This window comes from Rathayibacter sp. Leaf299 (assembly GCF_001423055.1).
Lineage (GTDB): Bacteria > Actinomycetota > Actinomycetes > Actinomycetales > Microbacteriaceae > Rathayibacter > Rathayibacter caricis.
Genome location: NZ_LMNT01000002.1, coordinates 455,661 through 511,139, shown reverse-complemented (window position 1 = coordinate 511,139; position 55,479 = coordinate 455,661). Strand labels below are relative to the sequence as shown.

Here is a 55,479-nt window from a genome sequence, read left to right as displayed (position 1 = left end):
GATGGTCAGCAGGGCCGCCGCGATCTCGACGGCGCGCTCGGGCAGCAGCGCCGTGAGCAGCGGGAGCTGGGTGCGGTAGATGTCCCACATGGTGCTGATGTCGAAGACGAACGGACCGTCGGTCGGCCAGAACGGGCTCTCGGAGGGAGCGAGGCACGGCTTGATCAGCGAGTGGTACAGCGCGGTCGAGAAGACGGTCTCGCGGTCGACGGACGTCGTGTCGACGGCGATCCGGCGCAGGTGCTTCCGCCACGTCTTGCGGGTGCGGTCGCGGCGCTGGTCGAAGCCGGTGCCGGTCGGCGGCACGTCGCGGTGCAGGTTCTCGCGGGCGCGCTCCGTGCCGCGGAGGGAGAAGCCCATCCGGAGCTCCACGGTCGTGCCGGGCTCGCTCGGTCCCGCCCACATCAGGCCGAACGGGCGGAGGGTCGTCGGCCGGATGTGGTCGAAGTCGAGCCGCGTGCCGCCCGGCATCAGCCGGCGGTCGTACCAGAGCATCTGGCGCCACTGCAGCGCGTCGCACTCGAGGTGCACGGCCAGCGGAGCGCCCTCCATCACGATCTCGCCGCTCGCGACGCCGGGCGAGATCGAGCGCAGCTGCGCGCGCAGCGGGATCGTCGCTCCGCTCGGGATCGCGAGGCCGCCGAGCGACAGGTCGACGACGACGCGGGCGCTGCGGTGGCGCGGGAACGTGTAGCGGTGCACCGCCGAGGCGGGGCCGACCGTGAGCTCAGCGCGCACTCCCGAGGAGAGGGTCGCGGCGTAGTAGCCCGGCTCGGCGACCTCGTCGACGACGTCCCAGCTGCGGCCGAGCTCGTCGAGCGGCTCGATCATCGGCGTGACGCGGAGGTAGTTGTAGTACTTCCGGATCGCGCCGGTGCCCGACTGCTGGAAATGGCTGAAGCCCGACGCCTCGATGCCCTCGCGGATCCGCGGAGGGACTCCCTCCAGCGCCAGGTCGTAGCGTCCGTAGCCCGTCGGGTACGCCCCGGAGTAGGAGCACGCCGAGACCATGCCCAGCGGGTACGTCGCGCCCGGATGCGTGTTGCCTATCTGCGGCTTCGGCGACCACCAGGTCGCGGCGAGGCCGACGGGATCCGGGAGGTCCGTGGGCTCCGTGCCGAGGAACGGGTCGACCCGCTCGATCATGCTCCGCTCACCGCCGCCGCCATGCCGTGACGCTAGGGGCGGTCGGTGTCATCGGAGTGACGCGGAGACGACGGGACGGCGACGGTCGGGAGACCGGGGAGGGGCGCCGGGACCCGCCCTACGGGATCAGCCTCTCGGCGCGGTAGCGGTCGAACAGCGCGGTGAAGGAGTCGACCGTGCGGTGGTGCAGCGTGAATCCGGCGAGGCGGGACTTGCTGATGTCGGTGACGACCTCGATCCCGCGGCCGAGGTCGGCGTCGGTGTGCCACCAGGAGGCGACGCGGGCGAGGTCGGGCTCGATCAGGCCGTGCTGCTCGATCAGGCGCTGCCAGACCGGCTGCACGTCGGCCATCTGCTGCTCGAGCGGCTGCGGCTGCTCCCCCGGGCCCACCGGCTCCACGCCGAAGTACTCGGCCAGGCGCGTCCACATCCAGCGCCAGCGGAACACGTCGCCGTTGACGACGTTGAACGCCCCGTCGCGGCCGGCCTCGGAGGTCGCGGCCCACACCATCTGCGCGGCGAGCACGGTGGCATCCGTCATGTCGGTGAGGCCGTTCCACTGGGTGAGCGAGCCCGGGAACACGAACGGCTCTCCGAGCTCGCGCTGGATCGAGGCATAGACCGCGAGGGTCAGTCCCATGTTCATCGCGTTGCCGACCGCGTGGCCGATCACCGTGTGCGAGCGGTGCACCGACCAGGTGAAGCCCGCGCGCTCGGCGGCGGCGAAGAGCTCGTCCTCCTGCGCGTAGTAGAAGTTCGGAGCGTCCAGGCGCTCCTCCTCCTCGTGGAACGGGGTGTCGGGCATCGCGCCCTGTCCGTAGGCCTCGAAGGGTCCGAGGTAGTGCTTGAGCCCGGTGACCAGGGCGACGTGCTCGAGCGGCGCGTGCGCCAGTGCTGCGAGGAGGTCGCGGACCATGCCGGCGTTGACGGCGATGTTCTCCTCCTCCGTCTCCTGGCGCGACCAGGCGGTGAAGAAGACGTGGGTGGGGCGCTCTTCGGCGAGGACGCGGGCGAGGTCCTCGGCCGAGCGGAGGTCGGCCGACAGGGGGCGGACACCGGGCCGCTCGGCGATCGGCCGGCGGGAGAGTGCGGTCACGGGCCAGCCCTGCTCCGTCAGCAGGTCGACGAGGGCGGAGCCGCCGATGCCGGTCGCACCGACGACGAGGGCGCGGCGGTCGGTCGCGGCGGCGTCGGAGTCGGAGGCAGTGGCGGAGGAGATGGACGGGGTGGAGGAGGTGGACGGGGTGGACGGGTGCGTCGAAGTCATCCCCAGGGGCAACGCCGACCGCCGCGAGGCATTCCCTGCCGGGTCCCGCCGTGACCTTCCTCCCCAGGCGACTCGTCCGTTCCTCCCTCCCCGTAACACCTGGACACAGACGGCGGCCCGCCACCGCCGGCGGCTACCGTCGCACCCGTGCCGCCGACTCCGGCGCGCCGATCGAGAGGAGCCGACATGCCTGTCGCCACCACCGCCGCACCCACCGCGACGACCGAGCAGGTCCCCTACGAGACCCTCGCCGCGCGCTTCCGGCCGCTCTTCGCCGAGATCGCGGTGGGCGCCTCCGCCCGCGAGCGCGACCACGTGCTGCCCGCCGAGCAGATCCGAGCCCTCGCCGAGGCCGGGTTCGGCGCCGTCCGCGTCCCGATCGAGAACGGAGGAGCGGGGGCGTCGCTCCCCCAGCTCTTCCGCCTGCTGACCGAGCTCGCGGCGGCCGACTCCAACATCCCGCAGGCCTTGCGCGGCCACTTCGCTCTCGTCGAGGACCGCCTGGTCGCGACCGACGGCACCCGCGAGCGCTGGCTGTCGCGCTTCGCCGACGGGCAGCTCGGCGGCAACGCCTGGACCGAGATCGGCACCGTCGCGATCGGCGACGTGAACACGAAGGTCAGCCCGATCGAGGGCGACCCGACCCGGTTCCGCGTGAACGGCACCAAGTACTACTCCACCGGCAGCATCTTCGCCGACTGGATCGACACCTTCGCCCAGCGCTCCGACACCGGTGCGACGGTGATCGCGATCGTCGACGCGCACCAGAGCGGAGTGACGCACGCCGACGACTGGGACGGCTTCGGCCAGCGCACCACCGGCTCCGGCACGAGCACCTTCGTCGACGCGGAGGTCGCCGCCGAGGACGTGATCGACTTCGGGACCCGGTTCCGCTACCAGACCGCGTTCTACCAGGCGGTGCTGCTGTCGGTGCTCGCGGGGTCGATCGCCGCCGCCGAGCGGGAGCTCGCCGAAGCGGTCCGCGCCCGCACCCGCATCTACTCGCACGGCAACGCCGACTCCTATGCGGCCGACCCGCAGATCCTGCAGGTCGTCGGCCAGGTCTCGGCGGCCGCGTGGGCGGGCTCGGCGATCGTCGAGAAGGCCGCGCAGGCCCTGCAGCTCGCGCACGACGCCGCCTCCGGCGACGATCTCGTGCAGGAGGAGCACCTGAACGACCTCGCGGAGCTCGAGACGGCCCAGGCGCAGATCGTGCTGACGCAGCTCGCCACCCGCGCGACCTCCGACGTCTTCGACGCGCTCGGTGCCTCCGGAGTGAGCACCTCGAAGAACCTCGACCGGCACTGGCGCAACGCGCGCACCGCCGCCAGCCACAACCCGTGGGTCTTCAAGGCGCGGATCGTCGGCGATCACTCCGTGACCGGGGCACTTCCTCCGCGGGTCTGGTCGATCGGTGCGGGACCCGGGCGTCGCGGGTAGCCTCGGCGCAGGGGCAGCACCCGCGACGAAGGGGGACGACGATGAGCCGGTTCACGAGGGACAGCATCGGGCCGACACGAAGCACGATGCGGACACGCACGGTGCCGCTGGGCCTCGGCCTCCTGCTGGTGCTCGCTCTGACCGGGTGCACGGAGCCCGCGCCGGTCGACACGGTGGCTCCGTCGGCGACGACGACGGCCACCCGCGCTCCCGCCGCGACTCCGACCGCCACCGCCGCGGCTGCCACTCCGACCGCGGAGTCGCCGACGGGCGAGACGGCGGCGCCGGCGGCCGAGACTCCCGCTGCGGAAGCACCCGCTGCGGAAGCACCGGCCGCGGAAGCACCCTCGGCCCCGGTCGCCGGCGGCCTCACTCCCTGCCCCGAGCTGCTCACCGCGGCGGAGCTCGCCGACCTCGAGTCCGAGGGGCTGCGGCTGAATCCGGAGCCCGCGACGTACTTCGACTACCCGATCGTCGAGGAGATGCAGCAGGCCGGCCTGCTCTGCCGCTGGACCGGGCAGGGCGACGTGTACGTCGTCGTCGGCCAGCTCGCCCTGAGTGACGAGCAGTGGCCGACCGCCCGGGAGGGGTTCCTGTCCGAGGGCTTCACGGTGGACGACGCCTCGGCTCCCGGATTCCTCAACGGACCCGACGTCGAGGACGAGAGCTACCCCGGACGCGGCGTGCTGCACAGCGACGGCGTCCTCTACTACGTCAGCTACCCGGGGATCCTGCCCTCGGTCGTGCCGCTGGCCGGCTGACGGCTTCCCGCCTCGTCCCTTCATGGGGGACATCCCCGGTAACGTCGGGGGGTGAGACTTCCGTGGCAGGACCGGGGCGGGCGCGAGAGGCTTCCGCGCGACGTCCTCGTCCTCGGGATCGTGGCGTTCTTCGTCATGCTCGGCTTCGGCGTCGTCGTGCCCGTGCTGCCGGTCTACGTGCGCAGCTTCGGGGTCGGCTACGTCGAGGTCGGAGCCGTCGTCTCGGCGTTCGCGCTGATGCGGCTGGTCGCGAATCCGTTCGTCGGACCGCTCGTCAACCGGCTCGGTGAGCGCGTGGTGCTCGCGACGGGCATCGGCATCGTGGCGCTCTCGAGCGCGCTGGTCGGCCTGGCGGGCGACTACGCGCACCTGCTGCTGCTGCGCGGCGCGGGCGGCATCGGGTCGGCGATGTTCTCGGTCGCCGCGATGACGCTCCTCCTGCGCACGGCGGCGCCCGAGCGGAGGGGCCGCTCGATCGGCTTCTACCAGGGCGGGTTCCTGCTCGGCGGCATGGCCGGGCCCGCCGTCGGCGGCGTGCTGACGGCGATCTCGCTGACCGCGCCGTTCTTCTTCTACTCGGGCACGCTGGCAGTCGCCGGACTCGTCGGCCTGGTCCTGCTGCGGCGGCCGGAGCGGGACGCGGATGCGGCGAAGGCCGCGGTCGTCACTCCGATGCGCGAGGTGATCCGCGATCGCCGCTACCAGAGCGCCGTGCTCGCGAACTTCGCGCTCGGCTGGTCGGCGATGGGCGTGCGGGCGACGCTCGTGCCCGTTCTCGTGGTCGAGGGCCTCGGCGACGATCCGGCGTGGACCGGCATCGCCTTCGCGATCGCCGCGGTCGTGCAGACCGTCGCGCTCGCTCCGGCCGGTCGCTTCGTCGACACGGTGGGTCGCCGCCCGGCGCTGATCGGCGGATTCGCGGTCGCGGCGCTGGCGATGCTCGCGATGCCGCTGGTGTCGGAGCTCTGGCTGCTCGTGCTGCTGCTCTGCTTCTACGGAGCGGCCGCCGCCTTCATGGGGACGGCGCCGGGCGCTCTCGTGGGCGACGCGGCGGGCGATCGCGGCGGGCGGCCCGTCTCGGTGTTCCAGGCGGCGTCCGACCTGGGCGGAGTGATCGGGCCCCTGCTCGCGGGAGCGCTGGCGGATGCGGCCTCGCCGACCGCCGCGTTCGGCTCGGCGTTCGTGCTGCTGGCGCTCACCGCGCTGGCCGGGCTGCGGATCCCGCGGAGCCGCGCGCTCTAGCTGTTGCGCCCGCGGGCGTCCACGGGCCAGACGGCCGCGCCGCCGTCGCGGGTGAGCACGCGGTACTCGTCGGCGAGGTTCACCGCGACGCAGACGTGGTTCGGAGCGATCCGCACGCGCGATCCGACCGGGAGGTCGAGCCCGGTGATCGTGGCGTGGTGCTCGGACAGCACGGTGACGCGCGCCTCCGGGTGCTCGGGCAGGCGCCCGAACCCGCTCGACACTGCGCCGCGGTCGGAGGAGAGCACCTTGCTCCCGGCATCGGTGATCAGCCGGTCGGCGCGGCGGGAGACGATCGTGGCGAGGACCGTGACCGCGATCGACTCGGGGCCGATCGTGCCCATCTCCCACTGCTGCGCGTCGCCGAGGGCGGACACCCCCGGTCGCAGCTCGGTGAGCACGCCGGGATCGGCGAAGTCGGCGGAGGGAGTCGATCCCCCGCTGATCACGCGGGCCTGGACGCCGACCGACGCGAGCGACGCGGCGGCCGCGGCGAGCGCCTCCGCTTCGTCGCGGGCCGCGGCGGCGCGCGCCTCGAGCGCGTAGCTGTGCCCGGGGAACGTGAAGACGCCGACCACGTCGAGCCCGGCGGCGACGGCGGCGGCCGCGACGCCGCCCGCCTCCTGCGGCGGGACTCCGCTGCGGTGGTGGCCCGAGTCGACCTCGACCACGACCTCCAGGCGCTCGCGCTCGGCGGCCGGGATCGCCGCGGCCGCGCGCTCGGCGGACTCCGCGGAGTCGACTCCGATGCGCACGCGCGCGGTCCGCAGGACCCGGCGCAGGCGTCCGGCGCGCTCGGCGTCGAGCCAGAGCGGGTAGGCGATGAACAGGTCGTCGCAGCCGCCCGCGGCGAAGACCTCGGCCTCGGCCACCGTCGCGACCGTGAGACCGACGGCGCCCGCCGCGAGCTGGCGGCGCGCGATCTCGAGCGACTTGTGCGTCTTGGCGTGCGGGCGCAGCGCCAGGCCGCGCTCGCGGACCCGGTCGGCGGTCGCCGCGATGTTCGCGTCGAGGACGGCCTCGTCGAGGACGAGCGCGGGGGTCACGAGGGCGTCGAGGACATGCGCGGGGGCGGAGGCGGAGGCGGAGGCGGAGGCGGAGGCGGAGGCGGAGGCGGAGGCGGAGGCGGAGGCGGAGGCGGAGGCGGAGGCCATGCTCCCGATCCTGACAGTTCCCGATCGCGTCGGCGAGGAGCAGAATGGCGCCATGAGCGCCTCCGTCGCCACCGTCGAGGAGTACCTCGCCGCGTTCCCGCTCGAGCGGCGGGCGAGGCTGGAAGAGGTGCGGCGCCTGCTCCTGCAGGCAGTCCCCGACGCCGAGGAGCGCATCCGCTACGGCATGCCCGCCGTGATGCTCGGCGTGCGCTACGCGATCCACTGGGCCGGGTGGAAGACGCACGTCGGCCTGCATCCGGTGCCGCGCCTGTCGCCCGAGCTCGAGCACGAGCTCGCGGCGCTGCGCACCGGGAAGGACACGGTGGCGCTGCCGTGGAACCGGGAGCTGCCGGCGGAGCTGGTGTCGCGGGTCGCCGAGGCGATCGTGGAGCTGCGGGCACCTGAGGGCACGGCTCCGCACTGACAGGCGCGCACTGACAAGCTGGGTGCCATGACATCGCAGTCCTCGACTCCCGCCTCACCCTTCCTCCGCCCCTTCGGGCCCTCCGGCGCCCAGGTCACGCGCCTCACCCTCGGCACGTCGTGGAAGCCCGAGCGCGTCCGCGACCTCGAGCGGGTGCCCGCCCTCGAACGCGTGCTCGACTCCTCCGCCGACCGCGCCGTCTCGGTGATCGACACCTCGAACGAGTACGCCCAGGGTCACAGCGAGCGCCTGATCGGCGAGGCCCTGCGGGCGCACGGCGGCGTGCCCGAGGGCGTCACCGTCGTCACGAAGCTCGACCGCGATCCCGAGACCGGCAGCTACTCGGGCGAGCGGATGCGGCGCAGCCTCGACGAGAGCCGCGAGCGCCTGGGCATGGACGTGCTCCCCCTCCTCTACCTGCACGACCCGGAGCGGATCTCGTACGAGGAGGCCTTCGCCGAGGACGGCCCCGTGCGCGCCCTCGTCGCGATGAAGGAGGCGGGAGTCGCGCTCTCGATCGGCATCTCGGGCGGACCGGCGCCGATGCTGCAGCACTACGTCGAGTCGGGGCTCTTCGACGCCGTCATCACCCACAACCGCTACACGCTGGTCGACCGCTCGTCGGACGAGCTGATCAACGTCTCGGTCGACCGCGGCGTCGTCGTGGTGAACGCGGCGGTCTACGGAGGAGGGGCGCTCGCGCGCTGGCCCCAGCCGGTCGAGACGTACGCCTACCGCCCCGCGCCGCCCGAGATCGTGCAGGCGGTCACCGAGATGGGCGAGGCGTGCGACCGCGCCGGCGTGCCGCTCCGTGCGGCCGCGCTGCAGTTCTCGACCCGCGACGAGCGGATCACGACCACCGTGGTCGGCGCCACGACCGCCGAGCACTTCGACGAGTTCGTCGCGGACGACGCGCTCGCGATCCCGGACTCGCTGTTCGAGGAGCTCGCGGCGCTGGCTCCCTCGAGCGCCGTCTGGCAGGAGGCGCCCGGCTCGACCTGGCCGAGCTGACGGCTCCCGGCATAATCCGCGGGCGGGAGCGGTTGTCCCCTGGATGACCACCGCTCCCGCTCTCTTCCAGCCCCTCACCCTCCGCTCCCGCACCGCCCGCAACCGCCTGTGGGCGGCTCCGATGTGCCAGTACTCGGTCGAGGCCCGCGACGGCGTGCCCACCACGTGGCACCTCGTGCACCTCGGCTCGATCGCCCGCGGAGGCGTGGGCGTGGTGATCGCCGAGGCCACGGGAGTGGTCCCGGAGGGGCGGATCAGCCCCTGGGACACCGGGCTCTGGAACGACGAGCAGCGCGACGCGTGGGCGCCGATCGTCGACTTCGTGCACGAGCAGGGCGCCCTCGCCGGGGTCCAGCTCGCCCACGCCGGCCGCAAGGCGTCGACGTACCGCGAGTGGAGCGGGCGCGGAACGGTGCCGGCGGAGGAGGGCGGCTGGAGCACGGTCGCTCCGTCCGCCGTGGCTTTCGAGGGCTACGCCGCGCCTCGGGCCCTCGCGGCGGACGAGCTGCCCGGCCTCGTGCAGGCGTTTTGCGACTCCGCTCGCCGCGCCGTCGAGGCGGGCTTCGACGTGATCGAGCTGCACGCCGCCCACGGCTACCTGCTGCACCAGTTCCTGTCGCCGCTGTCGAACCGGCGCCAGGACGAGTACGGCGGCTCCCTCGAGAACCGCGCGCGGCTCCTGCTCGAGATCGTGCGCGAGGTGCGCGCCGAGATCGGCGAGCTGCCGCTGCTCGTGCGCTTCTCGGCGACCGACTGGGCCGAGGGCGGCTGGGACCTCGACGAGACCGTCGTGGTCGCCGACTGGGCGAGGGAGGCGGGGGCCGACCTCTTCGACGTCTCGACCGGCGGCCTGGTCCGCGGCACCGAGATCCCGGTCGCCCCGCTCTACCAGGTGCCGTTCGCGAGCGCGGTGCGCCGGGCGACCGGTGCGCCGGTGGGAGCGGTGGGCCTGATCACGACGGCGGAGCAGGCCGAGGGCGTGCTCGCGGCGGGCGAGGCCGACGTGGTGCTGCTCGCCCGGGAACTGCTCCGCGACCCGCACGCCGCCTCGCGCATGGCGCAGGAGCTGGGGGCGGACCTCGGCTCCGTCGTGCCGCCGCAGTACGCGCGCGCCTGGCGCTGAGGGCTCAGTGATCCCCGGGCGCGGAAACGCGAGATGCCACTCGCGTCTGCAACACGCCGTCAGGCGTGGGCACGAGTGGCATCTCGCGGGGTGGTGACCCGGATGGGTCCTAAGACTCGTCCTCGGCGGGGGCGTCCTCTTCGGGGTTGAAGTGGGAGTCGCCCGAGACGCCGACGGCGAGGCCGGACTCGGAGTCGGGGATGGTGCCCTCGTCGCCGAGGCCGCCGTCCTTCTTCTCACCCTCGGAGTCGTTGAGGGTCGTGCCGTTGTCGGACACGGCTCAGGCCTCGACGTCGCCGCGCCAGGCGCCGTCCGGGGTGCCCTTGGACTCGATGTACTCCTTGAAGTTCTTCAGGTCCTTCTTGACCGCGTGGCTGCCGGCGCCGACGAGCGAGCCGATCGACTCGAGGAAGCCCTTGGGCTCCCAGTCCAGCTGCACGGTGACGCGGGTCTCGGAGTCCGAGAGCTTGTGGAAGGTGACGACACCAGCGTGGTCGGTCTCGCCTCCGGTGCTGTTCCACGCGACGCGCTCGTCGGGGTGCTGCTCGGTGATGTTGGCCTCGAACTCGCGCTCGACGGGGCCGACCTTCACCTTCCAGACGGTGAGGACGTCGGTGACCTGCTGGATCGACTCGACCTCGTCGAGGAACTTGGGGAACTCCTCGAACTGGGTCCACTGGTTGTAGGCGACGGACACGGGGACGTTGACGTCGACGGTCTCGATGATCTGCGGCACGGTGGTGCTCCTTGCTGTCTCACTCGGTGTGCGGCGGTCCGCTCTTGCGGCCGTCTTCCTCGACGTTAAGCGCGAGCCGCCTGGGAGCGCACCGGGTTGCGGGATGACCCGAACGTGATAGAAACCCGCTCCGGACCCCGCTCCCAGGAAGGCGGAGCGGAACTCCCAGGAACGGCCCGGGAGTCCCGCTCCGGTCTCAGACCAGCAGCTGGAGCGGGGTCGTCAGCGGGACGTCCTCGAGCGAGGTGCCGATGCGGATCGTGAAGGCGCCGGCCTCGTAGTCCCAGCCGTCGTTCCACGTCGCGAGCAGGCGCGTCGGCACGGTCACGGTGAGCTGAGCCGCCGCTCCCGCCTCGATCTGCGCGCTCTCGAACCCGACCAGCCAGCGCACCGGGCGCTCGACGGCGGAGTCGCGACGCTCGGCGTACGCCTGCAGCACGATCTTGCCCGCGCGCTCCCCCGTGTTGACCACGTCGACGAGCAGCTCGGCGTCCTCGCCGGCGCGGGTCGGCGCGAGCGGGGCGACCGAGACGAGGTCGAAGGAGGTGTAGCCCAGACCGTGGCCGAAGCCGTAGGCCGGCTCGACCTCGCTCCGGAGCCACGCGCGGTAGCCGATGTGGATGCCCTCGTCGTAGTGCAGCTCGCCGTCGGTGGGGAGCGTCGACAGCACGGGGACGTCCTCGATCGCGGCCGGCCAGGTCGTGGGGAGGCGTCCGCCCGGCTCCACGGCGCCGAGCAGGACGTCGGCGACCGCGTCGCCCATCTCCTGGCCGCCGAAGTAGCCGACGAGCACGGCGGCGACCTCGTCGCGCCAGGGCAGCAGCACGGGCGATCCGGAGTTGACGACGACGACCGTGCGCGGGTTCGCCGCGGCGACGGCGCGCACCAGGGCGTCCTGCTCGCCCGGGAGGTCCAGCGAGCTGCGGTCGTAGCCCTCGGACTCGACGGCGGAGTTGGTGCCGACGACCACGAGGGCGACGTCGGCGTCGCGGGCGAGCGCCACCGCCTCCTCGATCAGCTGCTCGGCCGGGGTGTCCTCGGGCTCGATGCCGTAGGTGAAGCCGAGGGCGCCCTCGAGCTCGCCGTCGGTGTGCACGATGTCGTACTCGATGCGGATGTCGACGGGCGTGCCGGCGGTGACCTGCAGCGGGCCCGAGACCGACGGCGGCGCCAGGAGCGCGGCTCCGAGGTCGGCGCCGACCGGGGCGAGGGTCTCCTCGAGGAACAGGTCGCCGTCGACGAAGATCCGCGCGGTGCCCACGACCGCGAAGCCCAGGCGCACGGTCGCGTCGGCCTCGGGGGTCAGCACCGTGGAGAACTCGACGCGAGCGGACGCCGCGATCGGCGCGCTGCCGCCGAACCAGACGAGCGCGGTGGCGCGGCGGTCCTCGACGAACAGCTCGGATCCCTCCGCGTCGAGGAAGCGCACGCGCTGGCCGGGCTCGCCCGTGGCGGGGTTCGTGATGGTCTCGAGCGCGAGGGGCGCGACTCCGTCCTGCACGACCGCGCCGAGCGCGTAGTCGACGCGGGCGCCGGGGAGGGCGTTCCGGACGCCGTCGAGCGGAGTGACGACCTTCTCGGGCAGCACCGTCGCGGATCCGCCGCCCTGCGTGCGGGCATCACGGGCGTTGTGGCCGATGACGGCGACGGAGGTGAGGGCGGAGGCGTCCCACGGCAGCTCCCCCGTGTTGCGCAGCAGCACGCTGCCGGCCGCGGCGGCCTCGCGGGCGAACGCGCGGCCGTCCTCGACGAGGACCGGCTCGGCGACGGCGGGCTCGAAGCCCTCGAGCGCGCCGACGCGGGCGGCGAGGCGGAGGATGCGGCGCACCTTGCGGTCGATCACCGACTCCTCGATCTCTCCCGCGCGCACCGCGGAGACCAGCGCGGCTCCCCAGGGCCCGTCGGGGCCGGGCATGACGAGGTCCTGCGCCGCGCGGGCGCTGTCGACGGAGCGCACCGCGGTCCAGTCGCTGATGACGACGCCGTCGAAGCCCCACTCGCTGTTGAGCGGGGTCTCGAGCAGGTCGTTCTCGGTGGCGGTCGTGCCGTTGATCGAGTTGTAGGAGCTCATCACGAGCCAGGCGCGGGTCTCGACGATCGCGCGCTCGAAGGCGAGGAGGTAGAGCTCGCGCAGCGCGCGGTCGCCCACGCGCACGTCGACGGTGAAGCGGTCGGTCTCGGAGTCGTTGGCGATGTAGTGCTTCGGAGTCGCTCCGACGCCGTTCTCCTGCACGCCGCTCACGTAGGCCGCGGCCAGATCGGCCGTGAGGACCGGGTCCTCACTGAAGCCCTCGAAGTGGCGGCCGCCCAGCGGCGAGCGGTGCAGGTTGATGGTCGGGCCCAGGACGACGTCGACGTCCTTGCGGCGGGCCTCGACCGCGGCGGCGGCTCCGTAGCGCTTCGCGATCGAGCGGTCCCAGGAGGAGGACAGCGCCGTCGCCGAGGGCAGGTTCAGCGAGGGCGAGCGCTCGTCCCAGACCTCGCCGCGCACGCCCGAGGGGCCGTCCGAGACGAGCATGCGGCGCAGGCCGATCTTCTCGATCGGCCAGGTGGTCCAGAAGTCGCGGCCGGTGAGCAGCTGCACCTTCTCCTCGAGGGTGAGTCGGCCGAGGAGCTCGGTGAAGCGGGCGTCGGCGTCGGGGCCCTCGGCGCTGAGGCGCGGGGCGGTGCCGGAGGAGAGGGCGGTGCCGGTCGGAGAGGCGGTGGAGCTGTCGGTCACGAGGGGTCTCTTTCTACGCTGAAGGGGGCGGCGGACGACCGTCCCAGAAAACCTAGCACCGCTCGGTTTACCAGGGAAGGGCGCGGAGGGACCGTGCAGGATGTCGGAGTGGGTGGTTCCGCCAGGGCACCCCTGGGGCTTTGACGGAGAAACCACGAGGAGTTAGGTTTCTCGGACCGCGTACCAGCGCATCCCGCATCGACCGTCCGCCCCTCACCACCGCACCGAAGCGCCAGGAGGCACACGTTGGCACTCCCCACTTCTCCTCCGCGGCGACCGCGCGGCCAGTACGCGAAGACCGCCGCCCGGCGTGCCGAGATCGTCGCCGCCGGGCTCGAGGTGTTCTCGGCGAGCGGGTACCACGCCGCATCCCTCCGCGAGATCGCCGAGAAGGTCGGGCTCAGCCAGGCCGGCGTGCTGCACCACTTCGCGAACAAGTGGGAGCTGCTCTCGGCCGTGCTGGCCCTGCGGGACGACAGGTCGATCGCGCGGGTGCCGAACGGCGGGACGATCCCGGGGGTGGACACCGTGCGCGCCCTCGTCGACCTCGTGGCGTACAACACGTGCATCCCCGGACTCATCGAGCTGCAGTGCGCCCTCTCGGCGGAGGCGACGCACGCCGACCACCCGGCGCACGGGTACTTCGCCGAGCGGTACCGCGTGATCATCGACCTGTTCACCGACGCGTTCGGCGACATGCTCACCCGCGGCCAGCTCCTCCCCGGTGTCGACCCGCGCAGCGCGGCGATCCGAACGATCGCGACGATGGACGGGCTGCAGGTGCAGTGGCTGCTCCAGCGCGACTCGCTCGACATGCAGGCGGAGTTCCGGAGTGCGGTGCAGGCGCTGTGCACGGTGGAGATCTGAGGGGCGCGACGGGGTGAGGGGCTCGGGGTCCTGAGGAACTCGGGCTCGGTGGGGCGCGATGGCGGAACTCGGAAGAAGGCGCGCTGGAGGATCCGCAGGTCGGCTCCGGCCGTTCGCCCCCGCACTCAGAACGGCACCTTCTCGCGACTCGACGGGAGTGGCCGCGGCAGCAGTGGCCCAGAAAGCGGTGGCCCCGACGGCGGCGACCCCGGCAGCGGTGGCCCCGGCGGTTCCACTGTCAGCACTCGTCCCGCAGGGCTGCGCCAGCGGACGCCGCCGTCGCCGAGGTTCTCGGGACTCCATGTGCTGAGGTGCCGGAGTCGGTGGTGGGACGCGCAGAGGTGGGCGAGGTTCGCGGCGTCGGTCGCGCCTCCGTGCTGCCACGGGACCGTGTGGTCGAGGTCGGCGGTGCGCGCCGTGCGTAGGCACCCCGGGAACCGGCAGGTCTCGTCGCGGTGAGCGAGCGCCTTGCGCAGTTCGGCGGGTGGACGGTAGCTGCGTCGGCCGACGCCCAGCGTCGCTCCGGTGTGCGGATCCGTGAGGATCCGGGTGAGGCTCGGGGCGGAGGCAGCGAGCTCGCGCGCCGTCTGGGCGTCGACCGGCCCGTAGCCGTCGAGGATCGCGGGCTCGTCGGAGCGACCGAGGAGAGTGAGGACCGGCACGGTGACGGCGACCACGGCGCGGATGCCGCGCGGGACGGCGGCGCGAGGGCGCTCGGCGAGCGGGTTCCGGGTGCCGTCCGGCTCCTCCGGAGCGGTCACGGTCTCGCCGTCGAGCAGCAGCGCCGTCGCCACATCGGCGCGGACCTGCCGGAGGTTCCGCACGTCGCGCTCGGCGGGCGTCGCTCCGGAGCCCGCCTCCCGGACCGAGCGGGCAGCACGATCGATCCGGTCGTAGGCGCCGAACGCGTCCTGAGCGGGCAGATAGAGGTGCAGCGTCGCCATCCCGTCGAGCTCGCCGTCGACCCAGACGGCGCGATCCTCCCGGCAGCGGCGGTGGCGCTCGCGCAGCGTCTCGGGGTGCAGCCGCTCGCGCAGCGCTCGGAGCCGACGCCGCAGCTGCGGAGGCGTGCACGACGCGGCGAGGACCGCCGCCTCCTCGTCGAACCGACCGCGTGCCTCCGGCGGCACGGTCGCCGCCTCGGCGACCACGACCCGCGCGTGCTCGGCGGCGCACGCCCCCTCCTTCAGGGCGGCGAGCGTCGCCGGCAGCTCGTTCACGAGGAGGCGGCTCTCCTCGACGAGGGCTCCGGCGTGCGCCTCGGACAGCCGGAACGACGTGGCGATCTCGGCGACGTGCGCACGGGCCGCCGCCTCGATCCGCTCGCCCCTGCCGAGCACGCCGGCGTCGACCAGCGCCTCCGGCACCGCCATCGCCAGGCGCCGCGACAGCTCGATCAGCTCGGCCTGCTCACCGTCGATCCGCCCCCGGAACCGCCGCAGCGCCCCAGCCGCATCGATGGCGCCGCCGTACGCCTCCTCGAAGCACGCGTTCACCGAGGGAACGCCCTCGGAGGGTGCTGTGTACGGGTCGATCGTAGCCATACACGGATGATGCCAGCGACCACCGACATTCGAACACGAGTTCGGCTCATCTGCGGAGAAGACAACATAGTCGCGCCCTGTTCAGGACCACGCAATTCCACTCGGAGGATTTCCCGCCTGCGTCGCATCGGCCTTACTCTCAGGCTTTCGAGAGAACGAGGTCCTTCGTGAAGCTTTCCCGCGTCGCTACGCTTCTGGTTGCAGGCACAGCCGCACTTGCACTGGTCGGATGCACCGCGGACGCTCCCGCCGACACGGGGTCCGAGGCCACTGCCGTCACCTCGACCGCATCGCCCGTCGCAGCGACTCCCGCTGCAGAGCCGACCTCGCCACCCGAGTCCGGGACACGCGCGAACCCGACTTCGGTGAACGTGCCGGTGAAGTACGCCGAGGATTCGATATGGACGTTCTCCGTCGGCGCCACCGACGCGGACGCGCAACCCGAGATCGCGGCGGAGAACGAGTACAACGAGCAGCCCGCCACCGCCCGTACCTATGTGACGGCGCCGGTCCACGTGTCCATCGAAGACCCGGAGGCGGCAGTGGACGGCGCCGACCCGTGGTCGTCGTTCATGATCGAGTACGTCACGGCCGCCGGCAACAGTTTCGACGCGACGTCCTGCAACGTGGTGCTACCGGCCCCGGGCGCGCTCTCGGACGTAGGAACGATGTACGGCGGTGCGGAGGTGGATCTCCTCGCGTGCGCTCAGGCTCCGATCAACGACATCCCCGGCGGCACGTGGCGAATCTCCTCGCTCGTCGACTCCGGAGCTTTCACGTTCTTCGTCGGAGCCTGACGCTGCCCCCTCGCCCTCCCCTACTTCTGCACGTCCCCGCCCAGCTGCCCGATCGCCGGCAGCGGCCCGCCGTCGTCAGCGCCCGTCCGGCGCCAGCGCGCGATCGCGTTGCCCAGGTGGTAGATCACCAGCGCCGCTCCCGCTCCGAGCACGATGCCGCCGAGCTCGAAGCCGCCCGACGAGAAGCGGAAGCCCGCGATCGCGATGACCAGGGCGACGGCGCCCGTGTACTGGTTGACCGGGCGCGAGAAGTCGACTCGGTTGTCGACCCAGATCTTGATGCCGATGACTCCGATGAGGCCGTAGAGAGCGGTGGTCGCGCCGCCGAGGACGCCCGCGGGGATGGAGTTGAAGACCGCGCCGACCTTGGGCGAGAGGCTGAGAAGCACGGCGGTGACGCCGGCGACCCAGTACGCGGCGGTCGAGTAGACGCGCGTGGCGGCCATCACTCCGATGTTCTCGCCGTAGGTCGTGGTGCCCGAGCCGCCGAACGTGCCCGAGACCGCGGTCGCGACGCCGTCGGCGATCAGCGCGCGGCCGGTGTGAGCGTTGACGGAGGAGTCGGTCATGGTCGCGACGCCGCGCACGTGGCCGACGTTCTCGGCGATGAGGACGAGCACGACGGGGAGGAACATCGCGATGCCCGACCACGTCGATCCGGACGCGAAGTCGGGGAAGGAGAAGGGCGGCAGGCCGATCCAGGCGGCGTCGCCGACCGCGGAGTAGTCGATCTCGTCACGCAGCAGCGCCACGACGTAGCCGATCACGACGCCGACGAAGATCGAGACGCGGCCGAGGAAGCCGCGGAAGAACACTCCGCCGAGGACGATCGCGGCGAGCGTGACGGTCGCCGTGATGGGCGCCTTCTCGAAGCTGTCCCAGGCGGCGGGAGCGAGGTTGAAGCCGATCAGGGCCACGATCGCGCCCGACACCACCGGGGGCATCAGGCGGTCGATCCAGCCGAGGCCGACGAACTGCACCAGGACCCCGACCGCGGCGAGCAGGAGGCCGACGGCGACGATCCCGGCGAGCGCCGACCCGGTTCCGCCGACGGCGGTCGCGGCGGTGACGGGAGCGATGAACGCGAAGCTCGACCCGAGGTAGCTGGGCAGCTTGTTGCGCGTGATCAGGAGGAAGAGGAGCGTGCCGACACCCGAGAAGAGCAGGGTCGTGGCGACGGGGAAGCCGGTGAGGACGGGGACGAGGAACGTCGCTCCGAACATGGCGACGACGTGCTGGATGCCGATCGCGATCGTCGCGGGCCAGCTGAGCCGCTCGTCGGGGGCGACGACGGCGCCGGGCTCGACGGTGCGGCCGTCTCCGTGCAGGGACCAGGTGGGCATGAGGCTCCTCGGGCGGGAAGAAGGGGGCGGGGCGGGCGGATCGCCGGGGTACAGGCTAGCGAGCGGGCTCCCCCGCGCGGGTGACGACTCCGCCGGTCCGCCTCCGTAGGCTCGCGGGATGCTTTACGGACTCGTCGGATGGCACATCGCGATCATCCTGCTCGTGCTCTCGCCGGTGATCGTGCTCGCGATCGCCGTGCCGGTCTCGTACGCGCAGGGGCGGGCGCGGAGGGACGCGGGGCTGGTCACCGATCCGGCCGTGGAGCCGATGGCGATCGCCGGGTTCGTGCTCGCGTTCCTGGTGGGACCCGCGGCGGTCGTCTGCGGGCTGCTCGGCCGGTCCCAAGTCCGCCGGTCGGGGCGCGCGGGCTGGGGGTTCGCGACCTACGCCGTATTCGTGGGCTGGCTCCTGACCGCGATCCAGGTGGTCGCGGTGATCGGGACGCTGACGACGTAGAAGGCGCGCGCCTACAGGAAGAACAGCACCATCAGCACGTACGGCGCCAGCACCTGCGCCGCGCCCACGACCAGCGCGGCCGTCCCGAGCACGAAGTCGAGCAGGCTCGCGCGGGCCCTGCGGAGCGACGGCTCGGCGCGCAGCTGCTCCCGCGACGAGCGGGCGAGAAGGACCGCCACGAGACCCGCGGCCGCGGACAGCAGCGGAACCGGGAACGCGACGAGCGCGACCAGGCCGAGAGTGGAGCTCGCCACCGCGGCGGGCGCTACCGGGCGGGCGGAAGCCGGGCGTCCGTCGTGATCCATGCCACCAGCCTCCCGCGCCCCGGCCCCGATCGCCACCGGCCCCTCGAGACCCCGGATGTGCGATCCGGCGCGCGAGGGGCGACCATGAGGTCATGCAGGATCCTCTCGCCGACCCCGAACGGTTCGCCGTGCTCGCCGCCACGGTCGCCGACCCGGTCCGCCGCTACCTGTGGCGCCGCGCCGACGCCGGCACCGCCGACGACGTCCTCGCGCAGACGATCACCGTGCTGCGCGAGCGGAGGATCGCCCCGCCCGATCCGGTCGCCCAGGCGCTCGCGATCGCCCGCGCCCTGCTGCGGAACGCGCTCCGCGGTCAGCGCCGGCAGTCCCTCCTCTCGCAGCGGCTCGCGCTGGTCGAACCGCCGCAGCTGCAGACCGACGAGGAGTCACGGCGGCTGCACGACCGGGTGCGGCTGGCCCTCTCGCGCGTGGCGGAATCGGATGCGGAGCCCCTCCGCCTGTGGGCGTGGGACGGTCTCGACGCGCACGCGATCGGCATCGTGCTCGGCATGCCCGAGGAGGACGCGACGGACCGGCTCGAGCGCGGGCGCCGCAGGATCGGGCAGGAGCTCCTGCGGGGATCGCCCGAGAGGGACGGCGATCTGCGCGCGCTCCTCCGCGCGATCGATCCGGCTGCGAGCCTGCCTCCGCTCTCGGATCGCGAGCTGGCCGTGGTCCTCTCGGGCACCGACCGCGACGACGCCCCGCCGCGCCGCCGCTCGCCCTGGCTGATCGCGGGAGTGGGCGCGCTCGCCGTCGCGGCCATCGCCTCCCTCCTCCTGCCGCTCGCGTTCGCCCTGGCCACGTCGTCGGCACGGCTGTCAGGAGCGACGAACGGCTGCCCCGCGGATCCGGCGGAGGCGCTCGCCTCGGCGCAGGTCGCGTTCCGGGCCGAGGTGCGCTCGATCGACGACGGCACGGTCGAGCTGAGGGTGCTCGAGCGGTTCGCCGGGGAGGTCGGCGACAGCGTCACCGTGACGCAGGGCCGGGGCGTCACCTGGCAGACGGGGACCGACTACCTGCTCGCAGCCGACGAGAACGCGCTGCTGGGCTGCGGACTGACGGGGCCGAGCTCGCCGGAGCTGACCGGGTTGTACGAGGACGTGTTCGGGGCGGGGACAGGCGGGGCCTGAGGGGCGCTGCTCCTGCAGAAATAAGGCTGAGAGGGTCGATCCGGCGAGATCGGGGCGACTCGCGGCGCTCAGCCTTATCTGTGCAGGACTTCGGGCGCTGACAGGGCGGGTGAAGGCTCTTGCGGGGCCCCGCTACGAGCTGGCAGTATCGAATGTCGATACGAATCGCTCGATCTTCGATACGCAGCACCTTCCGGAGGACCCCGATGCCCCGCTCACTCCTCGTCGCACTCCGAGCCCTGCTCGCCGTGCTGCTGCTCGGCTGCGTCGTCGTGCAGGTCGCCGTCGGCCCGGTCGCCGCGACCGCGCTCGACGGCGGTCCGATCGACGGGGTGCTCGTCGCCGTCCTCGTCGCGGGCGTCCTCTGCGTCGAGGCCGTGCTCGTCGCGGTCTGGCGGCTGGTGTCGCTGGTGCGCGACGACGCGCTCTTCGCCGGCGATCACCGCTCCGATCTGTGGGTCGACCTCGCGATCGGCGCGTTCCTGTTCGGAGCCGTCCTGGCGGCGGGCGGCGCGGTCGCGGTCCTCGCTGTGGTCCCCGCTCCGATCCCCGCGCTCGCCTTCGGACTGGTCGCGGTGTCGAGCGCGACGCTGGGCCTCCTCGTCATGGTGATGCGGCGCCTCCTGCACCTCGCGGTCGAGCAGCGCAGCGAGCTGGCGGAGATCGTCTGATGGCGATCGTGCTGCAGCTGGACGTCGAGCTCGCCAAGCGGAAGATGTCGGTGACCGAGCTGGCCTCGGCGATCGGCATCACGACGGCGAACGTCTCGATCCTCAAGAACGGGCGGGCGAAGGCGATCCGCTTCTCGACGCTCGACGCGATCTGCTCGGTGCTCGGCTGCCAGCCGGGCGACATCCTGACGTTCGTCCCGGAGGAACTCCCCGTTCCCGAGGCCGCGCGGTGACCCGGAGCGAGCGGCGCGCGGTCGCGATCCTGCTCGGGGCGGTCGGCGCCGCCCTGCTCGTGGGCTGGGCCCTCGTGACGAGCGGAGTGCTCGCAGCGCTTCTCGACCGCGGCTGAAGGCAGCGACGGGCCTGATGGGCCGAGATCGAAACCGGTCGGAAACGGATCCGCAACACGCGACCCGAAGACTGGGGAGGTTCCAAGCCTCTTCCCACTCGATCCGAAGGTCCTCGCTTGTCCCACTCCTCCTTCCGGAGGGTCGCCCGACTCTCCGCCGCCGTCTCCCTCTGCTCGGGCCTCGCGCTCGGCGCCGCCATCACCGCCCCCGCCGCCGTCGGTGCGACGGCCCCCGCGTCCGCCCCCGCGGTCGTCGATCTCAGCATCACCGACGCCCTCGCCCTCCTCGAGTCCGGAGCGACCACATCGGTCGCCCTGACGCAGCAGTACCTCGACCGCATCGCGGCGTACGACGACCCGTACGGCGACCAGCCCGGACTCGCCGCCGTGATCCTCGCCAACCCCGACGCCCTCGACACGGCCGCCGAGCTCGACGCCGAGCGTGCCGAGGGCACGATCCGCGGACCGCTGCACGGCATCCCGATCCTGGTGAAGGACAACTACGCCACGTTCGACATGCCCACGACCGCCGGCAGCGCCTCGCTGCACACGTACCAGACGAAGCTCGACTCGACCGCGGTCGAGCGCCTGCGCGACGCCGGAGCGATCATCCTCGCGAAGACGAACATGGCCGAGTTCGCGTGGCACGGCACCTACACGCTGAGCTCCGAGCGCGGCCGCACCACCAACCCCTACAACCAGGCGAACAGCGCCAGCGGGTCGAGCGGAGGAACGGGCGCGGCCGTCGCGGCCGGCTACGCCCCCGCGGGCCTCGGCACCGACTCCTGCGGCTCGATCGTCGGGCCGAGCGCCCACCAGAGCCTCGTCGGCTACCGCCCGACCATGGGACTCACGAGCGTCACCGGCATCGTGCCGCTGTCGCTCCGCCAGGACGTGTCGGGGCCGATGACGACGACCGTGACGGATGCCGCGCTGCTGATGGAGGTGCTCGCCGGCGTCGACCCGACCGACCCGCAGACCGTGATCGCCGCGGAGCAGGACACCGACTCGTACGTCGAGGGCCTCAGCGACACCGCGCTCGAGGGCAAGCGGATCGGCTACGTGCGCTGGGACTACGAGGAGGACCCGGCGCGTCCGGGCCTCGCCGAGACGACCGCGCTGGTCGACCAGGCGGTCCGCGATCTGGCCGCGCAGGGCGCCGAGATCGTGCCCGTGCCCGACTTCACCCGCGAGTTCGTCTCGGGGACGCTGAAGAGCGGCGGCTGGATCGACATGCGCCCGAGCATCGACTCGTTCTTCGCCTCGACGGACGCGACCTGGCCCGAGGGCCTCGCCGCACTCACCGAGCCGGCCGATGCGCTCACCTTCTCGGACGTCATCGCCGACGGGAAGACGTCGCTGCTCCCCGGCGACGTCGAGTACTTCCAGAGCAACGAGGACATCCCGAACCCCGCCTACGACGCGGCGGTCGCCGAGCAGGAGGCCGGCAAGATCGCGATGGACCAGTACTTCGTCGACCACGACCTCGACGCCCTCGCCATGCCGACGAGCGCGACGTCCGCGACTCCGGAGTGGGCGGGCACGACGTTCTGCGATGTGGGAGCGAACACGGGCATCCCGACGGTCTCGCTGCCCGCCGGGTTCACCTCGACCGGAGCGGCCGCGGGTCTCGAGCTGGCCGCCCCGCGCAGCCAGGACGCGGCGCTGCTGGCGATGTCGTACGACTACGAGCAGGCGACGCTGCACCGCGTGGCGCCGGCGTCGACTCCGGAGCTGGTGGCGGCGGAGCCGACGCCGGAGCCGACCGTGACGCCGACGGCTGAGCCGACCGCGACGCCTGTGCCGACCGTCGCGCCCACCGCCGAGCCGACCGCGGCGCCGACCGCGGCGCCGACCACGACCGCGGCTCCCGTCGCTCCCGTGCCGTCCTCCACTCCGAGGCCCGGCACCGCGAAGCCCGCTGCGGCGCTCGCGCACACCGGAGCGGAGGGGACGACCGGTCTCGCCGCCCTCGCCTTCGCCCTCGTGGCGGGAGGAGGAGCGGTGCTCGCCCTGACCAGGCGCCGCCGCCCGAGCGAGCAGTAGGACGGACGCCGGAGCGGGGTCGACGCGAGTCGGCCCCGCTTCTGCGTGCAGAACATCGGCCCGTGAGGGTGTCGGACGGCTGACAGCCGAGAGACCCCCTCACTGGCTGATGTTCCGCGTGAGCTACGCCGCCACCGCGCTCTCGGCCGGCCGCACCACGACCCGCGGAGCCCAGCCCAGCAGGATCGCGGCCGCCGCGAACGACAGCTGGCCGACGATCGCGAGCGCCGCCGAGACGACCGAGCCGTCGCCGCCGGAGGTGTAGAAGGTGTCGGCGATCGACATGCCGATGCCGAATCCGGTGAAGAAACGGCAGAAGATCGCCGCGCCGACGAGCGCGAGCATCGCGATCGCGAGGCGTCGAGGAGTGAGCGGGCCACCTGCGCGATGCACGGCCAGCGCGGTGATGAGCAAGGTCGGCACCGTCCAGAAGACCACCCAGACCACGAGCGCGACGAGCGTGGGCTGCAGCGAGAACCCGTCGCGCTCGGCCATCAGCGCGTAGATCGTCGAGAGCTCGGTGCCGGGCACCTTGGCGAGCGGGTTCCAGACGAGCAGGTCGATCGAACCGAGCACGATGACGGCGAGCATCAGCGCGGCACCGGCGACCGCGACCGGGACACGCTGCCTCCGGGTCGGGACGCGGTGCTCGAGAGCGACCGGTCGCGTGCCTCCGATGACGGCGAGACCGGTCGCGAGGCCGGCGAGCACGATCACGAAGCCGAGCAGGGTCAGCCACCAGGGCGCCCCGGGGAGGAGGGTGCCGAGCACGACCGTCAGCGGCCCGACGACCGCCAGGAGCAGCGACACCCGGGCCGTGCGGGTCTCGGCCGAGCGGGCGGCTCCGATCAGGTGCGCGACTCCGACGACCCCCGCGAGAAGCGCGAGAGCGACGACGAGCCCACCGACCGCCCGCGTGGCGGCGACGACACCCTCCGGAGCGTTCTCGGGCACGATGCCGCCGGCGGTCAGAGAGAAGCCGATCAGCACGACCGAGGTGGCCGTCAGCAGCCCGAGCCCGCGGCGGGCGAGGCGGCGCGGGCGGAGGAACCGCGGCTCCCCCGAGTGCGCCGGCAGCGCTCGGTCGAGGGTGGCGCTGAGCACGAGGGCACCGAGCACGACGTCGCGGCGGGGCAGACCCGCCTCGGCGGCGCCGGCCGCATCGGCCCGCCACTCCTCGAGGTAGCGCTCACGGGCGAGAGGAGGGAGGAGGCGGGCGAGCAGGCGCAGCAGCAGGTCGATCACGCGCGGGCCTCCGCTCCGGAGAGACGGACGGCGGCCGGGGCGGACCGGCTTGCCTTGGATGCCTTCGCCACCGCTGCCGCGTCGAAGCGCTCGACCGCCGAGCGAGCGGCCTGCGCCCCGTCGCCCATCAGCTCGTACAGCCGCCGCCGCGGACCGCTGCGGTCGGTGTCCGGCTCCCACGACGAGGCCACCCAGCCCGCCCCCTCGAGCCGCTCGAGGATCGGGTAGACGCTGCCCGCCGGGCGTCCCGTGCGCTTGATGACGAGCATCCCCCAGACGGAGGCGCCGTCGTCGAGGAGGACGCGCAGCACGTCGACCGTGGCGGGCGTGAGGCGGGCGAGCGGGATCATGGCGCAAATCTAGCTATGTAGAGATGGCCCGGTCAATGCCACTGCTGGTTGACTGGCGGCATGACCCTGTACAACCCCGCCGTCTTCCCCGAGCCCGCTCCCGGCCCGTCGACGCCCCCGCCCGGGCGGAAGACCGGGAACGGACTCGGTCTCGCGTCCCTCATCATCGGCATCGTCGCGCTGATCGGCGCCGCGATCCCGATCGTGAACTACGTCTCGGGCTTCGTCGCCTTCGTGGGTCTGGTGCTCGCAGTGATCGCCCTGTTCCTGAAGAACCGGACCCGCAAGGCCGCGATCGCCGGCACGGCCTTGAACCTGGTGGCGCTGATCCTGTCGATCGTGCTCGCCGTGATCTACACGGCCGGCTTCGTCACCGGCGTCACGAACGCCGTCGAGGACGCCGAGTCGAGCCGCGCACCCCTCTCGCAGAGCACGGAACCGGCCGGCCCCACCCGGACCCTCCTCCTCGAGGTCACCGGCGACGCCCCCGACGCCTCCATCGGCTACGCCACCTCGAGCGACCTCGCCGACGGCACCGCGGCCGCCGCCGATCAGCCCCTCCCCTTCACGAAGGAGGTGCAGGTCCCCGCCGCTGGCGAGTTCGCCGTGCAGCTCCAGTCCCTCACCGCGACCACCGGCGCCGACGACACCGGCGCGATCACCTGCCGCATCACCCTCGACGGCGAGATCATCGCGGAGCAGACGAGCACCGGCGCGTTCGCGGCGGCGTTCTGCATGGGCACGTCGGAGTGACCCGCGCGAGACGAGTTGGACGCCTGTGTATAGCCAGAGCCGCCTTCACATGTCAGATTGAAACGTAATTCAGCTTTTTCGAACTGCGGTCAGCCAAGTACCAGTGCACGTACACTCCCGCGCTTCTAAGCCGTGAAAAGTCAGGCTGAAGGAGACGAAACTCGTCGAAGCGCGACGACAGATCGATGACGATTACATGGGCGGAGTCGTATCCGCGACTTGTGTAAACAGCCGCCTGCCCGATCGCCTTCGAAATCGACCCCGACATTCCAACGCCTCGAAGTATCTTAACTTCGAACGCTACATACCTTTGATCGAACTCTGCAACTTCCAAGTCGGGAAAAAAGGACCACCGAGATATGAGGGACGCCGAGGTCGGCATCCCCCCGTCTCCACGAACTATGAGGGTTGGTCTGTAAAGAGATGCGACCCAATTCTGAAGACGAGGGAGCAACTGCTCCTTCGTGAAGGTCACTTCGTTCGTCGAAGCATCAGGCGCAGAAGACTCGAGCGAACTACACCATTCCTGTGCCAAGATGGTGAGCTTCTCGCGCTCGCTCGGTGCAAGCATCAGTCGTCTAGCGGGGACGGGATGACTACGTCTCCTAGAAGCTGCTTCTTGACGGACGCTACATTCACATCGCTTTGCGTCATGGATGCCAAAAGCTTCTGGTAGAGAACCTTTGCTCCTGCTAGACCCGCAAGTCCCGGGAAAGATTCACGGGCGAGATCTACCTTGGCCGCTATAGTCGACAGGACCAAATCAAAATCTGACTGCTGAACCGATGACTTCTCGTAGGCAAGTTCGGTGATGACATCTCCGGCGAGTCGGCTGAAAGCTGTAAGTCCGATGGCTTGAAGAAGGACAAATCCATATCGATCTTGCCATGCAACCGGGTATGCTTTCTTCACTGCAACCCAATAGCGGTCGAGCAGGACGACGATCTGGAGAGCCTGCTCTTCTGTAACGACAGAATCGTCAGCAGAGGTCTCCGAACCGATTCCGAGAAAATCAACTTCAAGTCGAGGAGCTTCCCGCAGGGTCGTCATCACCGCGCCCTTAAGCGCATTGATTCGAATTGGGGGCACCTTTCCACTGACCGACTTAGGTCCCTTTGTGTTGCCGCCAAAGAAAACCTTACCCTCAAATGCGCGACCGCTTTCCGAGAGCTCGCGCGCCAACCAGAGCGCCCGCCCCGCTTCGCTCTGAAGCAAGTTAGACGAACCTTCCAGTCGCAGGCGGATTGTATCTAAGTGAGCGGTCTGCATGGGTTTTTGCGTACCATTAATGTCCCTGAAGAGGGCGCGCTCTTGATCGTCTGTAAGGCCTATGAACAGCGCAAATGGAACCACTGGGAATGTGTCGAGGTCGTCACCTTCCTCAGGTATTGCTTGGCTCAGACGATGATTGCCGTCCACCCGACTGATTCGGGGTAGTCCGCTCCCGTCAGACGCAATGAGATCGAGATCGATTCGCAAGTTAACCGGCCGCGGATCAAACTCGGCGGGGCTCGTTGAGATCAAATCGAGTTCACTAGAATCCTCATCGGCACTGAATACGGAAACGGCACTGCGGTCTCTTGCATTCAGGATGATTTCCGGAAATGCTCTCGGATCAGTATCAGCAGCGACAGTTGAAGACGAAACGGCATACTCTACCGCTTGAGTTGCGTGGGACTTCTCCAACAATCTTTGTGTACCAAGCGGGTTCAAAACCTGATCGTACACATCAGGACGGCTCACTGCGGCAAGCAGATCTAGCCGAGCAAAACCCCGAACCACGGACAGATTAAGATTGCCTCCTAGAATGCAATGTGCAATCTCAATTTCAGAGCCAAACCGCGAGACAGCATTTTGCTCACTCTTGGAGGTTCTTGTCGCCATTGATTTTTCCCCTTTTTACTCTCATTTGAAGGTCGAGCGCCGCCTCAGCCCGAGTATTTTTCAGCCGCTTGCCGGGTAGAACAACTAGCTCAAGCTGGTCCCCTCGATCCTCGGCTCGCGAGCTGATACTTCGCCTCATATTGATAGCACGGAGCTCAAGACCTCGCTCTTCGTAGAGCTTAATCATCGCCGGATGAGCAGCGTTGGTGAGAAGAAAGTCAACTTCTCGCTTTTTCAGATCCACGAGGTAGTCGGCGAGCCGGACATGATTGAGATATGTAAACTCTCGACCCGGCTCATAAAGCTGGCTACGCGACCCGGAAAAGTATGGCGGGTCAAGAAATACAAAGTCGCCTTCGCGTGCCGAGGTCAAAGTGCTCTCCCACGAATTTGCGCGCAGGTCAGAAGCTGACAATGCAACCGAGACTGCACGCAGATCTTCAGCACTGGGAAAGCCGAGGTCGTCTTTCAGTTGCCCATGAGGAACATTGAAGCCGCCACGTTGGTTGACGCGATATACGCCATTCCATCCAGCACGCATGAGGAAGATAAACCTTGCGGCATCCGGAGCAGGGCTCGCTGCATTGTGTGCTGTTCGCACATCAAAATACATTCGTCCGCGGTCCTCAGCTGAGCGGTACGCAGCTTCCAGCTGACGAAGCTGATCATTCACGCTTCGCCAGTCCCGTTTTACCTGCTGGTACGCGCGAACAAGGCGAAGATTCGCGTCCGAAAGATGACCGGTGAGCGGTGTGCTTCTCTGGCGCGCCACAAAGAAAAAGACAGAAAGGCCGCCTGCAAACGGTTCGTAGTAATCCCCCGTGAACTCCGGGATGAGATGCTGGTTATCCCATAGGAAACGCTGCTTTCCGCCAGCCCATTTAAAGAGCGGACCAGCGCGGTGCGCCCACTCCAACCACTCATTATCAGAAAAGATCGACTGTGCGGGACGTTCGGCCATGCGTGCCAACGGTAGACGGCCCTTTCCTCAGGTGCTCTGCGTGCTGAACTTCTGTGGAGTCCGTCGCACTTGCTGCGCTGTGGAGGACGACGCAGGTCCGGAAAGGCTACTCCATCTTCCACGCGAGGGGCAGGCACCCTCGACCATCGAGCTCGGCGCGTCTAGCTCACGGCCGAACCCGAACTCCCGCTGCCGGGGTGCTCCTGCTCCACCGTCCCTCCGTCCTTGCACGCAGGACCTAGACGACCGACGCGAGGGCAAAGCAGCGCCTGCCTGCTGGCGCTGCGCCACGCGGATTAGGAGCAGGTCGGTAACGGAGTCGTTGAGGAACTAAGATGGTCGCTTCTACGTGGCGGGAACCGTACGAATCCCCCCCCTCGGCGGGGCTCGTCGACGTTCCAGGAACGGGCGTCGAGCATCAGGACCCGGGGACACGTTGGCTCGCTTCCTCGCAGGAGAGTCGCAGTCTGCGCGCGTGCGCCTGTCTGTCAGAACCTGATCGGCGTCGTCGCTCATCGCCGACAGGAGGATCTCGTGCAAAGGAAGTACGGATCACCACCCCCACCAGGGGTCGATGATCCGCATCTCGTCGTAGGCCAACTTCAGCTACTTGCGGAACATGCGCGCCGTGGTCTCGAAGAGCCCCTTCACCGGGCGCTGCTGCTCGCCCTGCTGGGCGCCGAGGATGATGATGACCGAGGTCAGCACCGGGATCAGCCACTGGGTGGCCTTCTGCACGCGGAGGGCGGTCGTCAGCTCGGCCGAGTTCTGCGGCGCGGCCTCGGTGACTCCCTCTGCTCCCTCGTCGATGTGCTTGGCCTGAGTCGCTCCGGCGATCGCGGCGGTGACCGACGCGGCGCCGGCGAGACCGGTGACGACGGTCTTGATGATCGTGTTGGTGCGGCTCTCCTGCTGGTTCGCGAGGCGGGTCTTGTTCGCGAGGATCAGGCCGATGCCTCCGACGCCGTGGGCGATGATCGCGGCGAACTGCACCGGGCTCCAGCGGGCCCAGCCGACCGACGCGACGCGGAGGCGCTCGGACGGGTCGGAGGAGGTCGCGGCGGCTCCGTTCAGCCCGACGGCGCCCATGAGGGATCCGCCGAACCAGGCGGCGGCGCCGAGGTCGTGGAGGCTGCGGACGAGCGTGTTCCGTGACGGCATGCGTGTCTCTTCTCTTCTCAGTCGACAGGCGGGAGCTCTGGCCCCCGTATACGGGCGACGCTACGCGTGGGCGGGGGTGTGCGGTCGGGGCTTGACCTCTCCCCGCGCAGACGCTCTGGTAGGAGCACGAGGGCGCCGGGCGCCTGCGACAGGAGGAGCGACATGCCGGATCAGGACGAGCAGCGGAGCATTCGCGAGGACTTCCACGAGGCCGTGAACATGACGGCGAAGGAGATCGAGAGCTGGCTCGAGACCGACGAGTCGAAGGAGGTCGGCCAGAAGTCCGGCGGCGGCGAATCGGTCGGCCACCACAGCGGCCGCCGCATCATCGAGATCCTCGGCACGAAGCAGGCCGACCTCAGCGACGACGACTACGCCCACATGAAGAAGGTCGTCGGCTACGTGCACCGGCACTCGGCGCAGCGTCCGGACGGGGACGTGACGGAGACGAAGTGGCGGTACTCGCTGATGAACTGGGGGAACGACCCGCTGAAGAAGTGACGGATGCCCAGCCTGTCGGCGACCATGATCGTCGGATGCAGATTCTCGAGGTCGTGGCCGCTGTCATCACCGACGGGGATCGCATCCTCGCCTGCCGACGCAGGCCTGCGAAATCGGCTGGCGGTCTGTGGGAGTTCCCGGGCGGGAAGATCGAACCTGGGGAGACGCCTGAGCAGGCACTCGAGCGGGAAATAGCGGAAGAGCTCGGAGTCGTCGTCGCCGTAGGCGACCTGCTGACGGTCGACGACTCCGCGGTAGGCGCTCGCATCATCAGGTTGAGCTGCTGGTGGACGACTTTGCGCGGTGACCCGCCGTTGACGAGCACGGATCACGATGCGCTTCGCTGGCTGACTCGGGACGAGTTGCCTGCCCTCGAGTGGGCCACCCCGGATCTTCCTGCTGTGGCGAAGCTCACCGCAAACGACTAAGCCTCGATCAGCTCGAACTCCTCGCCCTGCCGCACGGCCGTAATGATGTTCAAGCTCGTGATGAGTTGCTGGAGGTCCGCCTCGGGGTGGCCAGGAAGCAGGATAACCGGAACAGCCGCGAGCCCCTTCTCGTTGGCGACATGGGCGTAGTCGAGGACCTGCCCGATTGCCGTTCGCACGTACGAGCGCGCGGTCGACTTCTTCGCCTCCACGATCCAGCCACTGGTCGTCACGTAGAGATCCGGCTCGATGCGCGAAGAACCAACGGGAAGTGTCAGTCGACTGGGAGGAGTTCCATTCCTCGTCAGCCATTCACCGAAGGCCGCTTGAAGCTCGAATTCGACACGGGAGACAACTCGCTCGTCGATCGGTGCTGACTCCTCTCCTGCCACGACGATGTCGGAATAGGCGGGAGCTGCCCACTCGCTGACGTGAGCATCGGCGGGCTTCGCACCACCGTAAGCGGGCAGCGTCGTGACGTCGGCATCGACCGGGAGCAGGTTGAAGATGATCCCCCGGCGCAACGTTCCCTCGTTGTCCGGGATGATCTCGTAGCGATAGGTCGGAAGGCCTGTTGTAAACGCTCCGATATACGTGACGCGGGTGTTCTGGACCGTCAAAAGCCGGATGATTCGACCATTCTTGGCCGCATCCCGGAGGGCAAGATTTCCGCGAAGGAACACCTGATCTCCCACCTGACCCTCACCCGTGTAGGAGTAGGAACCGTCCTCCCGCAGGCCTTCGAACCTGTCGTAGCCGTGCCGTGCGCCTTTCGCGGGATCAGTGAAGATGAAGATCTCACCGAGAGATCGCGGAGTGGAGATTCCGCCCTGCTGCTGGCCTCCATACGCTCGATGAACGGCGCGACGCAGCACCTGGTCACCGACGGAAAGGGAGAACCGTGGGATCTCGACTGGTTCCACCCGGAGGCGATCGCGAACAGCATCCGCTTGCTCATCGCTGAGTTCCCAGCGCGTCGTGCCGATGTCGAGAGTTCCGAAGAATTCTCGGAGAACGTCGCGAATTCGTTTCTGCGGAACTCCGAGCTCGAGTGATAGATCGGCCGGGGTGAGGGTGGGCATGAGCCCGACATTACGAAGAGCGGATTCGAACGCCGGCGAATATCGCTCGTGTTAGAACCACCATCCGCTCGACGAAGACGAGCATGCTTCGAATTACAGCTCGGCGAGCGTGAGGGGGGCCGTTTCCTGCTCAGCCTCCTTTGAACATCACGAGGCTGCCGGCTTGGTCCGAACGGTCACGCCAGGCGATCCCCGCCAGTACCGAATCGTTACCGAGAGAGCGCTCTCTTCCGGTCTATCCTGGCCAAGCACGCCGCGACGGCCCGCCTCCGCGACCAGCCGATCCTCCACTCGCCGATCACCGGCCCGCCGATCCCACTCACTGAGGAGTACCCATGCGATCGTCCCTGCACCGCCGTCTCACCCTTCCGGTCGCCGTTCTCGCGGCCGCCGGCCTCGCGCTCGCGGGCTGCTCGAGCAGCAGCGACCCGAACGACCCGAACGCGGGCGGCGGCTCCGGCGGCGGCTCTGTCGGCACCGCCGACGGGGTCGTGAACGTCTACGGCACCATCAACGGCGATGAGGCGACGCTCCTCGAGGAGTCCTGGGCGGACTGGGAGGAGGAGTCGGGCATCGACATCAAGTACACGGGCGACAAGGGCTTCGAGCAGCAGATCGGCATCAAGGTGCAGGGTGGCGACACTCCGGACCTCGCGATCTTCCCGCAGCCGGGGCTGCTGGCCGACACGGTGGCCTCGGGGAAGGTGAAGGAGCTGCCCGAGGGCGCCCTGACGAACGTCCAGAACAACTGGTCGGAGGACTGGCAGAAGTACGGCCAGGTCGACGGCACGCAGTACGGCGCTCCGCTGATGGCGAGCGTGAAGGGCTACGTCTGGTACTCCCCGGCGAAGTTCGCGGAGTGGGGCGTCTCGGTTCCGACGACCTGGGACGAGATGGAGGCGCTCGGGAAGACGATCGCCGAGAAGAGCGGCGGTCCCTCCTGGTGCGCCGGCTTCGCCTCCGATGCCGCGTCGGGCTGGCCGGGGTCTCGTCGATCAACTCGACCGCGTTCGGCGACGTCGCGCAGAACATCGCCAACGGCACCTGCGCGCTGACCCACCAGGCCTCCTTCTTCGAGGGCTTCATCATCGGCGCCGACGCGACGGTGGCCGAGGACGGCGACGTGTGGGCGTTCCTCACTCCGCCGATCAGCGCCGAGGACGACCAGGCCGTGACCGGCGGTGGCGAGTTCGTCGCCGCGTTCGCCGACGACGAGGACACCGCGAAGGTGCAGGAGTACCTCGCGAGTGCCGACTGGGCCAACAGCCGCGTCGCGCTCGGCGGAGTCATCTCGGCCAACAAGGGCCTCGACCCCGAGAACGCGAGCAGCGAGCTGCTGAAGGACTCGATCGCGATCCTGCAGAGCGAGGACACCACGTTCCGCTTCGACGCGTCCGACCTGATGCCCAAGGCCGTCGGCTCGGACAGCTTCTTCAAGGGGATCGTCGACTGGGTCGACGGGTCGAGCACGGACCAGGTCCTCGAGTCCATCCAGGCCGGGTACACCTCCTAGGAGGAGTCGCCGGCGCCAGGGAACCCCGGACCGTCGAGAGAGCCCGCAGCTGCGGGATCCCTCGACGGGCCGGGGTTCCGTCGTTCAGGCGTGCGGGTGCGGGTGCGTCCGCTCGAGCGAGGCGCCCTCGATGTCGACGTCGGGCAGCAGCCGGTCGAGCCAGCGGGGCAGCCACCAGGCGGAGCGGCCGAGCAGGTGCATCAGAGCGGGCATCAGCAGCATCCGGACGACGAAGGCGTCGAGGAGCACACCGAACGCGAGGCCGAAGCCCATCGAGCGGATGATGGTCGACTCCGAGAAGATGAAGCCGCCGAACACCGCCACCATGATCAGCGCGGCGGCGATCACGACGGACTTGCCGGCCTGGAAGCCCTGCGCCACGGCGAGGCGGGCGTTCGCGCCGTGCACGTACGCCTCCCGCATCCCCGACGCGAGGAAGAGCTGGTAGTCCATCGCGAGCCCGAAGAGGATGCCGACGAGGATCACGGGCAGGAAGCTCAGGATCGGGCCGGTGGCGTGCAGGCCGATCAGGTCGGCGCCCCAGCCGAACTGGAACACCGCGGTGATCAGGCCGTAGGTCGCGAACAGCGACAGGATGAAGCCTCCCGTGGCGATGACCGGGACGAGCAGCGAGCGGAACACCATGATCATGATGAGCAGCGAGAGCCCGACGACGACCGCCAGGTAGGTCGGCAGGACCGCGTTGAGCCCCTCCGAGATGTCGATGTTCGTCGCGGCCTGGCCGGCGACTCCGAGCACGATGCCGTCACCCACGGGAGGCAGGTCGCGGAGGTCCTGCACGAGCTGCTCGGTGGAGGCGCTGTTGGGGCCCTCGGCGGGCAGCACCTGGAAGGCCAGGAGCGTGCCGTCGTCGGACGTGGCGACGGGCGCGACGGCGACCACGTCGTCCTGCTCGGCGATCGTGCGGGCGATGTCGACCTGCGTGCGCAGGAGGTCGTCGTCGGCGACTCCGCTCGGCACGGAGGCGCTGACGAGCAGCGGGCCGTTCGCGCCGGCGCCGAACTCGTCGCCCACGATCTCGAAGGCGCGGGCGCTGGTCGAGCCCTCGGGCTCGCTGGAGCCGTCGGGCAGGCCGAGGCGCATCGAGAGCGACGGGATCGCGATGATCAGCAGGGCGACGATCGTGCCGACGACCGTGACGACGGCGCGGACGGTCGACATGGGCCGGGCGGGCGGGAGCACCTTCTGCTCACCGATGGCGGCGCGGGCCTTGCGGCGCAGGAGTCGCGTGCCGAGGAGGCCGAGGATCGCGGGCGCGAGGGTGATCGCGATGAGCACGGCCACCGCGACGCAGATCGCGCCGACGGTGCCCATGAGCGCGAGGAACGGGATGCCGGTGATGTTCAGGGCGAGCAGTGCGACGACGACGGTCGAGCCGGCGAAGACGACCGCGGTGCCGGAGGTGCCGTTGGCCAGTCCGATCGACTCGCGGACCTCGACTCCCGCGAGCAGCTGCCTCCGGTGCCGGTTCACGATGAAGAGGGAGTAGTCGATGCCGACCGCGAGGCCGAGCATCACGCCGAGGACGGGGGTGACCGACGCCATGTCGATGACGCCCGAGAAGGCGAGGGAGGCGGTGACGCCCACGCCGACTCCGACCAGGGCGGTCACGATCGGGAGGGCCGCGGCGACGAGGGAGCCGAGCATCACGATGAGGACGACCGCCGCGAACACGAGGCCGACGACCTCGCCGACTCCGAAGATCTGCGGGACGCCCTGGGCGAGGTCGGTCGCGAAGCTGACGTCGGCGCCGGCGACCGGGGACTCCTCGAAGTGGTCGACGACGCCCTGCTTGACCTCCTCGGACAGCTCGAGGCGCGGATCGGTGAACGAGATGTTCACGATGGCGGTGGAGCCGTCGTCGGACACGACCCCGATGCCGTCGGCGTAGCCGAGCAGCTCCTCGCCGAGGTCGAGTGGCTCGGCGCCGGCCTCGAGCTCCTGGCGCGAGGCGTCGAGGGTCGCCTGCTGCTCGTCGAGGAGCGCCTTCTGCGGGTCGAGCTGAGCCTGCTGCGCGTCGATCGCCGCGAGCTGCTGCGCCGGCGCGCCGGCCGCCACGGCCTGCTCACGGGCGGCGGTGAGCTGCTGCTGCGCGGCGTCGAGCTGCGCGCGGCCGGCGTCGAGCTGCGCCTGCCCGGCCTCCAGCTGCTCCTCCCCCGCCTCGAGCTGCGCGCGGCCGTCGGCCAGCTGCGCGGCTCCGTCGAGCTGCGACTGCCGCGCCTGGAACGGATCGACGACCGCGGCCACCCCGTCGAGGTCGGCGGCGGAGGCGGCGAGCGCCGAGATCGCGGACTCCTGCTCGGCGGTCAGGGCCGAGCCGTCGTCGGTGCGGTAGACGACCGTGCCGGTGCCGCCCGCCGTGTCGGGCAGCTTCTCGGCGAGCTGATCGGTGACCGCGCCGGACGCCGTGCCCGGGATGTCGAAGCTGTTGGTCAGCGTGCCGCCGGCCGCGAGGAACGCGCCCACCGAGACTCCGAGGATCACGACCCAGGCGACGATCACCGCCCACGCGCGACGAGCGGCGAACGAGCCGAGACGGAAGAGCAGGGTGGCCACGGAGGTCTCCTGACGCGCGGGGGAAGGGGGGACGCGCTAGATCATACGGTACGTCTCGTCTAGGCAATGGGAGTAGCCTGAGAACATGACGGAGCATCGGAGCGGCCCGGTCCGCAGCGTCGCGGCGCGCGAATCGGTCCTCGAGGCGACGGCGCGGCTCTTCGCTCAGCAGGGCTGGGACCACCTCACGATGGAGGGCATCGCCAAGGAGGCGGGTGTCTCGAAGCAGACGGTCTACCGCTGGTGGCCCTCACGCGGGGCGCTGATCGCCGACTGCATGATCGACGGCCGCCTCGTCGCGATCGAGATCGAGATCGCCGACACGGGCGACCTGCGCCGCGACCTGGAGGACTGGCTCACGCCGATCCTGGAGCTCGCCGCGACCGAGCAGGGCACGACCCTCATCCGCTCGCTCGTCGCGGCCGGGTCCGAGGACGCCGCGGTCGGCGAGCGGCTCATCGACGCGTTCGGAGTCGACCAGACGCTGTCGGAGCGGTTCGCGAGCGCGGTGCGCGCCGGTCAGCTGCCCGAGGACACCCCGGTCGACGAGATCGGCTACGCGATCCTCGGCGCGATCGTCCTGCCGACGGTCGGCCGGCGGCAGAGCGTGCCGGCATCGGTGCGGCGGCTGGTCGACTTCCTGGTGCGGCCGGCGTAGCGGCCCGTCAGGACGAGGAGCGGTTCGACCCGTGTGGAGCGACGGGCGCGAACCCCTGCTCGCGAAGCAGGTGCTTGATGCCGTCGTGCTCGTCGAAGAGGTAGGCCCGCGCGAGCAACTCGGTGAAGCGCCGCGCCGCCGTCGGGTCCTGCTCGTCCACGGGAACCGTGAGCGTGCGGGGCGGTTGCTCCCGGATCACCAGAGCGTTGGCCACGAGGATCGCGGTCCTCTTGTTCCCGTCCATGAACGGCTGGGCCTTCGCCAGGTGCACGAACAGGGCCAGCGCCCGCTCGGACGTGTCGGGCTCCTCCAGGGCCCGATCGACGATCCGCTGCACTCCGACGAGGTCGGGGGCCGCGGGCTCGTGCCGGCCGAACGGCGTGCTGACACCGATCCTGTCGTCGTCGCGGCGGAACCGCCCGGGATGCAGCGCGGCGCTGCGGGTGAGCTGCGCGTTCACGTCGCGGACGTACGCGGCATCGATCGGTCGGTCGCGGGTGTCGATGATGAACTGCGACGCGTCGCGGAGATCCTCCAGCAGCGCGAGGTCCGAGCGCGAGGTGACACCCGTCAGATCGCCCGACCGCAGGAAGTTCTCGGTGTCGAGGCGTCCGGTGGACAGGCCGTCGAAGACCTTGCCCGACGAGTACACGACAGCGGCGAGGTCGGCGACCACGAGGTCGGTCATGAGCGGCCCCTTCCTCGAACAGCGGATGCGCGCTCGACTCTACCCAGACGCAGCGATCAGTCCCCCGTCGGGAACGGGTCGGAGTAGCGGGCCCACGCCCGCGGCCCCGCCAGCAGCTCCGACGGGGTCAGCAGGCACTCCGCGAGCGCCGACGTGACCCGCCGCGCCTCGAGCGAGAGGCCGTAGAGCACCAGCTCCTGCCCGGTGACGACCTCCGAGAGGTCGAGGTCGGCGGGGGTCGGCGAGAGGCCGAGCACCTCCCCCACGCTCGACCACGACAGGGCGCGCTCGGCGCGGGTGGCGAGGGTGACGAAGCCGCGCGAGCGCACGACGTCGCCGACCCGCTGCGGGAACTGCTCGACGAGCGCGCCGAGGCGGCCCGGGTGGAACGGCCGCGGGTCGCGGAACACCACGGTGCCGAGCGGCACCTCCGACGAGAGGCGCAGGGCCCGGCGCCCGCCGAGCTCGCCGATCCAGCCGGGCGCGCGCCGCACGCGCCGGAGTGCCTCGACCGGCACCGGAGGCGGCACGACGCGGCCGGCGGTGAGCGCGGCGAGCGAGACGGCCGACGCGGAGGGGGCGAGGAGGGCGATCAGTGCGAGACCGGCCTCGTGGGCCGCCCGCTCCCCCTCCGCCGGGCCCGCGACGACGACGAGGGTGCTCCACTCGAGCTGCTCGACGAGCCGCTCGACGGCGGTCACGCCGGGCTCGGGACCCGAGAAGTCGTCCGCGGTCCGCACCGCGACCCAGAGGGCGGCCGGCTCGACCACCGTCACCACGTGCCCGAGGCAGAGCGGCGCGCAGCCGTCCTCGAGGAGCGCGGCGAGCTGCTCGAGCGGGGCGTGATCGGAGGTGGTGCCCGGTCCGCAGAAGTGCACGAACGCGGCCGCCTCCACGGGCTCGAGCTGCCGGTCGTTCTCGACGACGTGGCCCTCGAGCCGCAGGGCGAGCAGCGCGGCGATGCGGCGGCGCCGCTCCGGGTCGCCGTCGCTGACGATCGAGACGACGGAGCGCTCGGCTGGCATGGGTCCTCCTCCTGGCCCGGTCGGCACCGGACGGGCATACCCTACTATCGAGAACTGTTCTCATTAACATCGACAGCACGGAGGAACGCATGAAGGTCCGCAACTCGCTCAAGAACCTCAAGGACCAGCCCGGCTCGCAGATCGTGCGGCGCCGCGGCCGGGTGTTCGTGATCAACAAGCAGAACCCGCGGCTGAAGGCGCGTCAGGGCTGACACCGGGAGTCACATCGATTCGACCCCGGCCGGGCGGGCTGCTTCACTACCTAGCATGAGTAGGGATTGCATCGTCGTCGGGGCCGGCCTCTTCGGGACCGCCACCGCGCTGCACCTCGCGCAAGCGGGAGCGCGGGTCGTGCTGGTCGACTCCGGAGCCGCCGCGCAGGGCACCACCGCCGCGGGGGCCGGCTTCGTCGGCCTCTGGGCCGCGGGCTACGCCTGGTACTGGAACGAGTCGGAGCGCGACCTCGAGCAGTACGGCATCGACTTCTACCGCGGGCTCGCCGGGCCGATCCACCTGCGCGAGACCGGCAGCGCCTGGCTCGCCGTGACGGAGGAAGGGGTCCGCGACCACCTCGGACCCCTCGCCGCGCATCCGCTGCGCCCCGAGGGAGCCCGGTCGCTCTCGCCCGACGAGGCAGCCGAGCTCGTGCCCGGGCTCGACCCGGCGGCCGTCGCCGGCGGCTTCGCGCACCCCGGCGGCATCCAGATCAGCGCTCCGGATGCGGGGCTCGCGCTCGTCGCCGCGGCCCGCGCCGCGGGGGTCGAGGTGATCGAGCACACCGCCGTCGCCGAGGTCGTCGCGGCGGACGGGCGCGCGAGCGGGGTGCGCACGGCCGACGGTCGGGTCCTCGGCGCCGACGCGGTCGTGCTCGCCGCGGGGTCGTGGACGAACGCGCTCCTCGCCCCGCTCGGCCGGCGGCTGCCGTTGGCGCGCGTGGTCGCGAGCCGGCTGACCACGCGGCCCTTCGGACTCCCTCCGCTGCCCACGCTGATGCTGCCCGAGCTCGACGGCCTCTGGGTGCGCGAGCACCTCGGCGGCCTCACCTACGGCAACGGCGTCGGTTACGAGGCGCTCGGCGAGGCCGCCGCCGACCGCCGCCCGCAGTGCACCGACCTGATCGAGCGGATGGACGCGCACCTGGCGCCGATCCTCGCTCGCCTGCTCCCCTCCTCCGCCGACGCGGTGCGCGACACCGAGTGGACCCAGGGCGTCGTCTCGTACACCGCCGATCGGCGCTTCCTCGCCGGCCCGATCCCCGAGCTGCCCGGGCTGTTCGTCGCCGCGGGCGACAACGAGAGCGGAGTGACGCACGGGCCCGGCCTCGGCCGTCTCGTCGCCGAGCTCGTGCTCGAGGGCCGCAGCAGCCTGGGCGACGCGAGCCGGTACGCGCCCGGCCGCTTCGCTCCGCAGCCCTTCGCCGACGAGGCTGCCGTGCTCGCCGCGATGCCGCCCCGGCGCGAGGTCGACGCGGAGTCCACTCGATGAGCGGCCGCGACGTCGTCGTCGTGGGCGCGGGGCTGGTCGGAGCCGCCGCCGCCCGCTCCCTCGCCGAGCGCGGCGACCGCGTGATCGTGTTCGAGCGCTTCGAGCGCGGCCACGACCGCGGATCCTCCCACGGCGAGACGCGCATCTTCCGCCGCGGCTACCCGCAGGACGACTACCGCGCCCTCACCGGCCGAGCCGCCCGCGAGTGGGCCCGCCTCGAGCGCGAGAGCGGGCGGAGCCTCTTCACCGCGACGGGAGCGATCGACCACGGCGACGCCGAGGCCCTGCGCGCCATCGAGGACGCCTTCGCGCGCGACGACATCGCCGTGGAGCGCCTCGACGCCGCCGAGGCCTCGCTCCGCTGGCCGGGGCTCCGCTTCGAGACCGACGTGCTGCTGCACCCCGAGGGCGGGCGGCTCGACGCGGCCGCCGCGATCGAGGCGCTGCTGGCATCGGCCGAGGCGCACGGAGCGATCGTCCGCGAGCGCGCGGGCGTGCAGAGCATCGAGGAGCGCGACGGAGGCGTGCGGGTCGTCACCGACGAGGGCCCGCTCACCGCCGACGCCGTCGTCGTAGCCGGCGGATCGTGGACCCCGGCACTCGTGGGCGGACTGGTCGAGGCGGCGGGCCGGCGCCTGCCTCCGCTGCGCGTGACCCAGGAGCAGCCCGTGCACGCCACGACGGAGCTGCCGCTGGACGCGTGGCCGAGCTTCGTGCACCACCGCGGCGACCGGCCCGTGATCTACGGACTCGCGACCCCCGGAGTCGGCGTGAAGGTCGGCGAGCACGGCACCGGACGCGTCGTCGACCCCGACCACCGCGACTTCCGCCCCGAGCCCGAGCGGCACGCGCGCCTCGTCGCCTACCTCGAGGAGTGGCTGCCCGGCGTCGACGCGGCGAGCGCCGAGGCGATCAGCTGCCTCTACGACACCACCCCCACCGAGGACTTCGTGATCGACCGGGTCGGGCGGGTGGCGCTCGCCACCGGCTTCTCGGGCCACGGCTTCAAGTTCGGGCCGGTCCTCGGCGACCTGCTCGCCGATCTGGTCGACGGGGGCGAGCCGCTGGCCCGCTTCCGGCTCGGCTGAGTCCCCTTCCCCTTCCCTCCGACGAAAGCAGCAGCATGCACTCCTCCCGCGCACTCGGCGCACTCGCCCTGCTCGGCACGACCGCCCTCCTCGCCGCCTGCACCGGCGCGAGCGACGGCGGCGGCTCCTCCGACCGCCTCGTGATCGGCACGACCGACTCGATCGTCTCGCTCGACCCGGCCGGCGCCTGGGACCGCGGCAGTTTCACTCCGCAGAACCAGATCTACCAGCACCTGCTGAGCTACGAGGACGGCGACACCACGCCCGTGCCCGAGGCTGCGGAGGAGTGCGGGTTCGACGACCCGACGACGTACCGCTGCTCGATCGCGCCCGGGCTGACCTTCTCGAACGGCGACGAGCTGACCGCGTCGGACGTCGTCTTCTCGTTCCAGCGCGTGGTCGACATCGCGGCCGACAACGGGCCCTCCCCTCTGCTCGCGAACATGGAGTCGGTGGCGCAGGACGGCGAGGACGTGGTGTTCACGCTCGCGGTGCCGGACGACCAGACCTGGCCGTACGTGCTCTCGAGCATGGCCGGTCCGATCGTGGACGAGGAGGTGTACCCCGCCGACGAGCTGCTGGAAGACGCCGACGTGATCGGCTCGGGCCCCTACGCGGTCGAGAGCTACGAGGACGGCGGACTGCTGCTGCTCGCGGCGAACGAGGCCTACTCGGGCGACGCTCCCGTGACCGCGCAGGTCGTGCTGAAGCCGTACACCTCGTCGACGAACCTGCGCCTGGACGTCGAGAACGGCGGAGTCGACGTGGCCTACCGCTCGCTCACCGCGACCGACGTCGAGGACCTGCGCGACGACTCCGATCTTCAGGTCGTCGACGGCCCGGGCGGCTCGGTGCGCTTCCTCACCTTCAACGTGACCACGCAGCCGGGCGGCACTCCGGAGCAGAAGCTCGCGATCCGCCAGGCCGTCGCATCGCTCGTCGACCGCGAGGAGCTGGCGGAGCAGGTCTACCGCGGCACGTACGCACCCGCCTACTCCGTCGTGCTCGACGGGCAGACCGGCGCGACGGAGGCGTTCGCCGACGCCTACGGAGCGGCTCCCGACCCGGACGCGGCCGCCGCGCTGCTCGCCGCCGCCGGGGTGCCGGTGCCCGTCGCACTGCCGATCCAGTACACGAGCGACCACTACGGGCCCGACTCGGCCCAGGAGTACGCGCTGGTGAAGTCGCAGCTCGAGGAGTCCGGGCTGTTCACGGTCGACCTGCAGTCGACGGAGTGGACCAGCTACGTCACCGAGCTGGTGCCCGAGTCGGGCTACCCCGCGTACCAGCTCGGCTTCTTCCCGGACTACCCGGACCCCGACAACTTCCTCCGCGCGGCGTACTCGTCGACCGGCTCCTCGGTCGCGAACGGCTACGCGAGCGCCGAGGTCGACGCGCTGATCGAAACGGAGGCGACGGCCACGGACCTCGGGGCGCGCACGGCCGCGATCCAGGAGCTGCAGCGCGTGACGGCGGCCGACGCGCCGATCGTCCCGCTGCTGCAGGGCCGCGAGACGGTCGTGGCGGCGGCGGGAGTGACGGGCCTGGAGGACACGCTGGACGCGACGTACCTGTTCCGGTTCTCGGCACTGGGGAAGTAGGGGCGCGCTGCAACCGAGGGAACCCCGGACCGTCGAGACGTCCCGCTGCTGCGGGCTCCCTCGACGGGTCGGGGTTCCCTCGGTTGCGCGGTGTCAGCGGGTGAGGAGGACGGCGTCCTGCTGCCAGGGGTCGTCCTCCTCCGCGGGGACGGAGGCGGGGCGCTTCGTGCGGGCGACGGCGAGGGCGACGGTCGCGACGGTCATCGCGAGGGCGGCGGTGGTGGCCGCCGGGCCCACACTGAAGAGCAGGTTCTGCAGAATCATGCCGGGCGGGACATCGCCGCTGTAGGACCAGTTGTCGGGCAGCGTTTCGATGCCCCAAGCAGCTCCGAGCGCGAGGCCCCAGCACGTCGCGGTCCAGACGATCAGAACCGCCCAGCGTCCGCCTCTCATCGTCGCGCCACCCGCAACGCGGCGGCGGCACCGATCGAGAGCAGGCCGACCGTGATCGACGGCATCGGCAGGAAGTTCAGGAAGTACATGGCGATCTGATCGCTCGGGGATCCGGAGCTTCCGTAGACGACGGAGGAGCTGGACCAGACGAAGACGAGCGTGATCACCAGGAGGAGCACGCCTGACACCGCGAGTGCGAGAGGAACCCGCACGTCCAGAGCAGACCATTCGCGGCCGACCATCTCAGGGAACTCCTTCGGTCGGCCCTCCGGCTCGGTCGGCCGCTCATCGGAGTCGTCCTGCGGCAGGGACGGGAGGGGTTCCGGCGCCGTCGCGGTGCGCTCCGTCTGCCGCTCGAAGCCGAGCGTGCGGATCGGGTCGAGGACCGGCTCCGACGTCGGGAGCGCAGTGGTGCGCAGCTGGGTCGCGGCGGCGTCGCGGCGCCTCGGGCGGCGGAACCGCTCCTCCGCCTTCGCCGCCCGCTCGGGAGCGGGCCCGTCGTAGCCGCGCTGGAACGCGGCGTGGTAGCGCGGATCGGTCCCCGCGTCGGTGTCGTGCGTCCGGCGTGCGTCGCTCACATGTCCCCCCGGGCTCGTGCGTTCGCGCCCATCCTCCCCCACGAGCGGCGGAGGAGCGAGCGTCAGCGGGCGACCGCCGCGCGCGACGGGAGGCTCGCGACGGCCGCGCCGACGAGGAGCAGCGCGATCGTCACCGCGGTGAAGAGCGGCCAGCCGCCCGCCTCGACGACGAGGCCGAGGAGCCAGCCGCCCACTCCGGAGCCGACGTAGAAGGCGATCGTGTAGACCGCGCCGGCGTGGCCACGCAGGGCCGGAGCCGCCCGCGCGCCGGTCCACGCCGCTCCGGTCGCGTGCACGGCGAAGAAGCCGGCGGTGAGCACGACGAGGCCGGCGATCACGACGGCGACGACGTCCGAGAGCATCACGGCGAGGCCGACGACCATGGCGGCGATGCCGACGCGCATGAGCGAGCGCGGTCCGATCCGCGGAGCCCAGCGGCCGGCGAGGCGCGAGGAGACCGTGCCCGCCAGGTAGGTCGCGAACAGCAGCGAGACCAGCGCGGGCGGGAGCGCGAACGGCGGCGCCTCGAGGCGGAAGGCGAGGTAGTTGTAGACCGCGACGAACACCCCGACGACGAGCACGGTCTGCACGGCGAGCGCCAGCAGCACCGGATCGCGCAGGACGCGCACGGTCTTGGACCAGCCGCTCCCCCGCTCCGGAGCGACGGCCCGGGCCGAGGGTCCTCGGGGGGCGAGGAGCGCGAACGCGAGCGCGGCGGCGGCGCAGACCAGCGTCACGACGAGCAGCGCGGGGCGCCAGCCGAGCAGCGGAGCGAGGGGCCCGGCGATCAGGCGGCCCGCGGCTCCCCCGATCGTGGTCCCCGAGACGTAGGCCGCCGCGGCGGCCGTGGCGACCGCTCCGCCCACCCGGTCGTGGATCGCGGCGACGGCGAGGGCCGGCACCGCCCCGAGGACCGCTCCGCCGAGGAAGCGGAGCACGAGCAGCACCTCGAAGGACGGCGCGACGCAGGCGAGCAGCGCGAGGACCACCGACGAGAGCACGGCGATCCGCATCGACTCGAGCCGGCCGATCCGCTCGGCGATCGACGCCCACGGCAGCACCATCAGCGCGAGGCCGAGCGTGGCGGCCGAGACGGTGAGCGCGGCCTCGGCCGGGGTGAGCGCGAACTCGCGGGCGAGCTGCGGGAGCACGCTCTGCACGGCGTAGAGCTCGGCGAAGGTGGCGACTCCGGCGGCCAGGAGCGCGAGGGTCATGCGGAGGTCGGTGCGCTCCGCCGTCCGCGGACGCTCGACGGTGCTCATGACTGCGAGGCTAGGTCGGCTCGGAACGGATGACCAATGGCGTTCGTGGCGCGACCTATACGATTCGGACATGACCGACGACGCCGACTGGCCCGCGATCCTGAAGCTGCTGCCCGTGCTCGTGGCCGTCGCCCAGACCGGCAGCGTCACCGCCGCGGCCGAGGAGCTGGGGGTGCCGCAGCCGACGGCGAGCCGCTCGCTCGCGCGGCTGGCCGAGCTCGTGCGCACGCCGCTGGTGCGCCGCGAGGGCCGCGGAGTGGTGCTGACGGAGGCGGGGCGTCGGCTCGCCGAGGCGGCGCAGGACGGGATGGCGGTCATCCGCACGGGGCTCGCCGAGGTGCGCCAGGCCGGCGAGCTCGAGGACGGGCGGATCTCGATCGCCTTCCAGACGCTGCTCGGCGAGAGCTACGTGCCCGACGTGATCCGCCGCTTCCGCCGTCGCTGGCCGCGAGTGGGCTTCGGCCTCCGGCACGGGTCGCGGGCGCTGTGCCTTCGCGCGGTGGCCGACGGCGAGGCCGAACTCGCAATCGTCGCCGATCCGCCGACCCTGCCCGGCACCACCACGACCACCCTCTACACCGAGCCGCTGCTCGCGGTGGTGCACCACCGCCATCCGCTCGCCTCGCGCCGCTCGGTGACGGTGGAGGATCTGCGCGGGCTCGACCTGATCATGCTGTCGGCGGGCTACGGACTGCACGAGTCGGCGCGGCGGCTCCTGCGCCACGACGGCCGCGACCCGGAGCCGGTGTTCGAGGTGGGCGACTACCGGGCCGCACGCGGGCTGGCGGCAGCGGGGCTGGGGATGACGATCCTGCCCGCGAGCCCGTCCTCGATCGACGACGGGGTGCGCGAGATCCCGATCGACGACCCGCGGGCGATGCGCGAGATCGGGGTGCTGGTGGCGGACACCGGCAACCCGGTGGTGCCCGAGTTCGTGCGGGCGCTGCGGGTCGCAGCGGGAGCGCGCGGGCGGGTCGTGGGGTGACGCTCTGATGTCAAGTACAGGACACGGCAGGGCGTCGTGCAGGATGCTCGGAGAGGATCCACCCACTCCCCCTGCCGCGCACCACTGTCACCCGAGGACGGCACCGGCCATGATCCTGCTCCGCACCCACTCCAACCGCTGGATCGCGCGCGCCCGCCGTGCGGGCACCGTCGTCGGCGTCATCACGCTCGACACCGACCCGGGGCGCCCCGTCCACCGCACCGTCCGGCTCGATCCGAGCGGCGAGCGCGTGCTGCTGCGCGACACCGAGTCGCTCGAGGAGGCGTTCGCGGTGCTGCTCGCGGGCGTCGAGCGGGCCCGGCTCTCCCTGGAGGCGGAGCTCGCCGGACCCGTCGCCCCGGTCAGCGTGCGCGAGATCCTCGAGGACGCGGCGACACCGCCCGACGAGGACGGGATCGCCGCCTGAGCTAGCGCGTCGAGACGCTGCCCGTCGGCGTCGCGTCCGCGGCCGCTCCGCTCTCCTCGCGGAACAGGCGCTCCGCCTCCTCGCCGCCCACGGCCTCGCCGCGCGCGACCATGCCGGCCTGGTCCGACAGCGGGATCTGCTTGAGGAAGATCGCGAGCACGAGGGCCAGCAGGATGAACGGGATGAGGTACCAGAAGACCGGCGCGAGCGAGTCGGCGTAGGCGGTCACCACTCCGTCGCGGACCTCGTCGGGCAGGGTGCTCAGCGTCTGCGGGTCGAGGGTGGCGGCCGAGGCGCCCGCGGCGGAGTCGCCGGCTCCCGCGAAGACCGCGGTCAGCTTCTCGGTGAGCGAGTTCGTGAAGATCGTGCCGAAGATCGCGACACCCAGGGCGGCGCCGACCTCGCGGAAGTAGTTGTTCGTGCTGGTCGCCGTGCCGATCTGCTCGGCCGGGACGGCGTTCTGCACGACCAGGACCACGACCTGCATGATCAGGCCGAGCCCGGCGCCGAAGACGAACAGGTAGACGCAGATCAGCCAGATCGGGGTCTCGGCGGCGAGCGTGGTCATCGCGGTCATCGCGATCGCGGTGAGGATCGTGCCGACGATCGGGAACACCTTGTACGTGCCGGTCTTCGTGATCGCGATGCCGGACAGGATCGACGTGCCCATCAGGCCCGCCATCATCGGCAGCATCAGCAGGCCCGACGCGGCCGCGGAGGTGCCGGACGCCATCTGCAGGAACGTGGGGATGAATCCGATCGCCGCGAACATGCCCAGGCCCAGGGTCAGGCCGATCGCGGTGGCGTTGAGGAAGATCGGGTTGCGGAAGAGGCTCAACGGGATGATCGGGTCCTCAGCGCGGGACTCGACCCAGATGAAGCCGGCGACCGAGAGCACGAGGCCGGCGCCGAAGAGCCAGGTCTCGGGAGCGCCCCAGCCGTGCTGCGCGTCGCCGCCGAAGTCGCTGAAGAAGATGAGGAACGTGGTCGCGGCCGAGAGCAGCACGACTCCGGGGATGTCGATCCGCTTCTGCGCCTTCCTGCTGGGCAGGGTGAGCGCGAACCACGCGATCGCGAACGCGCCGATGCCGACCGGGATGTTGATGTAGAACGCCCACTGCCAGGTGAGGTGATCGACGAACAGGCCGCCGAGCAGGGGTCCGGCGATGGCCGAGAGGCCGAACACCGCGCCGATCGGGCCGAGGTACTTGCCGCGCTCGTTGGCCGGCACGATGTCGGCGATGATCGCCTGCGACAGGATCATCAGCCCGCCGCCGCCGAGGCCCTGCAGGGCGCGGAACACCACGAAGCTCCAGAAGTCGCCCGCGAACGCGCAGCCGACGGAGGCGATCGTGAAGAGCGCGATCGCGATCAGGAACAGGTTCCGCCGGCCGAGCACGTCGCCGAACTTGCCGTAGATCGGCATGACGATCGTGGTGGCGAGGAGGTAGGCCGTGGTGATCCAGGCCTGGTGCTCGACTCCGCCGAGCTGCCCCACGATGGTGGGCATCGCGGTCGAGACGATGGTCTGGTCGAGGCTCGAGAGCAGCATGCCGGCGATGAGCGCCGAGAAGATGATCCAGATCCTGCGCTGCGTGAGCAGGAGCGGCTTGGCGGGGGCGGTGGTCATCGGTCCTCTTCGGGGGTGACGGGAGCGGCGGGGGTGGCGGGAGCGAACAGGGCGCGGGCCTCGGCGAGGCGGGCGCGCAGGATCTCGGGGAACGGGGCCGGGGACTCGGACGTGAGCGCCTCCTCCACGGCCAGGCGCGCGACGGTGCCGACGAGCTGGACGGCCAGGCGGAGTCGCGGATCGCCCGGCTCGAGGCCCTCGCGCTCGACCGACAGGCGCTCGAGCAGGCGGTCGCGCTCGCTGCCGACCTGGAGGAGCGCGGCGAGCAGCCTGGGCTCGCGCTCGAGCAGCGCGAAGAGCTCGTGCGCGCGCTCGGGAGTGAGTCCGATGGCCTCGAAGTGCTCGATCGCGAGGTCGGCGAGCGCGTCGAGCAGGTCGTCGGACAAGCGCCCGGCCTCGCCGCCGCCGGCGAGGAAGCGCTGGGCCGCCTCGCCCTCGAGTCCGTCCTCGGGGCGGCCGAGCACGGCCTGCTCCTTCGAGGGGAAGTGGTTGAAGAAGGTGCGCCGCGAGAGCCCGACGTCGTCGCAGAGCTCGTCGACGGTGAAACCGTGCAGCCCGCGCTCGACCGCGAGCTCGCGCGCCCGGCGGGCGAGCTGTGCGCGACGCTCGGCGACCTGGAGGGCACGTGTGGTCGTTGCACTCTCGATCATGGAGTGCATTCTTGCACGAGATGCACCGATCCCGCTCGGCACGGCGGAGGAGACCGGGGAGAATGTCGTTCCGCGATGTTTCTAAAACCTTCTCAATGAATTGGTTCTCTAGGTTTTAGAATTGTCGGGTGAGTCCTTCCGCCGATTCGACATCGCTCACCGAGCTGCTCCTCGACGCCGGAGTCGCGGTGCGGATCGTCAGCGCCCGCGAGCTGGTGCTCACGGCCCCGTCCGGCAGCCGGACCCCCGTGCGACTCGTCCCGCTCACTCGGCCGCCCACCTCCTCGGAGATGCGCGACCGTGCACTCGGGGCGCCGGACGGGATCGCCATCGGCTTCGTGACGTCCCGCTCGAACAGCATCAGTCGGCGCCTCGCTCTCGAGGATCCCCGACTCGCCGTCTTCGGCGTCGACGACGGCACCGTCATCGTCGCGGGGAAGGACCTGACGGTCGAGAAGGACGATCTCGCCGCGCATCGGCCCGGCAGGGTGTCGTACGGACGGTTCGCCCTCTATCGGACACTGGCCCGGACACGCGCTCCCCGATCCCAGGCGGTGCTCGCCTCGGAGTGCGGGGTCTCGCAGATGACCGTCTCGAAGCTGCTCACCGCGGACGGGAACCTGGCGCGCCGGACCGGTCGCGGCTGGACCGCCGTGGATCCGCGAGCCCTCGCGGCTCGATTCCTCGCGGAGTACCCCGGGCCGGGAGGCCTCGTGCAGGCCTGGTACTCGACGGCCCCGGTCACGGAGCAGGCGCAGACCGCCGCGACGCTCGGAGAACACGTGCTGCTCTCCGGCGACAGTGCCGCCGACCGACTCGCCCCTTGGAGGATCCCCCGCTCGGCGATGATCTCAGCGCCGGAGAGCCTCCCCCTCGAGAACGACGGGTTCGCCGAAACCGATTCGCGCGAAGCGACGCTGCGGGTGAGTGTGCCGGCGGACCGCACCATCCGATCGACTGCGCACGCGTGGTATCCGGGCGGAGGGATCGTGGACCCTCTCGTCGCCGCCTGGGATCTCCGGACCAGCGGAGGCGCCGATGCGGAGGACGCCGCGGAGCACCTGCTCCGACGGGAGGTGCCGACATGGCGGGACTGAGATCCGTGACCCTCCCCTCCACGTCGCGTGCCGACGACGCAGCACTCCGGGCGCTGCAGGACGCCTCCCGCGCCATCGCGCAGGTCGACGACGCCTGCGTGGTCGGCGGGCAGATGGTCGCACTCCTCGCCGCCGCGTTCCCGACCGCCGGAGCGACCACCCGTCGCACCGTGGACGCCGACGCGGCGGTCTCCCCCGTGATCGCCGCCGCCGGCACACTGCACGCCCTGCTGACAGCCGACGGCTACTCGCCTCTCACGAGCAACCACTACGTCCTCGGCGACCGGGTGATCGACGTCCTCGTTCCGGCGACAGGCCGCGCTTTCGAGACCATGGAGTACGGAGGACGCGCCTTCGACAGCGCACCCGGCCTCTCCCTCGCCCTGACGAACCTGCTCGAGCTCGCCGTCACCGCGGTACTGCTGGACGGAACCGTCCTGACCTTCACCACGCGAGTGCCCGGCGTCGAGCGTGCGGTGATCGTCAAAGCTCTCGCTTTCGGGTCGCGACGAGCACAGAAGGACCTCGTCGATCTCGTCACCCTGCTCGAGATCAGGGACGCGCACGGCCCCGACGTCATCGGAGGATGGCGCATCGGCGAGGACGCGGACTCCGGGGCGCGGGGAGACGCGGCGGCAGTGCTCCGTCGCCTCGCCGGAGCGCCCGGACTCCGCTTGATGCTCCGGGAGTCCGGGCTCCCGCCGGGACGCGTCACGTCGCTCCTGCGCACCCACATCGCGGGGGGCTGACCCCCAGCGTCGGTGGGGAAAGGTGGCCCCTCGGGTCAGAGCACCAGCGCGTGCTCCCCCGCCGCCAGCTCGCGGTCCTCGGCGCCGGGCGAGCGGACGACCGCGGTCGATCCCTCCGGGACCGTGACGGCGAGCTGGACGCCCTCGGTGGTGCGGTCCCAGCGCACCCGCGCGAGGCCGTGCGGGGTCTCGAGGGTCGACTCCGCCCACTGCAGCCGGTCGCCGGGCTGGGGGGCGACGAGGATGCGGGAGTAGCCGGGCTCGAGCGGGGCGAGGCCGCCGACGACGCGGTGCAGCCAGTCGGCGACGGCGCCCAGGGCGTAGTGGTTGAAGCTCGTCATCTCGCCGGGGTTGATGGTGCCGTCGGGGAGCATCGAGTCCCAGCGCTCCCAGATCGTGGTCGCACCCATGGTCACGGGGTAGAGCCAGGACGGGCACTCGCGCTGCAGGAGGAGGCGGTAGGCGGCGTCGACGTGACCGGTCGACGACAGGGCGTCGGTGATGAACGGGGTGCCGGCGAAACCCGTCGAGATCGTGTAGCCGCTCTCGGCCACGAGCTCCTCGAGCCGGTCGCCGGCCCAGCCGAGCTCGTCGTCGCCGAGGAGGCCGAAGACGATCGCGAGCGAGTAGACGGTCGTGCAGTCGCTGACGATCCGGCAGTCGGCGACGTACTGCGAGCGGAAGCCCGCGCGCAGGCGCTCGGCCAGCTCGGCGAACTCGGCCCGCTCCTCCTCGAGGCCCAGCACCGCGGCACTGTCGGTGACGATCCGGGCGGTGCGGTACGCGCAGGCAGTGGCGACGACTCCGGTGTCGGCCTTCGCGTCGGCGGGGTCGTCGGGTGCCGCGTCGGGGTCGAGCCAGTCGCCGAACTGGAAGCCGGTGTCCCAGACGTCGGTGCCCGAGAGCTTCGAGCGGACGCGGCGGGCGTGCGAAGCCATCGACGGGAACGACTCCTCGAGCACCGTCGGGTCGCCGTAGGCCTCCCAGACGGCCCACGGCACCCAGGCGGCGGCGTCGCTCCAGAGCGCGGTGGAGTCCATCGGCGGGAAGTCCGTGCCGGCGGCGCGGCGCTTGAGCACGTCCGGCACGACGAACGGCACGGCGCCGTCGTGGTGGGTCTGCTCGAGGGCGAGGTCGCGCAGCCAGTCGCGGAGGAAGTCCTGCGCGTCGGCGAGGTACACGGCGGTCGGTGCGAACGCGGCGATGTCGCCGGTCCAGCCCAGGCGCTCGTCGCGCTGCGGGCAGTCGGTGGGGACGTCGAGGAAGTTGCCGACCATGCCGCGGTAGACGTTGTCGTGCAGCTGATTCACGAGCTCGTCGGAGCTGCGGAAGGTGCCGATGCGGCGCAGGTCGCTGCTCACGACGACCGCGGCGAGGGCGCCGGGCTCGAGGGCGCCGGGCCCGAGGGCGCCGGGCCAGCCGTCGATCTCGGCGTAGCGGAAGCCGTGGAACGTCAGCGTCGGCTCGAACACGTCCTCGCCGCCCGAGAGCGTGAAGCGGTCGGTCGCCTTCGCCTCGCGCAGCGGGCGCACGCCCAGCTCGTCGTCCTCGAGGACCTCCGCGTGGCGGACCGTGACGACGGTCCCCTCCGGACCCTGCACCCGGACGCGCAGCCAGCCGACGAGGTTCTCGCCGAAGTCGACGAGGGTGCGGCCGGACGGGCTGGTCCAGATCCGCTGCGGCGCGACCTCGCGCAGGCGCCGGACCGGCGGGGCGACGTAGGGCTCGAGGAGGTCGAGGTCGACATCGAGCTCGTGCACGCCCGACCAGCCGGAGTCGTCGAAGCCCGGACGGTTCCAGCCGTGCGGCTCGCGGCGGGCGTCGATGTCCTGGCCGTCGTAGATGCTGTCGGCGGTGGTCGCGCTCGCGCCGGCCCTCCAGCCCTCGCCCGTGGCGACGATCTGCTCGAACCCGTCGGCGAAGCGGAGGCGCAGCTCGGCGAAGCCCGCGATCTCGTCGCCGTAGGGCGCGGCTCCTTCGCCCCAGGTCAGCCGGCCCCGGTACCAGCCGTCGCCCAGGGCGAGGCCGAGGGTCACGGAGTCGGTGCCGATCAGGGCGGTGACGTCGTGCTCGGAGTAGCGCAGGCGCCACTCGTAGCTGGTCCAGCCGGGCGTGAAGAGCTCGTCCGAGACGGGGACGCCGTCGATCCAGGCCTCGACGATCCCGAGCGCCGACAGCCGGAGGACGGCCGAGACGACGGCGCCGTGGCCGGTCTCGAGCGCGGTCTCGCGGCGGAGGAGGGGCGCGCCGTCGAGGGCGTCGTCGGGGGCTGCGAAGCGGGCGGTCCAGTCGGTCATCGTCGTCCTTCTGTGGTGGTGGGGTCGTCGGTCGCGCCGACGAGCGGGGCGGAGGAGGAGCGGATCCGCAGAACGGGATCCACCTCGAAGTGCGTCGGCTCCGTCCGTCCGGCCAGACGCTCGAGGAGCAGCCGGACGGCCCGCTCGCCGAGGTCCTCGCCGGACTGGTCGATCGTGGTCAGGGAGATGCCCGGATGGGCGGCGACCTCGATGTCGTCGTAGCCGACGATCGAGAGCTGCTCGGCCGACAGGCCGGCGTCGGCGCGGGCCCAGAGGGCGTCGAGCGCGAGAGCGTCGTTGCCCGCGAACAGCGCGGTCGGACGATCGGGAGAGCGGAACAGCTCGAGCGAGCGGGCGTAGGCGTCGTCCTGTCCGGGCCCCAGATGGACGACCTCCGGCTCGAGTCCCGCTGCCCGCATCCGCTCCTCGTACCGGGCGAGACGGACGGCGTGCGGAGCGCCGAGGACGCGGCGGACGATGTCCTCGCTCACGGTCAGGTGCGCGATGCGCCGGTGGCCGAGTCCGAGCAGGTGGTCCATCAGCTGATCGGTGCCGGAGACGTCGTCGTTGGTGACGGTGTCGTAGCCGACGGAGTCGTCGTGCCGGCCGAGCATGACGATCGGGGTGTGCAGGGCGAGCTTCTCGAGCCACGACGGCTCGACCATCGGCGAGACGGCGATCAGGCCGTCGACCTGGCGGTCGACGAGCGCCTCGATCGCCCGGAAGCCCTCGCGGGAGTCGCTCTGGGCCGGGGCGACGATCAGCTGGTAGCGGCTGCCGTCGAGTGCGGCCGCGGCGCCCGTGACGATGCGGTTGAAGAAGGAGTTGTCGAGCTGGGGCACCTCGACGCCGATGGTGAAGCTGGCACCGCGCATGGCCCTGGCGGCGACGCTGGGCCGGTAGCCGAGCTCGTCGATCGCCGCGGCGACGCGCTCGCGCATCGACGGAGAGACGCCGTAGGCGTTGCGGATGACCTTCGAGACCGCGGCGCGCGACACTCCGGCACGCAGGGCGACGTCCTGGATCGTGGCCGGTCCACGGGGTCGGCGCTCGGTCTCGCTCATCGCGGTCCCCTCGTCGTGATGCTCGGCGGTCCTCCGCCGGACGGCCTCTGAAGCGACGCCGCGAACGCCACTGTAACGCCTGGAGCACGATTCTGTAGATCGGTCCACGAATTCGTGTAGATCGATTGACACGTTTCACGGCGCCGACGTATGTTCTCCCTGCGCGGCCCGCCGGACGGCCCTCGGGCCCCGGTGGCCGACCGCCCCCGGGCACCCCGCAACACCGCAGTTGTCTTTACATGGAGGTAAAGGATGTCGACCCGACAGAACCGGCGAGCAGTGCTCGCCCTCGGCGCAGGAGGAGCGGCGCTCGCTCTCGCGCTCACCGGCTGCAGCACCGGCGGCGGCGATTCCGCCGACGGATCGACGCTGTCGATCCTCATCGACAACACGGAGCTCGCCGGCGCCCAGATGGACGCCCTGGTCACCGCCTACAAGGAGGTGAACCCCGACGTCACGATCGAGGTCGAGACCCGCCCCGCCGGCAGCGAGGGCGACAACGTCGTGAAGACCCGCCTGGCCACGGGCGAGATGGCCGACCTGTTCGGCTACAACTCCGGATCGCTGTTCCAGGCGCTGAACCCGGACCAGAACCTCGCCGACCTCTCGGACGTCGAGTGGAAGGACTCGCTGACCGAGGACTTCCAGCGCGTCGTCTCGACCGAGTCCGGCTTCTACGGCGCTCCGCTGGGCCAGTCCTTCGGCGGCGCGGTGCTCTACAACAAGGACGTGTACGCCGAGCTCGGCCTCTCGGTCCCGACGACGTGGGACGAGTTCCTCGCGAACAGCGAGGCGATCAAGGCCGCCGGCGACGTCGCCCCGATCGTGCAGACGTACGGCGACACCTGGACCTCGCAGCTCATGGTCCTCGGCGACTTCGCCAACGTCCTCGCCGAGAACCCGGACTGGGCCGACGAGTACACGGCCGGCGACGCGAAGTACGTCGATCAGCCCGCTCTGGCGGGCTTCGAGCATCTGCAGGAGGCGGGCGAGGCCGGGCTGTTCAACGAGGACTTCGCCTCGGCGACCTACGACGACGGCGTGCGGATGGTCGCCACCGGCGAGGGAGCGCAGTACCCGATGCTGACGTTCGCGTCGCAGCCCCTCGTGGCCAACTACCCCGACGCGGCGCAGACGGTCGGCACGTTCCCCCTCCCCGGCGAGTCGGCGGACTCGAACCCGCTCACCGTCTGGCAGCCCGGCGCGGTCTACGTCTCGAAGACCGTCGAGGGCGAGAAGCTCGAGGCGGCGAAGGACTTCCTCGCGTTCCTCGTCTCGCCCGAGAGCTGCGACATCCAGAGCGAGCAGACCGTCGTGCAGGGCCCGTACGTCATCGACGGCTGCGACCTCCCCGAGGACGTCCCCGCGATGATCTCGGACATGCAGCCCTACTTCGACAGCGGGGACACGGCGCCCGCGCTGGAGTTCCTCTCCCCCATCAAGGGGCCTGCGCTCGAGCAGATCACCGTGGCCGTCGGCTCCGGGATCACCTCGGCCGCCGAGGGCGCCCAGCAGTACGACGACGACGTGACCAAGCAGGCCCAGCAGCTCGGCCTCGAGGGCTGGTGACCGGCGGGGCCTCCGCCCCGCACCCCGGGGCGGCGCCTCTCGCGCCGCCCCTCCCTCCCCTTCCCGCCCGATCGACGGAGATCCGATGACCGCACTGACGCAGGAGCGCCCCACTCCGGCGAGCGCACCCGCCCCCGAGAAGCCCGCGCGGCGCAGGGCCATGAAGAGCCCGTACCCGACCTGGTTCTACCTGCCCGCCGGCGTCTTCTACGTGGTGCTGTTCCTCGTGCCGACCGCGGCCTCCCTCTACTTCTCTCTCACGCGCTGGACGCTGTTCGACTCGACCTTCATCGGGTTCGACAACTTCGTCGCGTTCTTCCAGGACCCGGCGCTCACGACCGGGTTCGTCAACACGTTCGTCTACGCGGCGATCACCTCCGGCCTCAAGATCGTCCTCGGGATGCTGCTGGGCCTGCTGCTCAGCTCGCAGATCATCGGCCGCGGATTCCTGCGCAGCGTCGTGTTCTTCCCGGTGCTGGTGTCGACGATCGGCATCGGCATCACCTTCAAGGTGCTGCTGGACCCCTTCGACGGCGTCGTGAACCAGGGCCTGGCAGCGATCGGAATCGCCGGTCCCGGCTGGCTGACGGATCCGCAGTGGGCGCTGTTCTCGGTCGCCCTGGTCGACGTCTGGAAGGGCGTCGGACTCGCGACGCTCATCTACATCGCGGGCATCGTCGCGATCCCGCAGGACTACTTCGAGGCGGCCCGCGTCGACGGCGCCGGCGCCTGGCACAACTTCCGGCACATCACTCTGCCGCTGCTGCGTCCCGCCACGGTCACCGTGATCCTCCTCTCGCTCATCGGCGGGCTGCGCTCGTTCGATCTGATCTGGGCGATGACGAAGGGCGGGCCGGGCTTCACGAGCGACGTGGTCGCGTCGGTCATCTACAAGCAGTACCAGGCGGGCTTCTACGGCCTCTCGACCGCCGGCAACGTGATCCTCTTCCTCGTCGTGGCGGCGCTGATCTTCCCGCTCTCGGCCTGGCTCAACCGGAAGGACAAGGAGCTGTGACCGCGACACCGATCACCCCCACTCCGCTCTCGACGACCCCTCTCGATCCCCCGACCGCGAAGGTGCGGCAGCGCGGCGTCGGCCGCGGCTCGCGCCTCTGGCGCTGGGGCGGCGGCATCACCGCGATCGTCCTCGCCGTGATCGTCTTCATCGTGCCCTTCCTCTTCATCGTGCTGACCGCGTCCAAGACGCAGCAGGAGGCGTCGCTGCTCGGCTTCACGCTGCCGA

Annotated in this window: 55 protein-coding genes (2 of these 55 running past the window's edge); 30 read left to right on the top strand and 25 right to left on the bottom strand. The window is 71.1% G+C overall.

What is annotated here, in order from left to right; genetic code table 11:
• Positions 1-1,146, bottom strand: partial view of a glycoside hydrolase domain-containing protein gene (locus ASF48_RS09600; RefSeq protein ID WP_055790308.1) — the 5' portion only. Its footprint begins 1,104 nt before the window's first position; 1,146 of the gene's 2,250 nt are visible here — the first part of the coding sequence; it begins with the start codon at positions 1,144-1,146; its stop codon lies beyond the left edge, outside the window.
• Between the two features lie 118 nt (positions 1,147-1,264).
• Complete coding sequence (locus ASF48_RS09595; RefSeq protein ID WP_055790305.1) at positions 1,265-2,413, bottom strand: SDR family oxidoreductase; 1,149 nt, start codon at positions 2,411-2,413, stop codon at positions 1,265-1,267.
• A gap of 186 nt (positions 2,414-2,599) precedes the next feature.
• On the opposite strand from ASF48_RS09595, the gene ASF48_RS09590 reads away from it, so the two are divergent.
• From ASF48_RS09590 to ASF48_RS09580, 3 genes are all read left to right on the top strand, one after another.
• A complete protein-coding gene (locus tag ASF48_RS09590; protein WP_055790302.1) occupies positions 2,600-3,853 on the top strand; it encodes an acyl-CoA dehydrogenase family protein in 1,254 nt (417 codons plus the stop codon).
• 86 nt (positions 3,854-3,939) lie between these two features.
• A complete protein-coding gene (locus tag ASF48_RS19420) occupies positions 3,940-4,614 on the top strand; it encodes a hypothetical protein (RefSeq protein ID WP_157603129.1) in 675 nt (224 codons plus the stop codon).
• Between the two features lie 51 nt (positions 4,615-4,665).
• Positions 4,666-5,856, top strand: a complete 1,191-nt coding sequence (locus ASF48_RS09580) for an MFS transporter (protein WP_055790299.1) — start codon at positions 4,666-4,668, stop codon at positions 5,854-5,856.
• Here ASF48_RS09580 and ASF48_RS09575 read toward each other — a convergent pair.
• Positions 5,853-7,010, bottom strand: coding sequence for an alanine racemase (locus tag ASF48_RS09575; RefSeq protein WP_082481194.1), 1,158 nt, complete (start codon positions 7,008-7,010; stop codon positions 5,853-5,855). The genes ASF48_RS09580 and ASF48_RS09575 overlap by 4 nt on opposite strands.
• A gap of 52 nt (positions 7,011-7,062) precedes the next feature.
• On the opposite strand from ASF48_RS09575, the gene ASF48_RS09570 reads away from it, so the two are divergent.
• The 3 genes from ASF48_RS09570 to ASF48_RS09560 are packed head-to-tail and all read left to right on the top strand — an operon-like array spanning position 7,063 to position 9,568.
• Positions 7,063-7,434 carry an iron chaperone gene (locus ASF48_RS09570; RefSeq protein ID WP_055791480.1) on the top strand — a complete coding sequence of 124 codons (372 nt, stop codon included), beginning with the start codon at positions 7,063-7,065 and terminating at the stop codon, positions 7,432-7,434.
• A 27-nt stretch (positions 7,435-7,461) separates the two neighbouring features.
• Positions 7,462-8,445 (top strand): aldo/keto reductase, encoded by a 984-nt coding sequence (locus ASF48_RS09565; RefSeq protein ID WP_055790296.1) that lies wholly within the window; start codon positions 7,462-7,464, stop codon positions 8,443-8,445.
• Positions 8,446-8,488: 43 nt separating this feature from the next.
• Entirely contained in the window at positions 8,489-9,568 is a 1,080-nt protein-coding gene (locus tag ASF48_RS09560) for an NADH:flavin oxidoreductase/NADH oxidase (protein WP_055790293.1), read from the top strand.
• A 109-nt stretch (positions 9,569-9,677) separates the two neighbouring features.
• On the opposite strand, the gene ASF48_RS19795 is transcribed toward ASF48_RS09560, so the two are convergent.
• The 3 genes from ASF48_RS19795 to ASF48_RS09550 all read right to left on the bottom strand — a co-directional run bounded on the left by ASF48_RS19795 (position 9,678) and on the right by ASF48_RS09550 (position 12,822).
• The gene (locus tag ASF48_RS19795) at positions 9,678-9,845 is read right to left on the bottom strand and encodes a hypothetical protein (protein ID WP_170116286.1); all 168 of its coding nucleotides are present in this window, start codon (positions 9,843-9,845) and stop codon (positions 9,678-9,680) included.
• Between the two features lie 3 nt (positions 9,846-9,848).
• Positions 9,849-10,304: an SRPBCC family protein gene (locus ASF48_RS09555; protein WP_055790290.1), complete on the bottom strand. Its 456-nt coding sequence runs from the start codon at positions 10,302-10,304 to the stop codon at positions 9,849-9,851.
• 196 nt (positions 10,305-10,500) lie between these two features.
• Entirely contained in the window at positions 10,501-12,822 is a 2,322-nt protein-coding gene (locus ASF48_RS09550) for a glycoside hydrolase family 3 protein (RefSeq protein ID WP_235577240.1), read from the bottom strand.
• A gap of 447 nt (positions 12,823-13,269) precedes the next feature.
• Between ASF48_RS09550 and ASF48_RS09545 the strand changes: the two genes are divergently transcribed.
• Entirely contained in the window at positions 13,270-13,890 is a 621-nt protein-coding gene (locus tag ASF48_RS09545) for a TetR/AcrR family transcriptional regulator (RefSeq protein ID WP_055790286.1), read from the top strand.
• Positions 13,891-14,015: 125 nt separating this feature from the next.
• Here ASF48_RS09545 and ASF48_RS09540 read toward each other — a convergent pair whose 3' ends face one another.
• On the bottom strand, positions 14,016-15,434 hold the full coding sequence (locus ASF48_RS09540) for an HNH endonuclease signature motif containing protein (RefSeq protein ID WP_055790284.1): 1,419 nt from the start codon (positions 15,432-15,434) through the stop codon (positions 14,016-14,018).
• 167 nt (positions 15,435-15,601) lie between these two features.
• On the opposite strand from ASF48_RS09540, the gene ASF48_RS09535 reads away from it, so the two are divergent.
• Entirely contained in the window at positions 15,602-16,231 is a 630-nt protein-coding gene (locus ASF48_RS09535; protein WP_157603128.1) for a hypothetical protein, read from the top strand.
• A gap of 20 nt (positions 16,232-16,251) precedes the next feature.
• Here the strand turns inward: ASF48_RS09535 and ASF48_RS09530 are convergent, their stop codons facing one another.
• On the bottom strand, positions 16,252-17,574 hold the full coding sequence (locus ASF48_RS09530) for a uracil-xanthine permease family protein (protein ID WP_055790279.1): 1,323 nt from the start codon (positions 17,572-17,574) through the stop codon (positions 16,252-16,254).
• Between the two features lie 118 nt (positions 17,575-17,692).
• On the opposite strand from ASF48_RS09530, the gene ASF48_RS09525 reads away from it, so the two are divergent.
• Positions 17,693-18,031, top strand: a complete 339-nt coding sequence (locus tag ASF48_RS09525) for a DUF4190 domain-containing protein (protein WP_055790276.1) — start codon at positions 17,693-17,695, stop codon at positions 18,029-18,031.
• An 11-nt stretch (positions 18,032-18,042) separates the two neighbouring features.
• Here the strand turns inward: ASF48_RS09525 and ASF48_RS09520 are convergent, their stop codons facing one another.
• Entirely contained in the window at positions 18,043-18,336 is a 294-nt protein-coding gene (locus tag ASF48_RS09520; RefSeq protein ID WP_157603127.1) for a hypothetical protein, read from the bottom strand.
• Between the two features lie 92 nt (positions 18,337-18,428).
• Here ASF48_RS09520 and ASF48_RS09515 point away from each other — a divergent pair, with 92 nt between their 5' ends.
• The 4 genes from ASF48_RS09515 (at position 18,429) to ASF48_RS09500 (ending at position 22,535) form a co-directional block, all read left to right on the top strand.
• Entirely contained in the window at positions 18,429-19,469 is a 1,041-nt protein-coding gene (locus ASF48_RS09515) for an RNA polymerase sigma factor (RefSeq protein ID WP_055790271.1), read from the top strand.
• 206 nt (positions 19,470-19,675) lie between these two features.
• Positions 19,676-20,140 carry a DUF2975 domain-containing protein gene (locus tag ASF48_RS09510; RefSeq protein ID WP_055790268.1) on the top strand — a complete coding sequence of 155 codons (465 nt, stop codon included), beginning with the start codon at positions 19,676-19,678 and terminating at the stop codon, positions 20,138-20,140.
• Complete coding sequence (locus ASF48_RS09505; RefSeq protein WP_055790266.1) at positions 20,140-20,373, top strand: helix-turn-helix domain-containing protein; 234 nt, start codon at positions 20,140-20,142, stop codon at positions 20,371-20,373. The genes ASF48_RS09510 and ASF48_RS09505 overlap by 1 nt, the downstream gene beginning before the upstream one ends.
• Positions 20,374-20,606: 233 nt before the next feature.
• On the top strand, positions 20,607-22,535 hold the full coding sequence (locus ASF48_RS09500) for an amidase family protein (RefSeq protein WP_055790263.1): 1,929 nt from the start codon (positions 20,607-20,609) through the stop codon (positions 22,533-22,535).
• Positions 22,536-22,658: 123 nt separating this feature from the next.
• Here ASF48_RS09500 and ASF48_RS09495 read toward each other — a convergent pair whose 3' ends face one another.
• On the bottom strand, positions 22,659-23,780 hold the full coding sequence (locus ASF48_RS09495; protein WP_055790260.1) for a hypothetical protein: 1,122 nt from the start codon (positions 23,778-23,780) through the stop codon (positions 22,659-22,661).
• On the bottom strand, positions 23,777-24,130 hold the full coding sequence (locus tag ASF48_RS09490) for a PadR family transcriptional regulator (protein ID WP_055790258.1): 354 nt from the start codon (positions 24,128-24,130) through the stop codon (positions 23,777-23,779). The genes ASF48_RS09495 and ASF48_RS09490 overlap by 4 nt, the downstream gene beginning before the upstream one ends.
• 60 nt (positions 24,131-24,190) lie before the next feature.
• On the opposite strand from ASF48_RS09490, the gene ASF48_RS09485 reads away from it, so the two are divergent.
• Entirely contained in the window at positions 24,191-24,883 is a 693-nt protein-coding gene (locus tag ASF48_RS09485) for an MmpS family transport accessory protein (RefSeq protein ID WP_055790255.1), read from the top strand.
• A gap of 570 nt (positions 24,884-25,453) precedes the next feature.
• Here ASF48_RS09485 and ASF48_RS19415 read toward each other — a convergent pair.
• The 3 genes from ASF48_RS19415 to ASF48_RS09475 form a co-directional block, all read right to left on the bottom strand.
• Entirely contained in the window at positions 25,454-26,767 is a 1,314-nt protein-coding gene (locus tag ASF48_RS19415) for a DNA sulfur modification protein DndB (RefSeq protein ID WP_157603126.1), read from the bottom strand.
• Positions 26,742-27,728 (bottom strand): DNA adenine methylase, encoded by a 987-nt coding sequence (locus ASF48_RS19010; RefSeq protein ID WP_082481189.1) that lies wholly within the window; start codon positions 27,726-27,728, stop codon positions 26,742-26,744. Before ASF48_RS19010 ends, ASF48_RS19415 begins: the two co-directional genes overlap by 26 nt.
• 606 nt (positions 27,729-28,334) lie before the next feature.
• A complete protein-coding gene (locus ASF48_RS09475; protein ID WP_055790249.1) occupies positions 28,335-28,889 on the bottom strand; it encodes a hypothetical protein in 555 nt (184 codons plus the stop codon).
• 162 nt (positions 28,890-29,051) lie between these two features.
• On the opposite strand from ASF48_RS09475, the gene ASF48_RS09470 reads away from it, so the two are divergent.
• Positions 29,052-29,390, top strand: coding sequence for a DUF3140 domain-containing protein (locus ASF48_RS09470; protein WP_055790245.1), 339 nt, complete (start codon positions 29,052-29,054; stop codon positions 29,388-29,390).
• 35 nt (positions 29,391-29,425) lie between these two features.
• Entirely contained in the window at positions 29,426-29,818 is a 393-nt protein-coding gene (locus ASF48_RS09465; protein ID WP_055790242.1) for a (deoxy)nucleoside triphosphate pyrophosphohydrolase, read from the top strand.
• Here ASF48_RS09465 and ASF48_RS09460 read toward each other — a convergent pair.
• On the bottom strand, positions 29,815-30,900 hold the full coding sequence (locus tag ASF48_RS09460) for a hypothetical protein (protein ID WP_055790238.1): 1,086 nt from the start codon (positions 30,898-30,900) through the stop codon (positions 29,815-29,817). The genes ASF48_RS09465 and ASF48_RS09460 overlap by 4 nt on opposite strands.
• A gap of 335 nt (positions 30,901-31,235) precedes the next feature.
• Here ASF48_RS09460 and ASF48_RS20070 point away from each other — a divergent pair, with 335 nt between their 5' ends.
• Together ASF48_RS20070 and ASF48_RS20065 are read left to right on the top strand one after the other, a co-directional pair.
• Positions 31,236-31,955, top strand: coding sequence for an ABC transporter substrate-binding protein (locus tag ASF48_RS20070; protein WP_327205440.1), 720 nt, complete (start codon positions 31,236-31,238; stop codon positions 31,953-31,955).
• Positions 31,844-32,413, top strand: a complete 570-nt coding sequence (locus ASF48_RS20065; protein ID WP_327205439.1) for a hypothetical protein — start codon at positions 31,844-31,846, stop codon at positions 32,411-32,413. The genes ASF48_RS20070 and ASF48_RS20065 overlap by 112 nt, the downstream gene beginning before the upstream one ends.
• Before the next feature lie 84 nt (positions 32,414-32,497).
• Here the strand turns inward: ASF48_RS20065 and ASF48_RS09450 are convergent, their stop codons facing one another.
• Positions 32,498-34,990: an MMPL family transporter gene (locus tag ASF48_RS09450; protein ID WP_055790235.1), complete on the bottom strand. Its 2,493-nt coding sequence runs from the start codon at positions 34,988-34,990 to the stop codon at positions 32,498-32,500.
• A gap of 85 nt (positions 34,991-35,075) precedes the next feature.
• On the opposite strand from ASF48_RS09450, the gene ASF48_RS09445 reads away from it, so the two are divergent.
• A complete protein-coding gene (locus ASF48_RS09445; RefSeq protein ID WP_055790232.1) occupies positions 35,076-35,648 on the top strand; it encodes a TetR/AcrR family transcriptional regulator in 573 nt (190 codons plus the stop codon).
• Positions 35,649-35,655: 7 nt separating this feature from the next.
• Here the strand turns inward: ASF48_RS09445 and ASF48_RS09440 are convergent, their stop codons facing one another.
• Positions 35,656-36,336, bottom strand: coding sequence for a Fic family protein (locus ASF48_RS09440; RefSeq protein ID WP_055790229.1), 681 nt, complete (start codon positions 36,334-36,336; stop codon positions 35,656-35,658).
• A gap of 56 nt (positions 36,337-36,392) precedes the next feature.
• On the bottom strand, positions 36,393-37,361 hold the full coding sequence (locus ASF48_RS09435) for a GTP-binding protein (protein WP_055790227.1): 969 nt from the start codon (positions 37,359-37,361) through the stop codon (positions 36,393-36,395).
• Between the two features lie 89 nt (positions 37,362-37,450).
• On the opposite strand from ASF48_RS09435, the gene ykgO reads away from it, so the two are divergent.
• Genes ykgO through ASF48_RS09415 form a run of 4 tightly spaced genes read left to right on the top strand, consistent with a single transcriptional unit; the run spans position 37,451 to position 41,535 of the window.
• Positions 37,451-37,573, top strand: a complete 123-nt coding sequence (gene ykgO / locus ASF48_RS09430) for a type B 50S ribosomal protein L36 (RefSeq protein WP_055790224.1) — start codon at positions 37,451-37,453, stop codon at positions 37,571-37,573.
• Positions 37,574-37,628: 55 nt separating this feature from the next.
• Positions 37,629-38,846 carry an NAD(P)/FAD-dependent oxidoreductase gene (locus ASF48_RS09425; RefSeq protein ID WP_055790219.1) on the top strand — a complete coding sequence of 406 codons (1,218 nt, stop codon included), beginning with the start codon at positions 37,629-37,631 and terminating at the stop codon, positions 38,844-38,846.
• A complete protein-coding gene (locus ASF48_RS09420) occupies positions 38,843-39,934 on the top strand; it encodes an FAD-dependent oxidoreductase (protein WP_055790215.1) in 1,092 nt (363 codons plus the stop codon). Before ASF48_RS09425 ends, ASF48_RS09420 begins: the two co-directional genes overlap by 4 nt.
• Before the next feature lie 35 nt (positions 39,935-39,969).
• Complete coding sequence (locus tag ASF48_RS09415) at positions 39,970-41,535, top strand: ABC transporter substrate-binding protein (protein WP_055790212.1); 1,566 nt, start codon at positions 39,970-39,972, stop codon at positions 41,533-41,535.
• A gap of 93 nt (positions 41,536-41,628) precedes the next feature.
• Here the strand turns inward: ASF48_RS09415 and ASF48_RS09410 are convergent, their stop codons facing one another.
• From ASF48_RS09410 to ASF48_RS09400, 3 genes are all read right to left on the bottom strand, one after another.
• Positions 41,629-41,928, bottom strand: coding sequence for a hypothetical protein (locus ASF48_RS09410; protein WP_055790209.1), 300 nt, complete (start codon positions 41,926-41,928; stop codon positions 41,629-41,631).
• Entirely contained in the window at positions 41,925-42,506 is a 582-nt protein-coding gene (locus ASF48_RS09405) for a hypothetical protein (protein ID WP_055790205.1), read from the bottom strand. The genes ASF48_RS09410 and ASF48_RS09405 overlap by 4 nt, the downstream gene beginning before the upstream one ends.
• Positions 42,507-42,568: 62 nt before the next feature.
• On the bottom strand, positions 42,569-43,768 hold the full coding sequence (locus tag ASF48_RS09400) for an MFS transporter (RefSeq protein ID WP_055790201.1): 1,200 nt from the start codon (positions 43,766-43,768) through the stop codon (positions 42,569-42,571).
• 70 nt (positions 43,769-43,838) lie between these two features.
• On the opposite strand from ASF48_RS09400, the gene ASF48_RS09395 reads away from it, so the two are divergent.
• Both ASF48_RS09395 and ASF48_RS09390 read left to right on the top strand, forming a co-directional pair.
• Positions 43,839-44,753: a LysR family transcriptional regulator gene (locus ASF48_RS09395; protein WP_055790197.1), complete on the top strand. Its 915-nt coding sequence runs from the start codon at positions 43,839-43,841 to the stop codon at positions 44,751-44,753.
• A gap of 109 nt (positions 44,754-44,862) precedes the next feature.
• The gene (locus tag ASF48_RS09390) at positions 44,863-45,180 is read left to right on the top strand and encodes a hypothetical protein (protein ID WP_055790195.1); all 318 of its coding nucleotides are present in this window, start codon (positions 44,863-44,865) and stop codon (positions 45,178-45,180) included.
• A gap of 1 nt (position 45,181) precedes the next feature.
• Here ASF48_RS09390 and ASF48_RS09385 read toward each other — a convergent pair whose 3' ends face one another.
• Together ASF48_RS09385 and ASF48_RS09380 are read right to left on the bottom strand one after the other, a co-directional pair.
• Positions 45,182-46,810 (bottom strand): MDR family MFS transporter, encoded by a 1,629-nt coding sequence (locus ASF48_RS09385; RefSeq protein WP_055790191.1) that lies wholly within the window; start codon positions 46,808-46,810, stop codon positions 45,182-45,184.
• Entirely contained in the window at positions 46,807-47,460 is a 654-nt protein-coding gene (locus ASF48_RS09380; RefSeq protein WP_055790187.1) for a TetR/AcrR family transcriptional regulator, read from the bottom strand. The genes ASF48_RS09385 and ASF48_RS09380 overlap by 4 nt, the downstream gene beginning before the upstream one ends.
• A 128-nt stretch (positions 47,461-47,588) precedes the next feature.
• On the opposite strand from ASF48_RS09380, the gene ASF48_RS09375 reads away from it, so the two are divergent.
• Together ASF48_RS09375 and ASF48_RS09370 are read left to right on the top strand one after the other, a co-directional pair.
• Positions 47,589-48,557: a hypothetical protein gene (locus tag ASF48_RS09375; RefSeq protein ID WP_055790184.1), complete on the top strand. Its 969-nt coding sequence runs from the start codon at positions 47,589-47,591 to the stop codon at positions 48,555-48,557.
• Complete coding sequence (locus tag ASF48_RS09370) at positions 48,545-49,306, top strand: hypothetical protein (protein ID WP_055790180.1); 762 nt, start codon at positions 48,545-48,547, stop codon at positions 49,304-49,306. The genes ASF48_RS09375 and ASF48_RS09370 overlap by 13 nt, the downstream gene beginning before the upstream one ends.
• 35 nt (positions 49,307-49,341) lie before the next feature.
• On the opposite strand, the gene ASF48_RS09365 is transcribed toward ASF48_RS09370, so the two are convergent.
• Both ASF48_RS09365 and ASF48_RS09360 read right to left on the bottom strand, forming a co-directional pair.
• Complete coding sequence (locus ASF48_RS09365; protein ID WP_055790179.1) at positions 49,342-51,603, bottom strand: alpha-L-rhamnosidase; 2,262 nt, start codon at positions 51,601-51,603, stop codon at positions 49,342-49,344.
• A complete protein-coding gene (locus tag ASF48_RS09360) occupies positions 51,600-52,667 on the bottom strand; it encodes a LacI family DNA-binding transcriptional regulator (RefSeq protein WP_055790176.1) in 1,068 nt (355 codons plus the stop codon). The genes ASF48_RS09365 and ASF48_RS09360 overlap by 4 nt, the downstream gene beginning before the upstream one ends.
• A gap of 252 nt (positions 52,668-52,919) precedes the next feature.
• Here ASF48_RS09360 and ASF48_RS09355 point away from each other — a divergent pair, with 252 nt between their 5' ends.
• The 3 genes from ASF48_RS09355 to ASF48_RS09345 form a co-directional block, all read left to right on the top strand.
• Positions 52,920-54,236: an ABC transporter substrate-binding protein gene (locus ASF48_RS09355; RefSeq protein WP_055790175.1), complete on the top strand. Its 1,317-nt coding sequence runs from the start codon at positions 52,920-52,922 to the stop codon at positions 54,234-54,236.
• An 85-nt stretch (positions 54,237-54,321) separates the two neighbouring features.
• The gene (locus ASF48_RS09350; RefSeq protein ID WP_055790173.1) at positions 54,322-55,251 is read left to right on the top strand and encodes a carbohydrate ABC transporter permease; all 930 of its coding nucleotides are present in this window, start codon (positions 54,322-54,324) and stop codon (positions 55,249-55,251) included.
• 116 nt (positions 55,252-55,367) lie between these two features.
• On the top strand, positions 55,368-55,479 hold the beginning of the coding sequence (locus tag ASF48_RS09345) for a carbohydrate ABC transporter permease (RefSeq protein WP_235577239.1). Its footprint extends 686 nt past the window's final position; 112 of the gene's 798 nt are visible here — the first part of the coding sequence; it begins with the start codon at positions 55,368-55,370; the stop codon falls past the right edge of the window.

Coding starts and splice junctions, on each gene's coding strand:
- ASF48_RS09490 (WP_055790258.1), bottom strand. CDS start 24,130: ATGATCCCGCTCGCCCGCCTCACGCCCGCCACGGTCGACGTGCTGCGC.
- ASF48_RS09530 (WP_055790279.1), bottom strand. CDS start 17,574: ATGCCCACCTGGTCCCTGCACGGAGACGGCCGCACCGTCGAGCCCGGC.
- ASF48_RS09565 (WP_055790296.1), top strand. CDS start 7,462: ATGACATCGCAGTCCTCGACTCCCGCCTCACCCTTCCTCCGCCCCTTC.
- ASF48_RS09360 (WP_055790176.1), bottom strand. CDS start 52,667: ATGAGCGAGACCGAGCGCCGACCCCGTGGACCGGCCACGATCCAGGAC.
- ASF48_RS09525 (WP_055790276.1), top strand. CDS start 17,693: ATGCTTTACGGACTCGTCGGATGGCACATCGCGATCATCCTGCTCGTG.
- ASF48_RS09425 (WP_055790219.1), top strand. CDS start 37,629: ATGAGTAGGGATTGCATCGTCGTCGGGGCCGGCCTCTTCGGGACCGCC.
- ASF48_RS19420 (WP_157603129.1), top strand. CDS start 3,940: ATGCGGACACGCACGGTGCCGCTGGGCCTCGGCCTCCTGCTGGTGCTC.
- ASF48_RS09570 (WP_055791480.1), top strand. CDS start 7,063: ATGAGCGCCTCCGTCGCCACCGTCGAGGAGTACCTCGCCGCGTTCCCG.
- ASF48_RS09465 (WP_055790242.1), top strand. CDS start 29,426: ATGCAGATTCTCGAGGTCGTGGCCGCTGTCATCACCGACGGGGATCGC.
- ASF48_RS09575 (WP_082481194.1), bottom strand. CDS start 7,010: ATGGCCTCCGCCTCCGCCTCCGCCTCCGCCTCCGCCTCCGCCTCCGCC.
- ASF48_RS09390 (WP_055790195.1), top strand. CDS start 44,863: ATGATCCTGCTCCGCACCCACTCCAACCGCTGGATCGCGCGCGCCCGC.
- ASF48_RS09420 (WP_055790215.1), top strand. CDS start 38,843: ATGAGCGGCCGCGACGTCGTCGTCGTGGGCGCGGGGCTGGTCGGAGCC.
- ASF48_RS09395 (WP_055790197.1), top strand. CDS start 43,839: ATGACCGACGACGCCGACTGGCCCGCGATCCTGAAGCTGCTGCCCGTG.
- ASF48_RS09475 (WP_055790249.1), bottom strand. CDS start 28,889: ATGCCGTCACGGAACACGCTCGTCCGCAGCCTCCACGACCTCGGCGCC.
- ASF48_RS09385 (WP_055790191.1), bottom strand. CDS start 46,810: ATGACCACCGCCCCCGCCAAGCCGCTCCTGCTCACGCAGCGCAGGATC.
- ASF48_RS09415 (WP_055790212.1), top strand. CDS start 39,970: ATGCACTCCTCCCGCGCACTCGGCGCACTCGCCCTGCTCGGCACGACC.
- ASF48_RS09505 (WP_055790266.1), top strand. CDS start 20,140: ATGGCGATCGTGCTGCAGCTGGACGTCGAGCTCGCCAAGCGGAAGATG.
- ASF48_RS09435 (WP_055790227.1), bottom strand. CDS start 37,361: ATGCCAGCCGAGCGCTCCGTCGTCTCGATCGTCAGCGACGGCGACCCG.
- ASF48_RS09440 (WP_055790229.1), bottom strand. CDS start 36,336: ATGACCGACCTCGTGGTCGCCGACCTCGCCGCTGTCGTGTACTCGTCG.
- ASF48_RS09470 (WP_055790245.1), top strand. CDS start 29,052: ATGCCGGATCAGGACGAGCAGCGGAGCATTCGCGAGGACTTCCACGAG.
- ASF48_RS09595 (WP_055790305.1), bottom strand. CDS start 2,413: ATGACTTCGACGCACCCGTCCACCCCGTCCACCTCCTCCACCCCGTCC.
- ASF48_RS09380 (WP_055790187.1), bottom strand. CDS start 47,460: ATGATCGAGAGTGCAACGACCACACGTGCCCTCCAGGTCGCCGAGCGT.
- ASF48_RS09400 (WP_055790201.1), bottom strand. CDS start 43,768: ATGAGCACCGTCGAGCGTCCGCGGACGGCGGAGCGCACCGACCTCCGC.
- ASF48_RS09560 (WP_055790293.1), top strand. CDS start 8,489: ATGACCACCGCTCCCGCTCTCTTCCAGCCCCTCACCCTCCGCTCCCGC.
- ASF48_RS20070 (WP_327205440.1), top strand. CDS start 31,236: ATGCGATCGTCCCTGCACCGCCGTCTCACCCTTCCGGTCGCCGTTCTC.
- ASF48_RS09590 (WP_055790302.1), top strand. CDS start 2,600: ATGCCTGTCGCCACCACCGCCGCACCCACCGCGACGACCGAGCAGGTC.
- ASF48_RS09410 (WP_055790209.1), bottom strand. CDS start 41,928: ATGAGAGGCGGACGCTGGGCGGTTCTGATCGTCTGGACCGCGACGTGC.
- ASF48_RS09520 (WP_157603127.1), bottom strand. CDS start 18,336: ATGGATCACGACGGACGCCCGGCTTCCGCCCGCCCGGTAGCGCCCGCC.
- ASF48_RS09485 (WP_055790255.1), top strand. CDS start 24,191: ATGACCCTGTACAACCCCGCCGTCTTCCCCGAGCCCGCTCCCGGCCCG.
- ASF48_RS09460 (WP_055790238.1), bottom strand. CDS start 30,900: ATGCCCACCCTCACCCCGGCCGATCTATCACTCGAGCTCGGAGTTCCG.
- ASF48_RS09445 (WP_055790232.1), top strand. CDS start 35,076: ATGACGGAGCATCGGAGCGGCCCGGTCCGCAGCGTCGCGGCGCGCGAA.
- ASF48_RS19010 (WP_082481189.1), bottom strand. CDS start 27,728: ATGGCCGAACGTCCCGCACAGTCGATCTTTTCTGATAATGAGTGGTTG.
- ykgO (WP_055790224.1), top strand. CDS start 37,451: ATGAAGGTCCGCAACTCGCTCAAGAACCTCAAGGACCAGCCCGGCTCG.
- ASF48_RS09350 (WP_055790173.1), top strand. CDS start 54,322: ATGACCGCACTGACGCAGGAGCGCCCCACTCCGGCGAGCGCACCCGCC.
- ASF48_RS09355 (WP_055790175.1), top strand. CDS start 52,920: ATGTCGACCCGACAGAACCGGCGAGCAGTGCTCGCCCTCGGCGCAGGA.
- ASF48_RS09510 (WP_055790268.1), top strand. CDS start 19,676: ATGCCCCGCTCACTCCTCGTCGCACTCCGAGCCCTGCTCGCCGTGCTG.
- ASF48_RS09370 (WP_055790180.1), top strand. CDS start 48,545: ATGGCGGGACTGAGATCCGTGACCCTCCCCTCCACGTCGCGTGCCGAC.
- ASF48_RS09550 (WP_235577240.1), bottom strand. CDS start 12,822: ATGCTCGTCTCGGACGGCCCCTCGGGCGTGCGCGGCGAGGTCTGGGAC.
- ASF48_RS09540 (WP_055790284.1), bottom strand. CDS start 15,434: ATGGCTACGATCGACCCGTACACAGCACCCTCCGAGGGCGTTCCCTCG.
- ASF48_RS19415 (WP_157603126.1), bottom strand. CDS start 26,767: ATGGCGACAAGAACCTCCAAGAGTGAGCAAAATGCTGTCTCGCGGTTT.
- ASF48_RS09515 (WP_055790271.1), top strand. CDS start 18,429: ATGCAGGATCCTCTCGCCGACCCCGAACGGTTCGCCGTGCTCGCCGCC.
- ASF48_RS09365 (WP_055790179.1), bottom strand. CDS start 51,603: ATGACCGACTGGACCGCCCGCTTCGCAGCCCCCGACGACGCCCTCGAC.